The sequence below is a fragment of the Candidatus Jidaibacter acanthamoeba genome, assembly GCF_000815465.1.
Classification (GTDB): domain Bacteria; phylum Pseudomonadota; class Alphaproteobacteria; order Rickettsiales; family Midichloriaceae; genus Jidaibacter; species Jidaibacter acanthamoebae.
On the sequence record NZ_JSWE01000206.1, the window covers coordinates 1 to 57,671 of the forward strand.

Annotated in this window: 54 protein-coding genes, 1 tRNA gene and 1 pseudogene (1 of these 56 running past the window's edge); 24 read left to right on the forward strand and 32 right to left on the reverse strand. The window is 35.4% G+C overall.

All coding sequences use genetic code 11. From position 1 onward, the window contains the following. Positions 1-980, forward strand: a 980-nt coding sequence (locus tag NF27_RS12625) for a hypothetical protein (protein ID WP_039458825.1), incomplete at its 5' end; no start/stop codon positions are given. A gap of 125 nt (positions 981-1,105) precedes the next feature. Here the strand turns inward: NF27_RS12625 and rpoD are convergent. The 14 genes and pseudogenes from rpoD to ppa all read right to left on the reverse strand — a co-directional run bounded on the left by rpoD (position 1,106) and on the right by ppa (position 17,692). Continuing rightward, the gene (gene rpoD, locus NF27_RS09400; RefSeq protein WP_084212932.1) at positions 1,106-3,211 is read right to left on the reverse strand and encodes an RNA polymerase sigma factor RpoD; all 2,106 of its coding nucleotides are present in this window, start codon (positions 3,209-3,211) and stop codon (positions 1,106-1,108) included. Between the two features lie 10 nt (positions 3,212-3,221). Further along, a complete protein-coding gene (gene dnaG, locus NF27_RS11440; RefSeq protein ID WP_053332749.1) occupies positions 3,222-4,994 on the reverse strand; it encodes a DNA primase in 1,773 nt (590 codons plus the stop codon). A 217-nt stretch (positions 4,995-5,211) separates the two neighbouring features. Beyond that, complete coding sequence (gene flgH, locus NF27_RS09410; protein ID WP_039458828.1) at positions 5,212-5,982, reverse strand: flagellar basal body L-ring protein FlgH; 771 nt, start codon at positions 5,980-5,982, stop codon at positions 5,212-5,214. Positions 5,983-5,985: 3 nt separating this feature from the next. After that, positions 5,986-6,651, reverse strand: coding sequence for a flagellar basal body P-ring formation chaperone FlgA (gene flgA, locus NF27_RS09415; RefSeq protein WP_039458831.1), 666 nt, complete (start codon positions 6,649-6,651; stop codon positions 5,986-5,988). 5 nt (positions 6,652-6,656) lie between these two features. Beyond that, complete coding sequence (gene flgG / locus NF27_RS09420; protein WP_039458832.1) at positions 6,657-7,454, reverse strand: flagellar basal-body rod protein FlgG; 798 nt, start codon at positions 7,452-7,454, stop codon at positions 6,657-6,659. 35 nt (positions 7,455-7,489) lie between these two features. Continuing rightward, a complete protein-coding gene (locus NF27_RS11445; RefSeq protein ID WP_053332750.1) occupies positions 7,490-8,209 on the reverse strand; it encodes a flagellar hook-basal body complex protein in 720 nt (239 codons plus the stop codon). A gap of 170 nt (positions 8,210-8,379) precedes the next feature. Continuing rightward, positions 8,380-9,573 (reverse strand): annotated as a pseudogene (gene xseA / locus NF27_RS09430) (exodeoxyribonuclease VII large subunit); the annotation flags it as partial. Continuing rightward, positions 9,560-12,049: a valine--tRNA ligase gene (locus NF27_RS09435; protein WP_068982025.1), complete on the reverse strand. Its 2,490-nt coding sequence runs from the start codon at positions 12,047-12,049 to the stop codon at positions 9,560-9,562. The pseudogene xseA and the gene NF27_RS09435, both read right to left, overlap by 14 nt. An 18-nt stretch (positions 12,050-12,067) precedes the next feature. Next, positions 12,068-12,637, reverse strand: coding sequence for a peptidylprolyl isomerase (locus NF27_RS09440; protein WP_039458835.1), 570 nt, complete (start codon positions 12,635-12,637; stop codon positions 12,068-12,070). A 159-nt stretch (positions 12,638-12,796) separates the two neighbouring features. Next, on the reverse strand, positions 12,797-13,603 hold the full coding sequence (locus tag NF27_RS09445; RefSeq protein WP_039458838.1) for a calponin homology domain-containing protein: 807 nt from the start codon (positions 13,601-13,603) through the stop codon (positions 12,797-12,799). Continuing rightward, positions 13,590-14,819, reverse strand: a complete 1,230-nt coding sequence (gene ispG, locus NF27_RS09450; RefSeq protein ID WP_039458840.1) for a flavodoxin-dependent (E)-4-hydroxy-3-methylbut-2-enyl-diphosphate synthase — start codon at positions 14,817-14,819, stop codon at positions 13,590-13,592. The genes NF27_RS09445 and ispG overlap by 14 nt, the downstream gene beginning before the upstream one ends. A 267-nt stretch (positions 14,820-15,086) precedes the next feature. Further along, positions 15,087-16,388 carry a hemolysin family protein gene (locus NF27_RS09455; RefSeq protein ID WP_039458844.1) on the reverse strand — a complete coding sequence of 434 codons (1,302 nt, stop codon included), beginning with the start codon at positions 16,386-16,388 and terminating at the stop codon, positions 15,087-15,089. Then, the gene (gene trhO / locus NF27_RS09460) at positions 16,381-17,193 is read right to left on the reverse strand and encodes an oxygen-dependent tRNA uridine(34) hydroxylase TrhO (RefSeq protein ID WP_084212934.1); all 813 of its coding nucleotides are present in this window, start codon (positions 17,191-17,193) and stop codon (positions 16,381-16,383) included. The genes NF27_RS09455 and trhO overlap by 8 nt, the downstream gene beginning before the upstream one ends. After that, positions 17,156-17,692, reverse strand: a complete 537-nt coding sequence (gene ppa, locus NF27_RS09465; protein WP_039458847.1) for an inorganic diphosphatase — start codon at positions 17,690-17,692, stop codon at positions 17,156-17,158. Before ppa ends, trhO begins: the two co-directional genes overlap by 38 nt. Positions 17,693-17,969: 277 nt before the next feature. Here ppa and NF27_RS09470 point away from each other — a divergent pair, with 277 nt between their 5' ends. The 3 genes from NF27_RS09470 (at position 17,970) to NF27_RS09480 (ending at position 21,895) form a co-directional block, all read left to right on the forward strand. Beyond that, positions 17,970-19,751, forward strand: a complete 1,782-nt coding sequence (locus NF27_RS09470; RefSeq protein WP_039458849.1) for an ABC transporter ATP-binding protein — start codon at positions 17,970-17,972, stop codon at positions 19,749-19,751. After that, positions 19,744-20,400, forward strand: coding sequence for an HAD family hydrolase (locus tag NF27_RS09475; protein WP_039458853.1), 657 nt, complete (start codon positions 19,744-19,746; stop codon positions 20,398-20,400). Before NF27_RS09470 ends, NF27_RS09475 begins: the two co-directional genes overlap by 8 nt. 94 nt (positions 20,401-20,494) lie before the next feature. Next, entirely contained in the window at positions 20,495-21,895 is a 1,401-nt protein-coding gene (locus NF27_RS09480) for a hypothetical protein (protein WP_039458856.1), read from the forward strand. Positions 21,896-22,140: 245 nt separating this feature from the next. Here the strand turns inward: NF27_RS09480 and NF27_RS09485 are convergent, their stop codons facing one another. The 4 genes from NF27_RS09485 to NF27_RS11450 all read right to left on the reverse strand — a co-directional run bounded on the left by NF27_RS09485 (position 22,141) and on the right by NF27_RS11450 (position 24,619). Next, entirely contained in the window at positions 22,141-22,530 is a 390-nt protein-coding gene (locus tag NF27_RS09485; RefSeq protein WP_039458858.1) for a MazG nucleotide pyrophosphohydrolase domain-containing protein, read from the reverse strand. 141 nt (positions 22,531-22,671) lie between these two features. Beyond that, a complete protein-coding gene (locus NF27_RS09490) occupies positions 22,672-22,965 on the reverse strand; it encodes an HU family DNA-binding protein (protein ID WP_038539513.1) in 294 nt (97 codons plus the stop codon). Positions 22,966-23,260: 295 nt separating this feature from the next. Then, positions 23,261-24,070, reverse strand: a complete 810-nt coding sequence (locus NF27_RS09495; RefSeq protein WP_039458862.1) for a hypothetical protein — start codon at positions 24,068-24,070, stop codon at positions 23,261-23,263. Between the two features lie 54 nt (positions 24,071-24,124). Beyond that, on the reverse strand, positions 24,125-24,619 hold the full coding sequence (locus NF27_RS11450) for an acyloxyacyl hydrolase (protein ID WP_053332753.1): 495 nt from the start codon (positions 24,617-24,619) through the stop codon (positions 24,125-24,127). 174 nt (positions 24,620-24,793) lie between these two features. Between NF27_RS11450 and NF27_RS09505 the strand changes: the two genes are divergently transcribed. Together NF27_RS09505 and cydB are read left to right on the forward strand one after the other, a co-directional pair. After that, positions 24,794-26,191: a cytochrome ubiquinol oxidase subunit I gene (locus tag NF27_RS09505; protein WP_039458865.1), complete on the forward strand. Its 1,398-nt coding sequence runs from the start codon at positions 24,794-24,796 to the stop codon at positions 26,189-26,191. 11 nt (positions 26,192-26,202) lie between these two features. Next, complete coding sequence (cydB, locus tag NF27_RS09510) at positions 26,203-27,222, forward strand: cytochrome d ubiquinol oxidase subunit II (RefSeq protein ID WP_039458867.1); 1,020 nt, start codon at positions 26,203-26,205, stop codon at positions 27,220-27,222. A 266-nt stretch (positions 27,223-27,488) separates the two neighbouring features. Here the strand turns inward: cydB and NF27_RS09515 are convergent, their stop codons facing one another. The 7 genes from NF27_RS09515 to NF27_RS09545 form a co-directional block, all read right to left on the reverse strand. Next, positions 27,489-27,668, reverse strand: coding sequence for an HNH endonuclease (locus tag NF27_RS09515; RefSeq protein WP_204367894.1), 180 nt, complete (start codon positions 27,666-27,668; stop codon positions 27,489-27,491). Positions 27,669-27,946: 278 nt separating this feature from the next. After that, on the reverse strand, positions 27,947-29,725 hold the full coding sequence (locus NF27_RS09520; RefSeq protein WP_084212936.1) for a type IV secretory system conjugative DNA transfer family protein: 1,779 nt from the start codon (positions 29,723-29,725) through the stop codon (positions 27,947-27,949). A 5-nt stretch (positions 29,726-29,730) separates the two neighbouring features. Further along, positions 29,731-30,735: a P-type DNA transfer ATPase VirB11 gene (gene virB11, locus NF27_RS09525; protein ID WP_410518034.1), complete on the reverse strand. Its 1,005-nt coding sequence runs from the start codon at positions 30,733-30,735 to the stop codon at positions 29,731-29,733. Then, on the reverse strand, positions 30,726-32,102 hold the full coding sequence (locus NF27_RS11455) for a TraB/TrbI/VirB10 family type IV secretion system protein (protein ID WP_053332754.1): 1,377 nt from the start codon (positions 32,100-32,102) through the stop codon (positions 30,726-30,728). The genes virB11 and NF27_RS11455 overlap by 10 nt, the downstream gene beginning before the upstream one ends. Positions 32,103-32,116: 14 nt before the next feature. Beyond that, entirely contained in the window at positions 32,117-32,845 is a 729-nt protein-coding gene (locus NF27_RS09535; RefSeq protein ID WP_053332755.1) for a TrbG/VirB9 family P-type conjugative transfer protein, read from the reverse strand. Positions 32,846-32,850: 5 nt separating this feature from the next. Next, a complete protein-coding gene (locus tag NF27_RS09540) occupies positions 32,851-33,561 on the reverse strand; it encodes a VirB8 family type IV secretion system protein (RefSeq protein WP_038539492.1) in 711 nt (236 codons plus the stop codon). 38 nt (positions 33,562-33,599) lie between these two features. Beyond that, the gene (locus NF27_RS09545) at positions 33,600-34,226 is read right to left on the reverse strand and encodes a superoxide dismutase (protein ID WP_039458876.1); all 627 of its coding nucleotides are present in this window, start codon (positions 34,224-34,226) and stop codon (positions 33,600-33,602) included. A gap of 196 nt (positions 34,227-34,422) precedes the next feature. Here NF27_RS09545 and NF27_RS09550 point away from each other — a divergent pair, with 196 nt between their 5' ends. The 5 genes from NF27_RS09550 (at position 34,423) to NF27_RS09570 (ending at position 37,714) form a co-directional block, all read left to right on the forward strand. Next, complete coding sequence (locus NF27_RS09550) at positions 34,423-35,343, forward strand: complex I NDUFA9 subunit family protein (RefSeq protein ID WP_053332756.1); 921 nt, start codon at positions 34,423-34,425, stop codon at positions 35,341-35,343. 67 nt (positions 35,344-35,410) lie between these two features. Further along, positions 35,411-35,770 (forward strand): NADH:ubiquinone oxidoreductase subunit NDUFA12, encoded by a 360-nt coding sequence (locus NF27_RS09555; protein WP_039458878.1) that lies wholly within the window; start codon positions 35,411-35,413, stop codon positions 35,768-35,770. Between the two features lie 11 nt (positions 35,771-35,781). Further along, a complete protein-coding gene (mlaD, locus tag NF27_RS09560; protein WP_053332757.1) occupies positions 35,782-36,294 on the forward strand; it encodes an outer membrane lipid asymmetry maintenance protein MlaD in 513 nt (170 codons plus the stop codon). Further along, positions 36,275-36,751 carry a DUF2155 domain-containing protein gene (locus NF27_RS09565; protein WP_039458881.1) on the forward strand — a complete coding sequence of 159 codons (477 nt, stop codon included), beginning with the start codon at positions 36,275-36,277 and terminating at the stop codon, positions 36,749-36,751. The genes mlaD and NF27_RS09565 overlap by 20 nt, the downstream gene beginning before the upstream one ends. Positions 36,752-36,889: 138 nt before the next feature. Continuing rightward, positions 36,890-37,714: an ankyrin repeat domain-containing protein gene (locus NF27_RS09570; RefSeq protein ID WP_039458883.1), complete on the forward strand. Its 825-nt coding sequence runs from the start codon at positions 36,890-36,892 to the stop codon at positions 37,712-37,714. 23 nt (positions 37,715-37,737) lie between these two features. On the opposite strand, the gene gshA is transcribed toward NF27_RS09570, so the two are convergent. Genes gshA through NF27_RS09585 form a run of 3 tightly spaced genes read right to left on the reverse strand, consistent with a single transcriptional unit; the run spans position 37,738 to position 40,840 of the window. Continuing rightward, positions 37,738-38,925: a glutamate--cysteine ligase gene (gene gshA, locus NF27_RS09575; RefSeq protein WP_053332758.1), complete on the reverse strand. Its 1,188-nt coding sequence runs from the start codon at positions 38,923-38,925 to the stop codon at positions 37,738-37,740. A gap of 28 nt (positions 38,926-38,953) precedes the next feature. Then, positions 38,954-39,682: an RsmE family RNA methyltransferase gene (locus NF27_RS09580; RefSeq protein WP_039458886.1), complete on the reverse strand. Its 729-nt coding sequence runs from the start codon at positions 39,680-39,682 to the stop codon at positions 38,954-38,956. A 21-nt stretch (positions 39,683-39,703) separates the two neighbouring features. Next, positions 39,704-40,840 carry a D-alanyl-D-alanine carboxypeptidase family protein gene (locus tag NF27_RS09585; RefSeq protein WP_053332759.1) on the reverse strand — a complete coding sequence of 379 codons (1,137 nt, stop codon included), beginning with the start codon at positions 40,838-40,840 and terminating at the stop codon, positions 39,704-39,706. Positions 40,841-41,196: 356 nt separating this feature from the next. Between NF27_RS09585 and NF27_RS09590 the strand changes: the two genes are divergently transcribed. The 6 genes from NF27_RS09590 (at position 41,197) to NF27_RS09615 (ending at position 45,756) form a co-directional block, all read left to right on the forward strand. After that, positions 41,197-41,619: a hypothetical protein gene (locus NF27_RS09590; protein WP_039458889.1), complete on the forward strand. Its 423-nt coding sequence runs from the start codon at positions 41,197-41,199 to the stop codon at positions 41,617-41,619. A gap of 194 nt (positions 41,620-41,813) precedes the next feature. After that, on the forward strand, positions 41,814-42,491 hold the full coding sequence (locus NF27_RS09595; protein WP_039458891.1) for a hypothetical protein: 678 nt from the start codon (positions 41,814-41,816) through the stop codon (positions 42,489-42,491). A gap of 32 nt (positions 42,492-42,523) precedes the next feature. Beyond that, on the forward strand, positions 42,524-43,186 hold the full coding sequence (locus tag NF27_RS09600) for an outer membrane protein (protein WP_039458894.1): 663 nt from the start codon (positions 42,524-42,526) through the stop codon (positions 43,184-43,186). A gap of 193 nt (positions 43,187-43,379) precedes the next feature. Continuing rightward, positions 43,380-44,339 (forward strand): PhoH family protein, encoded by a 960-nt coding sequence (locus tag NF27_RS09605; protein WP_039458896.1) that lies wholly within the window; start codon positions 43,380-43,382, stop codon positions 44,337-44,339. Further along, positions 44,326-44,862 (forward strand): rRNA maturation RNase YbeY, encoded by a 537-nt coding sequence (gene ybeY, locus NF27_RS09610; RefSeq protein WP_053332760.1) that lies wholly within the window; start codon positions 44,326-44,328, stop codon positions 44,860-44,862. The genes NF27_RS09605 and ybeY overlap by 14 nt, the downstream gene beginning before the upstream one ends. A 21-nt stretch (positions 44,863-44,883) precedes the next feature. Next, on the forward strand, positions 44,884-45,756 hold the full coding sequence (locus NF27_RS09615) for a hemolysin family protein (protein ID WP_053332761.1): 873 nt from the start codon (positions 44,884-44,886) through the stop codon (positions 45,754-45,756). Between the two features lie 109 nt (positions 45,757-45,865). Here NF27_RS09615 and NF27_RS09620 read toward each other — a convergent pair whose 3' ends face one another. Together NF27_RS09620 and uvrA are read right to left on the reverse strand one after the other, a co-directional pair. Beyond that, positions 45,866-46,099, reverse strand: a complete 234-nt coding sequence (locus NF27_RS09620; RefSeq protein ID WP_039458899.1) for a DUF1653 domain-containing protein — start codon at positions 46,097-46,099, stop codon at positions 45,866-45,868. A 131-nt stretch (positions 46,100-46,230) separates the two neighbouring features. Beyond that, on the reverse strand, positions 46,231-49,143 hold the full coding sequence (gene uvrA / locus NF27_RS09625; protein WP_053332762.1) for an excinuclease ABC subunit UvrA: 2,913 nt from the start codon (positions 49,141-49,143) through the stop codon (positions 46,231-46,233). Positions 49,144-49,460: 317 nt separating this feature from the next. On the opposite strand from uvrA, the gene NF27_RS09630 reads away from it, so the two are divergent. The 7 genes from NF27_RS09630 (at position 49,461) to NF27_RS09660 (ending at position 56,231) form a co-directional block, all read left to right on the forward strand. Then, the gene (locus tag NF27_RS09630; RefSeq protein ID WP_039458902.1) at positions 49,461-49,985 is read left to right on the forward strand and encodes a hypothetical protein; all 525 of its coding nucleotides are present in this window, start codon (positions 49,461-49,463) and stop codon (positions 49,983-49,985) included. Between the two features lie 103 nt (positions 49,986-50,088). Beyond that, positions 50,089-50,568 carry a transcription elongation factor GreA gene (greA, locus tag NF27_RS09635; protein ID WP_039458905.1) on the forward strand — a complete coding sequence of 160 codons (480 nt, stop codon included), beginning with the start codon at positions 50,089-50,091 and terminating at the stop codon, positions 50,566-50,568. Between the two features lie 11 nt (positions 50,569-50,579). After that, positions 50,580-50,656: transfer RNA gene (locus NF27_RS09640), tRNA-Arg, on the forward strand. A gap of 75 nt (positions 50,657-50,731) precedes the next feature. Continuing rightward, complete coding sequence (locus tag NF27_RS09645) at positions 50,732-51,415, forward strand: retropepsin-like aspartic protease family protein (protein WP_152606900.1); 684 nt, start codon at positions 50,732-50,734, stop codon at positions 51,413-51,415. 61 nt (positions 51,416-51,476) lie between these two features. Beyond that, the gene (locus NF27_RS09650; RefSeq protein ID WP_039458909.1) at positions 51,477-54,038 is read left to right on the forward strand and encodes a tetratricopeptide repeat protein; all 2,562 of its coding nucleotides are present in this window, start codon (positions 51,477-51,479) and stop codon (positions 54,036-54,038) included. Next, positions 54,038-54,760, forward strand: a complete 723-nt coding sequence (locus tag NF27_RS09655; RefSeq protein ID WP_039458912.1) for a 3-deoxy-manno-octulosonate cytidylyltransferase — start codon at positions 54,038-54,040, stop codon at positions 54,758-54,760. The genes NF27_RS09650 and NF27_RS09655 overlap by 1 nt, the downstream gene beginning before the upstream one ends. Before the next feature lie 244 nt (positions 54,761-55,004). Further along, a complete protein-coding gene (locus NF27_RS09660; protein ID WP_039458915.1) occupies positions 55,005-56,231 on the forward strand; it encodes a dicarboxylate/amino acid:cation symporter in 1,227 nt (408 codons plus the stop codon). A 17-nt stretch (positions 56,232-56,248) separates the two neighbouring features. Here NF27_RS09660 and NF27_RS09665 read toward each other — a convergent pair whose 3' ends face one another. Both NF27_RS09665 and NF27_RS09670 read right to left on the reverse strand, forming a co-directional pair. After that, a complete protein-coding gene (locus NF27_RS09665; protein ID WP_152606902.1) occupies positions 56,249-56,647 on the reverse strand; it encodes a hypothetical protein in 399 nt (132 codons plus the stop codon). A gap of 91 nt (positions 56,648-56,738) precedes the next feature. Beyond that, positions 56,739-57,671, reverse strand: the 3' portion of a protein-coding gene (locus NF27_RS09670) for a sodium-dependent bicarbonate transport family permease (RefSeq protein WP_039458920.1). The gene runs 66 nt beyond the window's last position; only the last 933 of its 999 coding nucleotides appear in the window; the start codon falls outside the window, past its right edge; its stop codon occupies positions 56,739-56,741.

The window sequence follows — 57,671 nt, forward strand, 5'->3', positions numbered from 1 at the left end:
CTTATACATTTGAAAATATAGTTAAGCCTTTTTCTATATGGTCAGCTGAGAAGTTAGTTGAAGCAGGTATTTCAGCTATAGATGCTGCTGCTTATACGTTTGAAATGATACAAACAAGTTTTAATGATTGGTGGAGTCAACCTTCAAGTATTGATATAGCCAAACTTTATAACGATGCTCATCAGGCATTTAATGATTGGTGGAGTCAACCTTCAAGTATTGATATAGCTAAACTTTATAACAATGCTCATCAGGCATTTAATGATTGGTGGAGTCAACCTTCAAGTATTGATATAATAAAACTTTACAATGATTTATCAGATGTATTAGTATGCGGGTCAGAAAAATTTATATCAATCTCAAAACCGATAATTAAAAGCCCTATTTTTAAAGCTACATTCGTGACCTTAGCTAAATTGAACTTTGATAATTATGCTGTCGGTTCGTTAAAGATGTTTATGCCGGTTGTTGGTGTTATATCTTCCGTAGTGTCTGAAAATATACAAAACATCATTGATGAAAATGATGAAGATAACTTAGAAGATATAAATGTAGATATTAATGATAATTTGCTAAAAACAGCTATAGATAATAATATTAATTTAACAATAAAAGAAGAAAATATTAATAACCCATCTTGGGATGTACCTTCCAATGAGGAAGGCGTTTCAACATATACAAGCTATCTTTCTAATAATGCCCTTTCAAATATAATCAGTTCTGAATACTTTAAAGCGGCATTAATTTTATTTTCAGCTTATACTATGCAACAGAAGGAAGCTTATGAGGCATTTCCAACATCTGCTATAATCTTGAGTGCTATGTTTATGAGAAATGATAATATAAATCAGCAGGAGATGCTAAACAAAGCAGCTGTAGTTAACTTCCCTTATTCTTCTGATGAGCAGTTTGAACCCACTCTGCAACTGGATGTAATTAATAATCTTTATTATATGGATAGCACTCAAGACTTTAATTGAAGTGCTAAACCCATTGTATAGCTTATTTATCAATTTAAATAAATTGCTTTTAATCTGATAAAATATAAAAAGCGCGTCATAAGGTACATTATTATGGCGCGCTATATCTGGAAATTATTATAATTTTACTGAGTATTGCTTGAAAAGCCTTTTAACTTTTTAGCTCTACTTGGATGCCTTAGTTTTCTTAAAGCTTTAGCTTCAATTTGCCTAATCCTTTCCCGAGTTACTCTAAACTGTTTGCCGACCTCCTCAAGAGTGTGGTCAGTATTCATTCCAATACCGAATCTCATTCTAAGCACTCTTTCTTCCCTAGGGGTAAGGCTAGAGAGCACCCGAGTAGTAACTTCTCTTAAATTGGTAAGTATCGCTGCATCAAGCGGTTGGATAGCATTTTTATCTTCGATAAAATCACCAAGCATACTGCCTTCATCATCGCCCACAGGGTTTTCTAAACTCATCGGCTCTTTAGCAATTTTAAGAACTTTTCTTACTTTCTCAACCGGCATTGCAAGTTTCATTGCAATTTCCTCAGGAGTAGGTTCTCTTCCCATATCATGAACAATTTGTCTTGAAGTTCTAAGGATCTTGTTGATTGTTTCTATCATATGCACAGGGATACGAATAGTTCGTGCCTGGTCGGCGATAGATCTCGTAATTGCCTGCCTAATCCACCACGTAGCGTAGGTAGAAAACTTATAACCTCTTCTGTATTCAAACTTATCTACCGCCTTCATAAGACCGATATTTCCTTCCTGAATAAGATCAAGAAACTGTAATCCACGATTAGCATATTTCTTAGCAATTGAGATTACTAGCCTTAAGTTTGCCTCGATCATTTCCTTCTTAGCTTTGCTTGCAACGCGTTCACCCCTTTGCACTTCGGAAACCAGCTGTTTAAAGGTAGAAATATCCAAGCCCACTTCTTTGGCTATTTCGATTACATTACCGCGTAAGTAATTAATCTGCTCTCTTTCTTTTTGAATAAAATCTTTAAATCCTTTATCTTTTAAGCCTTCCAATTTGTCCAGCAGCATCGGCTCAAGCTCATTTCCCGTATATTTAGTTAAGAAAGTGTTACGGTTAATTTTGTTATTTTCAGCTAGCCTTAAAATTTGAGATTCAATACCGATAAGTTTCTTATTTATGCTGTATAACTTGTCTAAAATCCTATCAATTTGAGTTTCATTAAAGCGCATATCCTGCATTAAGGTACTAAGTTCCTGATTTAAAGTTTCATATTTTTTATTAAGTGCCGCGCTGAATGGTTTGTTTTCAAGTGCAGCAGCAAGCTTATCCTGTTGAATGTTTAAAATTTGTCCTGATAGTTGAGCAGCTTTTCCGAAAACATCAATCATTTTCGGTCTAAGTTCTATTTCCATACTTAAAATGGATAAATTCTCTTCACTATCATAATCATCCGGAGCTTCAGTTTTTTTCTCATCGCCTTCTTCTTCGTCTAAATCTTCATCTTCCGATTCTTCAGTTTCTTCTTCAGTTTCATCCTCATCTTCGTCTTCTTCTTCCTTAAAGCCTGCAAAGTCATCTTCAGCAAGCTTAGCTTCAGAAAATTCATCTTTACCAAATTCTTTAGAGTACATTGCATCAAGATCAATTATTTCACGTAATAAAATAGCCTCATTAGATAATGCATCATACCAATCAATAAATGCTCTCAAAGCTACAGGTGTTTGACAAAGATAAGTGATCATTTTATAACGACCGTCTTCAATCTTTTTAGCTATCTCAACTTCACCTTCTCTGGATAACAGCTCAACATGCCCCATCTCTTTGAGATACATTCTAACCGGATCATCACTTCTTAAAGTCTCCTGTTCCTCTTCTTCTTCCGCAGGTTCTTCTTCGGATATAGGAAGGTCGAAAACCAGCTCTTCATCATCAGAAGATTTCTCTGATAGAGTAATTCCCGCATCATCGAAAAAGGAAATAGTATCTTCAATTTTTTCAATATCGGTATCACTGATAACACTGTTAAGCTGATCAAATGTTACGCTTCCGGTCTCTTTGCCTTTTTTTATCAATTTTTCAAAGGAAGAATCCTCATTAGCTGCTTTATTTGCAGGTGATTTAGCAGTTTGGGTCTTCACCTCAACTGAATCCATATTATTAATTGAGGACTTTTCAGCCGAAGAAAGTTTTTTAGACTCCTTGAATATCTTGTTATCCTCTTTTGTTGCCGTCTTTTGGTTCTTAGAAGTAGCCTTGCTCATTTTGTTCTCGTTAATTTAAAATGTTAAGTTCTGTTTTTAGGATTTCCTCAATTTGTTTCAAATAGCTTAACTTGTTATAAGTTTCTTCATCTTGTCTTTCCATCAGTAATTGACTTGTGGTTTTTATTTGTTCTTGAATTATAATCAAATTGTTTAATTTGAAAATTCTTATTATTCCCTCTTTAGCTTCTTCACTACTTGCCTCGCTTTTCGCGAACGTGTCAAACATATTATCATTTAACTTAAAATTAAATTGCTCTTCCAAAGTTTGCCGCAAAGTTTTCCGACAAGGCTCGTTTTCGTAATTGATATAACCTTTTAAATTTAATATATATTCACGGATTTTGTCAAGAAAATTAGACCTTATTTCAATGTCATGCAGTTCATAATATATTTCATCATCAGAAATAATTTCAGGGTGGTTAATAACTGTTGCCAGAATAGTTAAAATATTGTTTTCCTGTTCGCTCAGTATTGATTGTATGTTGTGCTTTGAATTTAAAAATTCTTTATTAATATTGGGTTTTTTCTTATTTGAAAGTATCTCATATACTTTGCTTTTAAAGTATGAACTATAAGATTTTTGCAGGTCTTTATCAATAATTTTTTTAGCTAGTAATTCCAGGTTTTTCCTTAAAGTTGTAACATTTTCTGGGGTTTTTACGGTATGCATTTTTAAAAGTGACGTAAACAACAACTCTGATAAAGGGGTAGGGTGATTTATTATTGATTTAAAAAATTCTCTACCTTTATTAACAATTACTTCATCGGGATCTTTCCCCCCCGTGAGAGAGGCAAAATTTAATGTTTTATCCGCTTTAATAAAAGGGAGAATTTCGGAAGCAAGCCTGGAGGTTGCAGTTCTTCCCGCGTTATCCGCATCAAGACAGAGGGTAGGTATATCAACAATTTTCCATAAAGATTTTATATGCTCTGAAGATATACTTGTTCCAAGTGGAGCCACTGAATTGTAAATTTCATTATTTGCCAGGGCTATGACATCCATATATCCTTCAACTACTATTATTTGCTTGGTTTTAAGTGCTTCTTTTTTGGCAAAGTTTAAGCCGTATAAGGTTTCACTTTTTTTAAATATTAATGTTTCCGGAGAATTTAAATATTTAGGCTCTCCTTTTTCTATTAACCTTCCTCCGAAAGCAACAGTTTTACCGCTCTTATTAAAAATCGGGAAAATAACACGATTTTTTAATGGATTATAAACCCCGTAATCGCCTTTTAATAATACTTTAGAAGCAGCTATCTGAGTTTCATTAAATTTTTGCTTTAATATATCATGCAACTCACTATGGTTGTGGGGAGTAAATCCTAGTCTATATTCTGCAATAATTTCATTTTTCAGGCCTCTTTTTTTAAGGTAATTTAAAGCTTGTTTCCCTTCCGGGCTAAATAGTTTTTGTGTATAGTAATTTGCTGCTGCTTCATGAATTTCTATTAAAATATCTCTAATATCCTGCTGCTTTTTTTGCACTTCGGTATGTTTCGGCAGCTCAATGCCTGCTTCTTGGGCTAATTTTTCCAAAGCTTCGGGGAATTTAAGATATTCGGTTTCCATCAAATACGAAAAAACATCGCCATGTGCACCGCAACCGAAGCAGTGATAAAATCCTTTGTTATCACTCACATTAAATGAGGGGCTTTTTTCCGGATGAAAAGGGCATAAACCGAGATATTCTCCGGTAGTTTTACGCTTGAGCGCAACCTTTTTGGATACTACGGAAGATAGATTTATCCTTGCTTTTACTTGATCAATCGCGTAAGACAATCAGCAGCCCTTATTATTTTATTTCAGGATTATAACAAAAAATTATTTTAATGATACCTTAGAGTATATTTCAACTAAATGTTTTATTAAGGTTATTTTTATTCATACTAAACTTATTAATAAAAAAAGTAATAAGCTTTCATTTGTAAATTTTTTGCGGAGATTTTAGGTGATTGCACAGGCTTTAAAAAGCTTGTTTCCTTAAGGTGTTTATCTCCTAAAACGGTGCAACAATATCTAATATTTGCCTGCCTAATCTTTCCTGCTGATATTCCGATAATTGCCCACGCCCACCGTAAGATACTCTGGCTTCTGCAATCTGATCTAAGGTAACTGCATTTTCAGAGCTGATATCTTCAGGCCTTACTATACCTTCTATAGTTACTTCCCTTACCTCAAAATTAACCCTCACTTCTTGGGATCCCTTAATATATAAATTATTATTCGGAAGTATTTTTATTACTGTTGCGGCAACTGTTGTATTAATGGTTTCCTGCCTATCAACTTTGCCTTCGCCGGTATTGTTGTCGTTTGAGGTAACATTTAATAATTTAGAAGGATTTACCGCATCAGGTAAAATGTTTTTAACTTTGTTTTCAAAGCCGAATAAGCTTGGCATACCTGCACTTGTAGAGCCTGATCTGGTTTTTGTAGTTTTATTATCGAGTTTTGCTTTATCTTGAATAGTAATATTCACTTTTAAGATATCTCCGATTGCTCTTGCGCGCAGATCACGGAAAAAGGCTCTTGAGCCGGGTTTCCATAAAGAATTGGCAGCTTTCCCTTGAGCCGGGGGTTCTATTGATGATTGCTGCTCCGATTGAGCCGTTTTAGCTTTAAGGTATTGTTCCTGTTGAATATAGTCATTATAAGTATTAACCTTATTAAATTCGGGAGGGCGTCCTACATTAGCAAGTCGGTTCGCCATAATATCACAGGCTGTTAAAGAAGATAAAGAAAGAAGTAAGATAATTTGCTTAATATTCATAATTTATATTTGTCCCCCAACCTCAACTACTTGAGCATTTTTTATCCTTCCGATAACTAACTTGCCGCTATCAATATTTTTAAACTTGATAATATCATCTAAGCCGCCGGCCTCTAAGGCTACTCCCAATGTTTCGATTATGAGAGCAGTTTTATTAAATTGCAAGGTAACCTTTTGTCCTTTATTAATTATAGTCGGCGACATAAGCTCGCTTGGCCTTATAGGTTTGTTCGGTTGTAAGGTTTTTTTAGCTGATTTACCTATAATTTCCTTTGTATCTTGGATTATAAGCCCTGAAAGCTTATCTTTCGGATATTTTATTTCTCCGAACATATCCTCATTAAGTAATTCTCCTTTATTAACCTTGCGGGTGAGGGTAGGGATAATTATTGCTTCCGTACTGATGCCTTCGAGTGAATATTCGTGACCGTTAGAAGTAACTAATAATTTAACTTTATTAGAGTTAAGTGCATATTCAGTAGCCAGTAGCTCGATATCTTTCGCGTTCTTTAGGTTACTGCCAGCATTTAGCCTAACTATAATATGGTCAATAAATTTTTCACGTTCCAGTTCTTCCTCAACCATCTCTTTAATTTCAGTGATGGTATGAGCAAAAGCAAAGCAGTAGTGAAAAATAATAATAAAAAATAGGTGAGGGATATATTTCATATTACTTACGATTTAGAATCAATTGCTTCTTTTGCCATCTGCTCTGCCGTCTGCATAACTTTCGAGTTCATTTCATAATTCCTTTGTGCCTTAATTAGGTTCATAATTTCGGTGATTGAATTTACGTTAGAACTTTCAACAAAATGTTGTTTGATACTTCCGAATCCCTCATCAAGAGCAAAGCCTAAGATAGGAGCACCGGAAGCGGTAGTTTCTTTGTATATACTATCCCCAATTGCCTCTAATCCCGAAGGGTTTTGAAATATTGCCAAATCAAGTTGCCCCAAATCCTGAGGGTCAGGCTGGCCGGCTATGGTTGCCTGTACTCTGCCGTCTCGGGTTATTGTTACATTGAGGGCGTCCTGCGGGATAGTGATGCCCGGTGATATTTCATATCCTAAAGGGTTAACAATCACTCCATCAGGACTCCGCATTAACTCACCGGCTCTTGTATAGCCGGTATTGCCGTCAGGTAAGTTGACCAGAAAAAACCCGTTACCGTCAAGTGCAAGGTTGAGCGGAGTATTAGGTGTTGGGATTAATTCTCCTTGTGAGAAAACTTTATATGTTGCTCCCACGGCCGTTCCTAGACCGAATTGTATACCTGTGGGGATTATGCTTCCGTCAGCAGCGGATAAAGACCCCATCCTGGTTTCAGTTTGATATAATAAATCATTGAAAATGACATCCGACCTTTTATATCCTTTTGTTTCCGAGTTAGCTACGTTATGTGAAATATTATCAATCTTGCGCTCGTTTGCCACCATACCGGTCGCAGCTATATTTAATGCTCTTAACGACATAATAAGTTATCCTCCCCCTATTTTAGTCCCCTGTTTTATTCCCCTATTTTTGAATATACCTTGTAAGTACTACGTTGCATATTATATAAATCATTAATTAAGTTTGATGTAACGGTTGCATCTTTTTGCACCTCAGCTAATTTTACCATTTCTTCAATTGCATTAACGTTCGAACCTTCAAGCATACCTTGTACGATTCTTGCATCTTCCTTAGCTTCCGGAGCTGCCTCCGAAGTAAATAACCCTTCTCCATTTTTCCTGACCAGACGCGGGTTTGTAAACTCTACCACTCCGATCACTCCCCTTGCTTCTCCGTTTACCGTTATAGTTCCGTCCTGAAGTATAACAGGTGAAGGGTCACCTTCTTCAAATCCGATTTCCTGGTTGTCGGCAGTGAGTATCGGGCTTCCTTTATCGTTTACCAAGGTATTTTCCGCATTAATAAAAAAGTTACCGTTTCTGGTGTATTGAATACCGTTCTTAGTATTAACTACAAAGAAACCACTTCCTACCAATGCCACGTCTAAAGGCCTATTAGTTGGAACTAATCCGCCGTCTTTAAGGTCAAGGGTAGTTGCAATGTCATTCGGAAAAGCTACCTTTTCTCTCGTATCTTGAGTTAAGTATTTATCAAAGACCATGTGCTCTTTTTTGAATCCGGTGGTATTTGAATTTGCAACATTATCAGCTGTAACATTTATTTTATTAAATGCTGCAACTTGTTTAGATAGCATAAAATAAGTCGAATTATCCATAGTATTTAATTTTTCTTATATACAAAAGAGTAAGCAAATTTTATACCAAATAATTAGTAACATTAAATTTATGTTAAGATGCAAAGTTAATTGTTGTCAAATAAAGATTGTTGCTTGTTCTGCTCCGAGGGATTTTTTATACTATGGCTTTTGCCGGAAATGTTTAAAGCTAATGCCTCTTGGGTGCCGTCATGCAGCTCTATTTTTATTACGCTATTCAGCTTAATTTGGGTAATACTTTTTATTACTTTTCCTTTATTATCCCTGATTAGCGCAAATCCGCGCTTTAAAACTTTCTGATAATGAAAGCTATCAAGCAGCATGCCGTGTATTTGAAGTTTTGAATTAAGCCGTTGTAATAAATTAGTCATCAGATTAGAGAGTTTAAACTCAATATTTTCTAATTTCCCTTCCAGTGAGATTATTTTGGAAAGAAAAAAACCCAAGGCAGTTGAGAGATTATTTAGTTTGAGTTCATTATGTTTAATTAAATTCGGCAGGGTTGAATCAAGTCTTCGTTTTAAGGTTTCTAAAGTATATTTTAACTCGGATAGTACTGGAACTGCAATTTCTGCAGCAGCAGTCGGGGTAGGGGCTCTTTTGTCGGAAGCAAAATCTATAAGTGTGGTATCCGTTTCATGGCCTACTGCTGAAATGATCGGGATTTTAGAATCAGCTGTTGCTCTAATTACTATTTCTTCATTGAAAGCCCATAAATCTTCAATTGAACCGCCCCCTCTTGCAACAATTAAAATATCAGGTTTAGGTATAGAGTATGGAAGGTTATTAAAGCCATTTATAGCACCGGCAATCTGTTCGGCAGCTTCATTTCCTTGTACCAACACTCCCCAAAGCAAGATGTGAACCGGAAAGCGGTCGGATATCCTATGTAAAATATCTCTGATTACAGCTCCGGTAGGGGAGGTAATAACCCCGATAGTTCTCGGCAAATAAGGAATCGGTTTTTTTCGATTAGGTGCAAATAAACCTTCAGCTTCCAATTTTTGCTTTCTTTTTTCAAGCATGGCAAGTAATGCGCCAATTCCCGCTACTTCAACTTTTTCAACGATTAACTGATAATAAGACCTCCCCGGAAAAGAGGAGATGGAACCGGTGCATATTACCTCAACCCCATCTTCAATTTGAAATGGGAGTTGATTCGCTAGCTTCTTCCAACAAACTGCATTAAGTACGGCATTGTTATCTTTTAAACTAAAATATATATGACCTGATGAGGCAACTTTAAGTCCTGAGATTTCACCCCTAATTCTGATATAAGAAAAGGTTTCTTCCAGTGTAACCTTTATTGCATGAGCAACTTCCGAAACACTGTATTCAGGAAGATTAGAGTCAGATCCTTTCATCATCATGTTGTTCTATCTCCGCATAAATTGAATATTTACCGTCAAGTGAAGATAAGCTAGAATTATTTAAGGCACGGTTATATTTAAATTCAGAAGCATTGGCAGCCAACCTTAAGTCATTTAATACGGAGCTATCTAAATCTGCCCCGCTCCATTCAACAAGTTTAAGCGGCACTCGAAGCGATAAGTTCCGCTCGGATTTAAATTTTCTAACCAGCTCTAACACTTGTAATGCGACAGCTCCTTGTGCGTATAATTTTTCTTTAAAATAATGGTTTTCAAGCTTTGGCCAACTACCGCGTTTGTGTAAAGATTTACCGCTGAAAATATGGTGATTAATCTCTTCGGTAATATGAGGTAATAGCGGAGCAAACAATATCAGGATGTGCTTTAAACAATGGTATATTGTATATACTGCGCTCATTTGACCTTTAGGGTTGAGCTTGGTTTCATCATAAGCTCTGGCTTTAACCAATTCTAAGTAATTATCGCAAAAAGCATTCCAGAAGAAATCTTCTATTATCACTCGAGCATCCGAGTATTCAAACTTATCAAATTCAGCGGTTGCACCTTCAATCGTTTTATGGAGCTCAGATAATATCCATAAATCAAGTGACTCAAATATTTTACCGTTATTAATATCTTCTTGCGGGAAAGTCGGCTGATTACCGTCAAGCTTAGCAAAATGAAAACCGGCAAATTTAGAAGCATTCCAAAGCTTATTAACTAATTTTCTGCCGATTTTAAACAATTCCTCCGAGTAAGCGGTATCAACACCGAGCTTAGAAGTAGATGCCCAATAACGCACCACATCAGATCCTTTTTCAATAATTAGTTCCTTAGGGGTAACTACGTTGCCTTTGGATTTACTCATCTTTGTTTTATCGCGAGCTAAGCACCAGCCGCTAATCATTAAATTTTTCCATGGAATAGAGTCTTCATGGAACAGAGATTTCACGATCGTATAAAACCCCCAGGTTCTGATGATTTCATGGGCTTGCGGTCTTAAATCAAACGGATATAATTTCTGATGCCTATCATAATCGATAGCTAAGCTCCGGGTTATTGCCGAAGTGTTAAGCTGTGGGCTGATTGAACTGGTTGCCCAAGTATCCATAACATCATAATCAGGCTCAACTTCTTTCCTCGTATACCCTTTCGGTAAATCGGTAAGCGGATCGACCGGGAGCTGATCAATATCGGCAAGCAATATTTTTCCTTCTTCTCCACTACGTTTGGAATACCAAGCCGGGAATGGAACCCCGAAAAAACGTTGCCTTGAAATACACCAATCCTGGTTTAAGCCGTTAATCCAATTTTCAAGCCTTACTCTCATATAATCCGGGTACCAATTACATGCTCTGCCTTTTTCAATTAAAGCATCCTTATGAGATAAAAGGGTAACATACCATTGATGGGTAGGAATAATTTCAAGCGGAGCACCTGATCTTTCCGCGCACTTAACAAATTGAGTTACTTCTTCCTGCTTTCTAAGTAGCCCGAGGGTCTTTAAATCTTCTATGATTTGCTTTTTAGTTTCTTCAACTTTTAAACCGTCATATTTTCCGGAGTTAACCATTTTTCCGTCAAGGCTAATACACTCCTTGGTTGTAAGATTATGTTTTTTCCACCATTCTATATCTTGAATATCCCCAAAAGTACAGCACATTACTAGTCCGGTACCTTTCTCAGGATTTACACTTTCATCGGCAATTATAGAAACTTCATGATTAAATATAGGTGTAATGGCTTTCTTCCCTGCAAGGTGTGCATACCTTCCATCAAGGGGATTATAAAACACGGCAACACAAGCAGGAATAAGCTCAGGCCTGGTAGTTGCAATAATCACTTCTTCTCCATTTGCAGTAGAGAAAGCTATATCATTCATATAACCTTTACGTTCTTTATCTTCAATTTCCGCTTGGGCAATTGCGGTTCTGTCAACCGGATCCCAAAATGTGGGAGAAAATTTGCGGTAAGCTAAATCTTTATTAAACAGATCGATGAAAGACATTTGGGAAATTTTGCGGGAATGCTTACTGATAGTTTGGTATTCCTGTGTCCAATCAACGCTTAAAGCTATTTCTTTAAATAAGGCTCTAAACTCCTGTTCGGATTCTTCGACTACTTCTTCACAAATTTTAATAAAGTCGGCACGCGGCATCTTTCCTGCACGCACACCTTTAACTTTCTCCACAAGCCTTTCAGTCGGCAGTCCGTTATCATCAAATCCCATCGGGTAGAATACGTTCATTCCCTTCATTCGTTGATAGCGAGCTATGAAATCAGTTTGAGTATAGCTAAATATATGCCCCATATGTAACAAGCCGGAAACTGTAGGAGGAGGGGTATCTATTGAAAATGTGCTTTCTCTTCCTTCTTCATTGTTATAAGCATAAACTTGGGTTTTATCCCAAGTTTCCTGCCATTTTTTTTCTACTTCTTGTGAATTATACTTTTCCGGTAATGAGGACATTTACTTTCCTTCGGTTATTTATTTTTTCTTTTCGATATCTGCTAATATTTTCATGCTAATAATTTTATCAGGGTTGGTGACTTGCCCGTTATCATCTTCGCTGCCTTTTTTAATTTTATCAACAAACTCCATGCCACTTATCACTTTGCCGAAGGCGGTATATTGTTTATCCAGGTGAGAAGCGGTTGCAAGTACGATAAAAAACTGGCTGTTTGCAGAATTAGGATTCATGCTTCTTGCCATAGAAACTATTCCTCTTGCATGGTGAATATCGTTAAATTCCGCTTTTAAATCAGGTTTTGGGCTTCCTCCCATCCCAGTGCCGGTCGGGTCTCCGGTTTGTGCCATAAAATTTTTAATTACTCTGTGAAAGACTACACCGTTGTAAAAGCCTTCTCTGGTCAGCTCCTTAATCCTTTTTACGTGCTCTGGAGCTTTATTTGGAAACAGTTCGATTTCAACCGTGCCGTCTTTTAATTCCATAACTATAATATTCTCCGGGTCAAGTTTTCCTTCTGAAGTTGCTTCCGCTTGTATAGAGGAAAAAGTGAAGGCTATGCCGCAAAATGTTGAGATAAACTTTTTCATAATGAACCCGAAATTATAGTTAATAATTTGCGATATTACTCTTCGAGCACAAAACTTCAACAGTTTTTACATGTAATTAGAAAATAATAGGTTTATATAGTAATAATCTTATTACATATAAACCCTTAGTTTAAATAATCGACAATAGAACTTATTTTCCTAGTTAAGATATTGGTAAATATCCACATCTTCAGCTTTTAAAAAGCTATCAATTTTAACCATGCGTTTAGCTATCTTTTTATTCTTTATATCCCCGAACCAAAGCTTCCATTTTTGCTCACCTACTAATTGTTTGTTAATTTGAGTAGAGTGAAGGGAGAATACTGTGATATTACCGCTGTTGTCTTTGACCAGATAAGTTGCACCGCTTAAGTCGGGGGTAAGGTGTTTGATCGGCTTATCAATTAAGTTGGTATAACTTTTAGTTAAGTTCAGGAAGTTGTTATATCCCGGAATTTTAGAGGTGGAGATATCTTTAGAATAGGCAGCTATTAAAGTTCCTTTTAATTTAAGCAATTTAAGTAAAATCATATGGCGGTTACCAAGTGTTTTTATAACTTGTGAATCACCTCGATTATGTTCAGGGATGAAGTTTTCTATACTTGATAAATCTTTTACTCTAAGCGGCGTAGGCGGGGTAGGAGTGTGTATTATTCCAACTACTGATAAAGCAGCGCCGTTTTCTAAGGATTCAGCTATACTTGATTCCATAATTTCCTGAAAAGTAACAGCTAATTGACGTAGCTCAGAATCTTTACCCTCAATTGCAACATAGCCGCTGCTGTTAAGCTTTTTCCATAGTCTTTCTACTTTCTTTTTTTCTTTGTTCCTTAAAAAAGGATAAGTATCAATTGTTTTACCTACCTTACTTTCAAGGCTAGGTATTTCAGCACTACATAAGCTTATTTGAAAGATTAAACTAAAAAGTATTAAAACCGAGTATATAATTTTATTAAGGTTTTGCATATTTTTTTACCACATATTCAGTTAGTATTGTTTGGAATTCTTCGGCAATTTTTGTTCCCCTTAAGGTATGAGCTTTCTTCCCGTCAATGAAAACCGGGGCAATCGGCTCTTCGCCAGAACCGGGAAGACTTATCCCGATATCGGCATGTTTACTTTCTCCGGGGCCGTTTACAATGCAGCCCATTACCGCGACGTTCATATTTTCAACACCAGGATAAACTTTCTTCCATTCTTTTATTTGATTACGAATAAAGTCCTGAATCTTACCGGCTAATTCCTGGAAAAATGTGCTGGTGGTTCTGCCGCAACCCGGGCAGGCGCTAACCATCGGTAGAAATGATCTAAGTCCCAGTGTCTGTAAAACCTCTTGGCATACTACCACTTCCTGAGTTCGAGACTCACCCACCCCTGGAGTTAAGGAAGCTCTGATTGTATCTCCGATGCCTTGATAAAGCAATATTCCAAGAGCGCTTGCGGTAGCAACTATACCTTTACTGCCCATACCTGCTTCAGTTAAGCCTAAATGTAAACAATAATTAGATCGCTTAGCTAGTTCTAGGTAAACTGCGATTAAGTCCTGGATTCGACTGACCTTAGTTGAAATGATTATTTTATTAGCGGGAAGACCTAACTCTTCAGCACGGCCAGCACTTTTTAATGTGGAAACTACCAATGCCTCGCGCATTATTTCCTCTGCGGATTTCGGTGAATTGGAAGTAGCGTTCTCATTCATTAATTTAGTAGCTAAATCCTGATCTAAGCTTCCCCAGTTAACCCCTATCCTAACCGGCTTATTATATTTTATAGCGCATTCGACCATAACATCAAATTGCTTATCGCGTTTTTCGCCAAACCCTACATTCCCCGGGTTAATCCTATATTTATCAAGCGCAGCTGCGCATTCCGGTACATCAGTTAAAAGCTTATGGCCGTTATAATGGAAACAGCCGACCAAGGGCACATTATAGCCTTGCTTTACTAAATTATTTTTAATTTTCGGGACTGCTTTCGCTGCAGATTCATTATTGACCGTGATACGAACTATCTCTGAGCCTGCTTCAAATAGTTCAATAATTTGTTTAGTGGTGGATTCCGCATTGCTTGTATCGGTGTTGGTCATCGATTGCACGACTAGAGGGGCATTACCGCCTATTGCCACGCCTCCGACCATAACCTGGTGTGTTTTATGACGATTTATAGGGGATAAAGCAACCATAGCACAATTTATATATTTTATTCTGAACTATAGCTATATTTAAAGCTAATATAAAGAGAAAAATAAACTGTTTATATAAATGTATAGCGGAATAAATTAGAAAAAGAATTATTTTATGAGTTTGCTAAAAATTAAATTAGGCAGATGCCGGGTTAAAAATAGTCAATACAATTAAGGGGTAATTGATATATAGAAAAGATTGGTAATTTAACTTCCTTCCGTTTATTAAACAATCCTAAGAGTAAAGAGGGGTGAAGCGACAAGCGATTACTTATTGATATGTATCGGCCTGATTGAAACCCTATCTATCCTAAATTTATCCATTTTAGTAACTTTATAAATATAGCCACCGGCTTCAAATGAATCGCCGATTTCAGGCATGCGGTTTAATTGCTTTAAAATGAAACTGGAAATCGTTCTATAATCTTCTTCCTTATCTCCGGGAAGAGAGGAAAGCTGGAGTAGCTCCATAATTTCTTCTATCGGTACATTTCCGTTTACATTTAACGAGCCGTCTTTCTTCTTGATAATTGATGGAGTTTGGCCTCTGTCTTGAGTTACTAGATCTCCGACAAAAGTTTTCAAGATATCATTTAAGGTAACAATCCCTTCAATTTCTCCGTATTCATCCAAAACCATCGCCACTCTTGACTGATGTTCTTTAAACAATTCAAGTAGCTTTGTCAGTGTGGCGACTTCAGGGATATAGAGAACATCAATAGATCTGGATTTTAAATCAAGCATACTGCCGGTAATTTGGGTATTAAATAAGTCTTTTACTGAAACTAAGCCGATAAAATTTTCAAGGCATCCGTTGATAACGGGGAAATAGTTAAACGGATGTTTAGATAGTTTTTCTAAATTAATCTCTTCTGAATCATTTAAATCCAAGCAAATCATTTTCTTTCTTGGAGTCATAATAGTGCCGACTTTTATATCGCTTAGGTGAATCAGGCGTTTTATCATATCCATCTCGGTTTTATCCACTGTTCCTTCATTCTCAGCCTGAGTTACGAACATTTTTATTTCTTCATGAGTTATCTCAGAAGTTTTATCTTTTATTTTAAGTAATTTTAAAGCAAACTTTGTAGAACCGCTCAGCAAAAATATAAACGGGTAAAACACTTTCATGAACAGCAACATAAGATAAGAGACATAAGTTGCCAGCTTTTCAGGATAAAGCATTGCTATTCTTTTAGGAATAATCTCCCCGAGCACTGTAAGATAAGTTATAACGACAACGACTAACAGGTTGGCTATTACACCTGCATAAGTGCTGATAATAGGATATTGTTTAAGCTTATCTGCCAGATCCCCGCTCAGTTCGCTTCCGCTGTAAAAACCGATTATAATACTAAGTAAAGTAATTCCTATCTGTACGGTAGAAAGAAAAGCTTCCGGCTGATCTTTTAAACGCAGTGCTTTATTAGCTCCTAAACTTCCGTCGTCGGCATATTTTTTCAGTTTGGTTCTACGCGAGGTAATTATTGCAATTTCAGCTAATACAAACAGCGAATTTATACCGATGATAAAAATTATAATAAACCACTCTTTAAAATGACTAAGCATTTCTTAGACTTCCTAATGCAGTTAAATCATGAGAAAGCGCTGATCTGTCATCAAAAATAAAACAACTGCCTATCCAGTTGTTATTTGCATTTTTTGTACTTTCCAAATATTTTAATATCCCGCCCTCTAAATGATACACTTTATCAAATCCGTTTTGTTTCATATATGCGGTGGATTTTTCACATCTTACTCCACCTGTACAAAACATTAATATTGTTTTCTCTTTATCTTCCTCAGTCAAGTTTTCTTTCACCCATTTCGGCAATTCAGTAAAAGCTTTGGTTTTGGGATCGGTTGCATTTTTAAAAGTGCCAAGTGCAACTTCATAATCATTGCGGGTATCAATAATTATTATATCATCCTTCTCTAAAAACTTATCCCATTCCTCAGGGCTTAAATATTCTCCTCTTTTATTTATATCGATCTCCGCTTTAAAGGTGACGATCTCAGGTTTGATTTTTACCTTCATTTTTTTAAACGGTGTGAAGTTACTGATACTTTCTTTAAAGCTTAAGTCAGAAAAACAGTTATAGCTTTTAATAAATGAATAAAAGGCAATTATAGAGTCTTTGCTTCCGGTTAAGGTAGCATTTATACCTTCTTTTGCGATAAGAATGGTTCCTTTAATTTTTACTTCATTGCAAAACTTGAGGAGTTGTAACTTAAGTTCAGTTAGATCCTCTAACTCAACGAATTTGTAAAATGTTGTTACAATAAAATTCTCTGAATTACTCATCGGTTCTATATTATAATAATTTGGTAATAATTTATTCTTCGGTTTCATGGAAGCGCTTGATTGCTTCATTTATTATTTTTTTTGCAATATCTACATCTTCCCAACCGGTTACTTTAACCCACTTACCCTTTTCTAAGCTTTTATAATTCTCAAAAAAATGAGAAATTTTTTGAATGATGATTTCAGGTAAATCTTTATATGAGTTGATATTAGCATAAGCAAGATCAACTTTCGGCGAAGGAACGGCCAATATTTTTTCATCTTTGCCTTTTTCATCTTCGGTAATTAATACACCGATCGGTTTTGCATTAATAACGGATCCCGGAACTACGGGATAGCTGGAAATCACCAATACATCGGCAGGATCACCGTCACCAGAAAGAGTATTAGGAATAAACCCGTAATTACATGGATAAAACATACTGGTCGGCATGAATCTATCTACAAATATAGCACCAACTTCTTTGTCATATTCATATTTAACGGGATCAGAGTTCATCGGAACTTCGATAACAACATGAATATCATCGGGTGGGTGATTACCTACTTTAATTTTTTCTAAATTCATATTTTTTCTATTGTAAGTTTTCCGTATGAAAAGCTTTTTATCATAATAAATAAAAATAGTAAATTACATTAAAAACTATTAAAGATGTATTTATTAAGGTGTACAGTTTTTAAACTTGTTAGTTCCTTTTCTTAAAGAATCAAAAAATTCATTTGTTGCAATATAATTAGCTGAAATACAATTTTTATCTGTAGATTCCGTTTTTATCTCCATGCAAAGTTGACTTTTATTAATTTGTTATGTTATTATGCCGCATTAACCTTTTTAGCTTTAAGGTATGCAACACGCTGTAAAGTCAGTTAAGAATTTTATTTGGCATTTTGTTAAAAAGCAAAAAGGGGGCTTCATTTTTACGCAAATATTTGCGCTTGCTTTGGCTTTAGATGCTACCCTCTGGCCTTATGTCATTAAAGTAATAATCGAAACGATTGAAGGGTTTCAAGGTCCCAGAGAAGAAATATGGCCTGTGATCTCGCATGTTATTATTTTGGGTTTAATATTATGGTTTTCACTCGATATAGCTTTTTGGATAAACGGTATATTTAAAACTAAAGTTTATCCTCGTTTTGAGGCCGCAATAAGAATGTTTATGTATGATTACGTCAATAGCCATTCCTATTCTTTCTTTATAAATAATTTTACCGGAACCATAGCAAATAAAGTAGCTGATATGCCGAGAAGCTGCGGGGCTATCGTGGATATGGCCATCACTACATTTATCCCTACCTTCGTCGCTCTTATAATATCTATTATATTTTTTAGTTTTATTTCCCCGATATTTGCACTAATCCTGGGAGGATGGGTTATTATCCATATAATAAGCTGCTACTTTTTCCTAAGGAAATGTACCAGTTACTCAACGATTCATTCGGAAAGTAGAAGTAGGTTACTCGGCAGAATTGTGGATACCATTACAAATAACCTTAACGTACGCCTTTTCTCACGAAATACATATGAATATCAATATACTTTAGAATTTCAGGAAGATGAGCGCAAAAAGTATGCCGAAACATTATGGCATATCGAGAAAATGCGCTTGATACTTGCGCTGATATGCTTTTTGATTACGGGTGTGCTCATGATTTGGTATGAAGTATACTCTTACAGAAAAGGAATTATTGATATTGCGGAGTTTATATTCATTTTAAATACTACCTTTCAGATCACTTCTATTACATGGATGGCAGGAATAATGCTGCCTGATTTTTTTAGAGAAGTGGGAATAGCAAGGCAAGCGCTTAGCATTATTAACTCGCCGGTGGAAATAAAAGACCTACCGAATGCAGAGGAGCTTAAAGTAGACAGAGGAGAAATTAAATTTAATAATGTTACTTTTAAATATCATCATAATGAAAACTTATTTGAAAATAAATCAGTTACAATTTTGCCCGGGCAAAGAGTAGGATTGGTCGGTGTTTCAGGTTCAGGGAAAACTACTTTTGCTCACTTGATTTTAAGGCATTATGAGTTAGAAGGCGGTGAGATATTAATTGACGGGCAGGATATTAGAAATGTGACCCAGGAAAGCTTGCGCAGGCAAATTGCTATGATTCCACAGGAACCGATGCTTTTCCACCGCTCGTTAAAAGAAAACATCAGGTACGGCGATATAACCGCAAGTGACGAACAAGTATATAGAGCGGCAAAGATTGCCAATTGTCATGAATTTATCATGAGTTTGCCGCAAGGGTATGATACGATTGCAGGAGAAAGGGGATCAAAGCTTTCGGGTGGACAAAGACAAAGAATTTCAATTGCCAGAGCTATGTTAAAAAATGCTCCGATTATTATATTAGATGAAGCTACATCTGCACTTGATTCTATAACGGAGAAACAGATTCAAAGCAGTTTAATGCAAGTTACGCATAATAGGACTACTATTATTATCGCGCATAGGTTTTCAACGCTTACCGACGTAGATAGAATAATAGTATTTAAAAAGGGTGATATAGTTGAAGACGGAAGCCATGAAGAATTATTCAAAAAACGCGGTGAATACTATAAGCTTTGGGAAATGCAAAATGACGGGTTTTTACCTAAGGAGTTGATTGATGAATAACTATAAATTAATAATTTTTGATTGCGACGGAACATTAGTTGATACTGAAACACTTTTAAACAGAGCTTGTGCAGGCGTTTTAAACTATATGGGTTATAAGCAATACACCCCGGAATATTGCTTGGAGAAATTTGTCGGAGTCAGCCTTAAGGATATTTTGGATATATTGCGGGAAGAAGTAGGAGATGAGTTCGATCAGAGTGAGTTTGTAGCTAGGGCAGGGGAAATATCAAAAAAACTAATTGAAACTGAAATTAAACCTATGCCGAATGCAGGCGACCTACTTATAAAATTAAACAATTTTTCCAAATGCGTAGCCTCAAACGGCAATCGCTCTACTGTAGTGCACTCTTTAAAAAGCACGGGACTTTATAATCATTTTACCGAAGAAACAATATTTACCTACGAATTAGTTAAACACCCGAAACCGGCGGCGGATCTATTTTTATATTCAGCGGAAAGAATGGGATTTTCTCCGAAGGAATGCTTAGTAATTGAGGATAGCATTGTCGGAGTGAGAGCTGCAAAAGCAGCTAAAATGGATGTATTAGCTTATAAACACTTAAACGAGAAATTGCTTCCCGGACTAAATGAATTAAAGCCTACGGCCATAATTAATAATCTGACACAAATTTTAGATTATTTATAATTTTTTGCTTTTTTCTTCTTATATATTTCTGCATTAACCGGCTATTAACTATTTTCTAATATTATAAATTTATATAATATCAATAGGGGAATATATGAAAGAGAATAATTTAAGCGCCAGACTTGATGATCTTTTAGGGGGACAAAATCCTAAATTTATAAGTAGCTATAAATATAGGTTAAATAAGCACTTTGATAATATAAGAGAAAAATTAAACTTCAGGGTAGAATATGATGAAGAGACCATAAGTGAAGCTATTGATGGTTATTTAAAACAAGATAATGATTTAGGAGTTTTTTTTATAAACAATTCTTCCTTATTTGAGCTTAAAGATAAAATAATAAATATTATTATAGAAGAAGTTATAGAGGGGTTTAGGAAAGACAATAATATAGAAGATAAAATGACGGAAGATAACAAAAAAACAATAAGAGAAGAGCTTAATAAAGGAATAGAATCATATAAACCTCAAATAATTGTTAATAAAATAAATATAGAAAACCCTAAAGCTACTGTTAGTATATTAGCAGAAAAAATCATGCAAGAAGAAGGGCCGGGTAGTAGATTAGCAGAAAATCTAATGGATAAGATGGATATAATGAATACAACGGAATGGAGAATATCTAGTCAAATTGAACTTCAATGGCTATTTCAGTCATCTCCTGAGCTTTATAAAGTCTATCCCCATCTTAATTTGTTATTTAATAATAAATTAAGTGAAAATTTAATGGAGAGGTTTTTAAAAGTAAAGAAGCATAACCCATTAACTAAGGCGGAAAGCTTAGATGCTGCTTTAAAATATAAACAAAAAAATAAATTTTCATACAAAGATACTTTAGAATTTCTTCACTCTGATATTAGTTTAGAGGGAATATTAAGAGATAATAGAAGTAACAATTCTCCGGCAGCAGAATTACGCAAGCTTTTAAAGAGCTCGGAAGATAAGGATTTATATGATAAGGACTCTCTACTTGGCACAAAAAGCGATTTTTACAAGTTAGTTATGTCCGATAACCCGAATACTGTTGCAAGGTTAGTTGAAAAACTATCTTTTGCTCAAGGCAAAGAGTCTAAGAAAGCAAGTGAACAAATTCTACCCGAAGCAGTATTATACCATGCCCCGACCGAGGTGTTGCTTAAACTGGCTGAGATTCAGGAGAAGATTGATCTGAGACAGCAAGAAGGGGGGAAAAGTACTTTTAGTGATGTGTTAAATAAAATCCTAAACGGCTTTAAGATGATTGCAACTCTAGGTATTTGCGGAATTAAAGATAAGGATATCACTAATGCTATAAAAGATTTAGAGAGAGCCTCCAAAGACTTTGAAACAAAGCATCCGACTTTATGTAAAAATGGAGATGAGAGAAATAAGCAAGTTGAGAAATCGGAAATAACTAAAAAAGTAAGCACCTTTATCGACAAAGTTTCAGCTAAACCTGAAGGCCATCGGAAGAAGGTCACAGCTTCCGGTTCTACAGGGGAAAGAAGTATATAGGGATTCATATTAATTTCGTTATTAACGGACCCGGGATATTAGGCATGCACACCCAAAATGGAGGTCTTGGGAGTGTATACTCTTACCTGGAGATTGTCTGCCTATTTTTTCGATATTTATTCATTAAGTAATAAGAGTTGGTATAAAAATCATGCTTACACTTTAAAAATCAGGTTAATTTTGGGTTGTGGATTAGGAGGGCATCGTTTTAATTCTCTATAATTTCTGCTAAACTAAAGAGTATTCTAGCGTTTACTTTGCTTTTTAGCTTCACGCCACAGTTCAAGCATAAACTCAATCGGTTGCCCTTTTAAATCCTCCAGTCCTCTTTCGTTGGCTATCTTTTTTAATGCACTCATTCTAGCCTCGAATTTCTCATTAACATTTGCTAAAGTATCTTTAACATCATACCCGGAAAAAATGCATAGAGAAATAGCGGTATGTAATAAATCTCCTATTTCTTCCCTTATTCTATGTGGGGGCTCTTTATGTAATATAGCTTCTCTTATCTCTTCACATTCACTGATTGCCTGATCTATGATCATTTCCTGGTTTGGCCAGTCAAAGCCATATTCCCTTGTATCCTGCTCAAGGGTGATAAGTGCATCTAAAGCAGTATCTGACATTTTTGACATATATATTTATCCTATTTTTATTAAATATATACTAAGATATTTTATAAATAGGTGGTTTTACATTAGATAGAATTAACAGCACCGGCTTTTTACGAGTCTTAATAACTCATTCTATGACCGGTGCCTTTAATCTGGAGAATATTATTTCTTTTTTGAATTCTTGTGGTTTACTGCTTCTTTAAGCTGCTTACCCACTGAGAATTTAACTCTTTTACTAGCCGGAATTTTTATCTTCTCTCTTGTTTGCGGGTTAATGCCTTCTTTTGCTTTCACATCAGACACTGCAAATGTACCGAAACCTACAAGCTGTAAGCTATCTCCTTTAACTAATACTTCCTGTACTACTTCAAGTAATGCCTCTAAATGCTTTTTACTATCAACCTTAGTTGCATCGGTTTTTGCAGATAATGCACTTATTAATTCTTCTTTGTTCATATTGTTTCCCTAATTATTAATCGTTATAGTTAATGGTTGTTAACATAATAGATACTGAAATAATTAGATTTTATATGCAATCTTTTTTATTAAATGCTTCTATAGCTTCTTATCATCTTTGACGGAAATGCTACAATTATGTTTAAAATAATAAAAACTGCACTGCAGTATGATTAACCTATGTCGAGTAGCCTAAGTAATTAAGCTATGCAATATAAGCTTAAAACTATCTAAATAAAAAAATGCTTAAAATACATTTTATAGCATTTTAAGCATTCTACTAAATGTTTAGCATTTATCTTTTATATTTGACGCATTTCTTTTCAAAGCTATCTATAAACTGATTAAGCTCAATAGAGTTGAGGGTGAGTTTATTTCTCTTAACATAGCTTTTAAAAAGCTTATCAAAACAATATTGCATATGTCCTGCTTTATTATCTGAGAACAATTGTTTTAAAGAGGGATTAAGTTTAACAGAGATCATTTCATTATCGGAAAACTCTCCGGTCATATAACAACAGGTCGCGCAATCGCTTAAGCTGCTGCTTGTATTATAATCGAATACATTTTTCGAAGAATTTTGAATGAAAGTTAACGGGGTAAGTTGTTTGGTATATTTCACCTTACCGGCTTCAACTTTAGCATCGATGACACCGCCCATACAACGGTCACCACCGTAACCGTTAATAAAGTTTAGGGTATCACCCTTTCTTTCAATTAAATAAACATAAGAATGTTTACCGGATCTTCCATCACTCCACATTTTATGAACTGCATGTAATTCACCTGTTTTACCTAAATATTTATAAAAAATATAAGGAGGGGACATTACCGGGGTATCATTTTTATATTCATAAGAATAACCCATAAATCCTTGTTTTTGGAGGTCGGGAGTAACCGGACTGGTTATATTAATTTCCGAAAAAGGATTGCTGCATTGGGCAAGATTAACCGAAGGTGAGGAAGAATGGGTTATTGAATTAATGCACCATGGTTCAATTGGCCTTCCTTGGAAGGAAAACTCTGAATCCAATTTGTCTTTCGGGTTGGAAGAACATGAAGTTAAAGTTAGAGCTAATATAAAACTTAAAGAGATTTTTTTCATATGTGCTACCTTATAAATGTTAAAAAATATTGTAGGCCGCCCCTTGCTTGAACCTTAGTTCAGCCTATATTGTAATTCAAGCATTATGTTATTAAGCCCTGGGTTTGTTTTAGAAATGCCGGCATTTGATCTATGTGATACGCTTGCTCCTAAAGAAACTGAGCGAGTTATATCGTAGTAAACTTCAAACTGGCTTTTAAACTCTAAAGGATGGCCTAACTTTTTGCCTTTGCCGCGGTGATAAATTCCCGGGCTAAATGAAATGCCGAGATGCAGGGGAGAGAAATCAATTACATAATTTAAACCGGCATAAACATAAGCACTTTCTTTGCTGCTTCCCATCACACCGATATGCGGCTGTAAATTATAATAAAAAGAAGCAAAACGATATTCAAGCTTAGCTTCATTGCCCTCAATAGGTTTTTTCTTAGCTGAAATACCTTGTTTTCCTAATCCGAGAATTATGGAATGAGAGGTTGCTTGAGCAAGATTGATATTTAAAATAAGATAAATGAAAGTTAAAACTGCACTTAAGCTTTTTAAATACATATTAATCGCTTGGTTAGGTTATTGTGAGCCACATTATTATGGTTTGTTTTTTTTGTAAAGAAGTAAAAATTATAAATTTTTTACCTTTAGTATTAAGTTTAGTTAGGTAAAATATTGCTTTACTAAGGATATCATCGTGCTATATCTTTTCTAATGTTTGTATAGGATGGAGTTATGGAATTATTAGATCCGGTTTTGTTATCTCGAATACAGTTCGCTTTTGTGATTTCATTTCATATCATTTTTCCTAGCTTAACTATTGGCTTAGCTAGTTTTTTAGCTGTACTTGAAGGGTTATGGCTTAAAACTAAGCACCCTATATATAAAGAAATATATAAGTTTTGGATAAAAATCTTTGCGGTTTGCTTCGGGCTCGGTGTGGTTTCAGGGGTGGTAATGTCTTATCAGTTCGGCATGAACTGGTCAGGGTTTTCTACGAAAGTAGGTAATGTTTTAGGCCCACTATTAAGTTTTGAAGTTTTAACCGCGTTCTTTTTAGAAGCATCGTTTTTAGGTATTATGCTTTTTGCCTGGGATAGGGTGAGCCCTAAAGTACATTTTATTTCTACCCTTGTGGTTACAATCGGCACCATAATTTCAGCTTTTTGGATTCTTTCGGCTAACAGTTGGATGCATACTCCCGTAGGTTTTACCATGAAGGAAGACGGGGTTTTTTATCCGACTGATTGGATGGAAATAATTTTTAATCCGTCTTTCCCCTATAGATTCTTTCATATGCTTACCGCTGCATACCTTACTACCTCTTTTATTGTTGCCGGAGTTGCAGCCTGGTATTTGCTTAAAGGCAGATATACTTCCCATGCTCGCATAATGCTCACGATGGCAATGCTTATGGCAATCCTTGTTGCTCCTATGCAAATTATGATAGGAGATATGCACGGTCTTAATACCTTGGAACACCAACCGGCTAAAATTGCAGCTATTGAAGGCTTATGGGAAACTGAAAAAGGTGCGGGGTTAAAATTATTCGGATGGCCTGATCAGGAAAAAGAAGAAACGCTTTACAGTATTGAAATCCCTAAACTCGGCAGTATAATCCTTGCACATGACATTGATGCTGAAATTAAAGGTTTGAAACATTGGCCTAAAGAGCAACGTACCGATGGGGTAGCTTTAGTTTTCTGGTGCTTTAGAATAATGGTAGGGGTCGGATTAATCATGAGCCTAACCGGAGTACTTGCAATTATACAGTTTGCACGTAAAAAAATCTTCACTTCCAAACCTTTTCTTAAATGGTGCATAATGGTTTCTCCGCTTGGGATACTTGCAATTTTATGCGGGTGGATTACTACCGAGGTCGGAAGGCAGCCTTATGTTGTATATGGAGTAATGAAAACAATTGAAGCGCATTCCCCGGTAACCGTAGAGCAGGTTTTGATTGCCTTAATTGCATTCTTTGTAGTATATGCGTTTGTTTTCGGGGCTGGGGTTTACTATATTTTCAAATTAATCTCTAAGGGTGTAAAGATTGGAGATTGGATTGAGATGTATGGCAAACACGGGCAAAAGCATCCGATATCAATTGCGGATATTTTTCCGAAAACTTTTTAAAAAGGTAAATTATGTTTGATCTCTCTTCATCAATTGACTTACCGTTACTATGGGGCGGATTAATTGCTCTTTCAGTACTTTTATACGTTTGCTTAGACGGGTTTGATTTAGGAATAGGAATATTATTCCCATTTGCCCCTTCAGACAAATGTCGTGATAAAATGATGAACTCAATCTCTCCTTTTTGGGATGGGAATGAGACTTGGTTGGTATTGGGAGGGGGAGGTTTACTTGCAGCCTTTCCGTTAGCTTATTCAGTTCTTATGCCTGCAATTTATATGCCGCTTACCATAATGTTGATAGCCTTGATTTTTAGAGGGATATCTTTTGAATTTAGGTTCAAAGCGAGTATTAAGACAAGGAGAGTATGGGATTATTGCTTTCATTACGGCTCTTTGGTTGCAACTCTTATGCAAGGCATAATTCTTGGAGTATTCGTGCAAGGTATTAATGTAGTAGACAGAAAATATGCGGGAGGAGCCTGGGGCTGGTTGAACGGTTTTTCTATTACTGTAGGACTAGCGATGGTTTTCGGATATGCACTGCTCGGCAGCACTTGGGTTATTATGAAAACTGAAGAAGAAACTCAAAGTTGGGCAAAGAAATGTTCCCTGTATGTTTTAATATATGTGCTTGGATTTATGGGGATAGTTAGTTTATGGGTACCGTTCTTAAATAATCAGATTTTTGATCGTTGGTTTTCATGGCCGAATATGTTTTACTTTTCTCCATTACCTATTATCTCGGTTTTCGTTTCTTTTTATCTTATAAAAACAATTACCAACGGTAAAGAAGTGGCGCCATTTTTGTTATCTATATCGCTATTTATATTGGCGTACATAGGGTTAGCAGTAAGCTTATGGCCCTGGGTGGTGCCTTATAGCATTTCTGTTTGGGAAGCGGCAGCGGCTTCCGAATCACTTTCACTCATTTCAGTAGGAGCTGCTATTTTGCTTCCGGTGGTATTGATATATACCGCATATAGCTATTATATATTTCGCGGTAAAACTTCTCATGAAAGTTTGTATTAATATTTCCGTCCTCATCTGATAATTTATAAAGCTAAAGAAATTAGCTTATAAATCATCATGCCCGCCATTATATTTAAGTAAATGCTCTACATAATCGCTAGGCAGTTTTGTTTGTATGGTTTATTCTGCTGCTAGTATTTCTTCTATTGTGATTGGGTTCTCATATTCTTCTACTTCTATATGCTTCATATTCATTCCTCTAAGTTTATGTTATTATACACCTTTGCTCTGCTCATGTCTTAGTTTAGATGTACCACCGGTATGGTTTATCGCATCGTGCAGATCTTTTGGGGTACAAGTTCCATAGTTTTACCATCTTCATGGTGATGCCAAGTGTAGCCATCAGGTGTTTCCTTATAACCTGCTGCCTTATTTGCCTCATTAAAGTCATGATCATATTCTCCATTAAGGCCAGTAACCTCAACTATCCTTATAGCATGAGGCATAAAATTTGGACATCCATTTTCCTGGAACCACATGCTTTCAGGATACTTTTCTTTTAAGTTTGGATATCTTGCCTTTATGGTATCGGGTAGTGCATCAAAGTCTACTTTTGTCCTAGCCCACTTTGCATTCCTAAAAAGGTTCTTTCCAACTTTCTAAGTATATATGCTCCAAACACACTGAAGAATTATTAAGAGTATAAAAGCAATTATAATAAATGGTTGTCAGAAAGCTGTGGAACTCAAATAGAATAATAGCAACAACTAAATATCAGCAGCTATCAGCTTTCCTCAGTTGCGGCTTTTTTAGAGCTCATCATCTCCTTAGCTTTACGCGGATCATACGGCTCCTGTTGCGGCAAGCTGATAGGCTTTAACAGTCTTTTCTTAAAAAAGGCATCATCATAATATTTAATCTTTTTAGATTTAATCGGTGGGCAGGATTCAATAAGTAAAATTTGATCATCACGCGGCAAACCGATAACTTCCTGCGGCAAAAGTAAAGCCCTTTGAGTTTTAGAAACGTTTAATGATCTGGAAGCCGGATTAAAGTCTAAGAATTTAGGCCTATTTGCTGAAACTTGGTCAACGGTCTTATTGCCGATTAGCTGAGAAATCAGGTTGGCGGTTTCCACGTTGTTTGCTGCAAAGGTTACTCTATAAGTCGCATTGGATAAAAACGAGTTCATTCCTGCTTCTTCGTATATACCTTTTAGCTGCTCCGTATCCTGAATAATTAAAAATAGCCTGACGTGATAACCCCTAAAATATGCGATACCGCTTGCAAATTGTTCCATCTTTCCGAGAGTAGGGAACTCATCCATCATGAACATTACTCCGTAAGGATCTTCCTTACTTGGTAATCTTCTCGCTAAGAACTCGGTAGCCTGCTGGTAGAATACCTGCATTAAAGGTTGTAAGCGCTGCAGGTTATCCGGTGTTAGCCCGACATAAACCGTGGTTAACGTGCGTTTGAAATCAAGTATGTTAAAGTCACTGGAAGCTGTTGCGGTATCAATAAGAGGGTTTGCCCATAATTCAAGGTTAGAATTCATGGTGGATATTACGCCCGATCTCTCTTTATCAGCTTTCTGCAGGAAAGCTGCTATGTTCATATAAGCTACGGGATGGATTTCCTGACCGATAGTATCGAGTACTACTGCAAGGTTATACACTACGTCATCGCTTCTCATTGTTCTGACTACTTCACCAAATGATTTTATCTTATCCGGCACGGCAATCAGATATAACACTACCCCGACAAATAATGAGCGTGCTTCATTATTCCAGAATTCCTTCTCAGGCATAATCAGGTTAGCAATTTTCTGCACGTCATCCACCATCTGGCCGGGTTTACTGCTCACCCAGTCAATCGGGTTATAACAATGGGTAATACCGTCCGGGTCAGCCGGGTTCCAACAGTAAACCTGTTGCCCCATTTTCTGCCGCCAACCGCTGGTAAGCTCAAAGTTTTCTAACTTAATATCATGACAAAATACTGAATCTTCCCAATAAAGTAAGTTAGGAATTACAAAGCCTACACCTTTACCGGATCCGGTAGGAGCAAATAGCAAACAATGTTGATATCCGGGTGCCACTAAATAACCTTTATTATCTTTTCCGAGCAACATTCCCTTTTTAGCTCTTAATCCGGCTTTGAATATATCATCCTCGCTTGCCCATTTCGCATCGCCATGTAGAGCTTCCTCAGGCTTAAAAGGCCTCTTTTCATAAAGGGTTTCCCGATACTTCCAGATCAGGTAGGCAAATGTGGTAATAGGGATAATAGTAGCAAGCACTAATCTGGGTATAAGATAATTATGAAAAGTTAGAGTGATACCGGATAGATTGTTTATCCACCAGAAATAATAATATATTAAAACATTAAAAGGCTCAGATGAGGTTAGGAAATACGGGGTTATTGAATATATTCCTGATTCAGTAATACTAAATATAATTCCTGAAAGATAAAATGCAAAAATAACCACAACTATACCAAAAGCAACGGCCGCCATTACATTTCTAATAAAATTACCTGCTTTACCAAAATTTTCAGCCATACCTGTTATAATCCTTGGGTTATATTTCCTGAGCCTTTAAAGTAAATTTCCGATATATATCGTTTACCTTTACCAGCTCTTTTTAATTGTACAACAACATCAACAACATTTAAAATATATTCTTTAATTTGCTCGGGCGGCATCCCTAGGCCTGCTTGCATAACCATGAGCTTTAACTGCTCGAGTGCCATTAGCGGAGTATCTGCGTGCAATGTTGATATCGAACCCGGGTGGCCGGTGTTAATCGCCCTTAAAAAGCTGAATGCTTCAGCGCCTCTGAGCTCTCCTACTATAATTCTATCCGGTCTTAAACGTAAACATGCTTCAATTAGATCCTGAGTGGTTACTTTTGCACGACCTTGCCCCCCCTTAGAGGATAATAAATGCAATCTATTCGGATGACTGCTTAAATCTATTTCTCTTGCATCTTCGCAAGTGATTAAACGCTCTTCCTTAGGTATGGTACGGAGCATAGCATTAGTAAATGTCGTTTTACCGGTGGAAGTCCCTCCGCTTATTATAATATTCTTTCTGGAGAGTATTCCGGTTCTAAGAAATTCTTTTATATTTTTATTCTTAAGGTAATTATTTAAAATTTCTCTTGCTTCATCGTGTTCTTCTTCGATAGCAGTACTATCAAAAGCTCCCATTTTCTCATAATCATCCAAGCTCATTTTTATTGTAGAAGGTTTCCTGATCGACATGCCGATAGTTCCTGATTCACATGCAGGAGGTATAATAATCTGAATCCTGTAACCGTTTGGAAGAGTTGCAGAGAGTAGGGGGGTTTCTTCACTTATCTTTTGGTCTGTTGATTGCGCAACCAGCAAACTTAAGCCCCTTAAATGATCAAAATCTAGTTCAGGCATACTTTCATATCTGATATCACCCCTCTTTTCAATCCAGGCCTCAAAAGGACGATTAATGGAAACCTCATTAACATCCTCTTCGGCGAAGATTTTTTTCAAAGGCTCAAGGTAAGTTTCTAAAGCAGTTAAAGTCATTTTAATACCTGTGCGCTATTAGAGGTAAACCCTGAAGGAAAAACTAAGTCTTTCTTAACGTAAATATTAATATAAGCACCTTGGTTCACAGTAATAGTCGGTTTAGTAGAGAAGGTTTTTTCAACTATTTCTTTACCGACTTTTGTAAATTGATCAGAAGCTTCTTGAGCTTGTTGAGCAGCAAAAGTTGATTGTGAAGTGGTCGATGTACCACCGACACCGGTAGTTGTAGTAGTGGTTACCTGATCGTTTTTATTCACATTAGTAAATTTATTGGCAAGCACAGGTATTACATATGAAACAAGTAATGCCGAGCCCAATTTAGTCCAGAATTTGTTATCAAGTTTGCCTTCAACCCCGGCTCTGCCAAGTTGGTCAGTGCCTGGAGATGAGATTGCAAGATCGATACCATCCGGCCTTATCACTCGATCCCAAACTATACTAACTCTGGTTTGTCCATCTTTTATTTCAGAATCATAAGTTCCGACTACCCGGGATCCTTTAGGGAGTAAAATGTTTTTTCCTGATTCGGCATAAACGTCACGCACTATAGCAGCTCTTAACATTCCCGGCAGATCAGTGTTAATTGCCGTCTCTAAAACTGCATTAATAACTTTTCCTTGGGCAATAATTAAATCGGTATTACCTATTTTAGTGGCGGTAACTTGTTCGGAAGATGTTTTGGTAAGTGAAACGCCGTCTAAAGAGCCGTTACCGAAGCCTAGAAAGTCAACTTTATTTTTTTTCTTGGTTTCCGCAGAGTCTTTTTCATCGGCTGCACCTTTTTTATCGGTAGTAGAAAATGCTCCTCCGCCACCCACAACAATCATGCCTGCTTTACGTTTAGCTTCCAGTTTTTTTACCCTTTCAAGATCGTCTGAATTAGATTTTACGATATTAGTAATGATAGGTGCATTGTTTGGCTGATTAAACAATGGTGAGGAAGGTGATAATGGAGTAGGCGGGGGAGGTGGCTCCGGAGGAGTCGGGTCGGTAAGCGGCGGCGGCTCCGGTAATTTAGGCGGAGTTATACTTACGGTTGCTTCCGCAGGTTTAGTTACCGGTGCCGAGGTTTTCAGCAGTTCTTCTTTTTGTGCTGCTATTTCTCTTTCTTTCTTATCTTTAATCTCTTCCGGAGAGTAAGGGCGCCCGAAAAATATATAGTATAATACCACGATGGTAACTACTACAATTCCAATTGCCATAACCTTCTTATGTTGAGGTGTAGAAGCAACTATAGAAAATTGGCTTGCTTGGCTTTCCTGTTCGTTACTATTTTCTGAGGGAGAACTTGAAGGCTCCGCTTCGCTACCGGAAGCCTCAGTATGGTTGGCATCGACCTCAATTACTTTATTATTTTTATCGTCTGGCATCATCATCCCATCATTTATTTTTTATAATTCTCATTATATACTTTCACGATATCCATATTATCAGATAGCTCAAATTCCGGGGCAACCGTGTTAACTACAATATATTTCCCTTTTATTTTAGGAACAAGTTTTACTAAAGTTTTACCGCTCACAGTACTTATTTGCGGAACGTTTCGTGTTGAAGGAAACTCGAAAAACGTATTTATCCCGTCATCAAATATTTTAATCGGTGCAATTCTATCAGCTCCGGAAAGGGTATAATTAAAGTTGAAAGGTTTAACGACAGGTATAGCATCCTGTTCTGAAAAGCTTTTAACTTGAGGTTTAATCTGATCGGTTTCATCATCAGGGTAGAAGAATCGGACTACATATACCAATTCCTCATCAATTGTATATGACAGTAATCTTGATTGAATTTCAAATTGGTATGTTCTCATATTGGTTATGATTGTCATATTAGTAAGAATGTTTTCCTCAAGCGGTCTAATAAAGAGCCTTCTACCGACCGGAATTAACTGCCATGCAAAGCTGTTTCCTACTGAAATAGTTTGTATTTCTTCACCGTCGGCAAATTCGATACTCGTTTGATAGCCATAGTGTACAACTACTCTAAAAACTTCGTTTTCGCTATATACGAAAGTTTTTATTCTGCTATCAATTGCGATAGGTTGATCGGCATGAGCAAATGCGCAAGGTAAGATTAATAATATTAATAAAATAAATCTTTTAGTTAAACTACACATCTTTACTATGCTCCTCTTTGTTGTTCATCTTCAATTCTATACAAGGTTACTTTAAATCCTAACGGATTAATTAACCTTTCGTCATCATTCATTTGTAAATTAGCAAATTTAAATTCTACGAAACAAATTTTATCCATTACCTGGTTCATTATTCCTTTTACTTCCATTCTGATTCTAACTTGTGCAGATGTCGGTGATTGGAAAATAATAGATTTTAAGCTTACTGTTCTATAGTTATTATTACCATATAAATTGTACGGGCTATTAGGGTTTTTAATACTGAATTTAGGTCTATAGTCACTATAATACACATCTTCTGAAGAAAGAACCCTTACTACTGTATTGTAATTATAATCATAGGAATTGAAAATGAATTCTTCTCTTGCTCTTATATATTTCATAACAAAATATCTTTTAACGGCATCATCCGCCGAGTAAGCTTTAACGCTCACAGGTTCTACAACGGTAGGTACACCGGTTTTTCGTTCGATTTCAATTACAAACGGTTCAATTGAGCGGGTACTTTTTATATACCTGATGGCAAGCACTGAAAGTGCTATAGTAATCAATGAAATGACACAAACTAAAAACAAAAGGTTGCGTTGTATAAGCATTTTTTCATAGCGTTCGGAATACCAATTTTTTAATGAGAGCGTAGCTTCTTTTGATTGCTCCTCTTTTTTCAATAACCCTTTTATTTTATCTATAAATTTCATATGATTCCTAATTATATTTCCCCGCCTCAATTAATAATCTATCTTGAATTAAAGTTTTCTTCAACAAATTGCCAGTTAATTAATTTTTCTATAAACGTATTTACATAATCAGCTCTGCGATTCTGATAATCCAAATAGTATGCATGTTCCCAAACATCAATGGTCAGGAGGGCTTTTTGACCTAAAACCATCGGAAGTTCGGCATTACCGGTTTTTATTACTTTTAACTTATCTTTATCTAAAACCAGCCATGCCCAACCGCTTCCGAATTGAGTGATTGCAGCATTCTTAAATTCTTCGACAAATTTTTCCATGCTTCCGAAATCTTCATTTATTTTATCTTGTAAAGTTTTAGAAGGTAAACCGCCACCGTCTTTTTTCATACAATGCCATAAAAAAGCATGATTCCAAACTTGCGCGGCATTATTAAAAATCCCCACCTTATCGGCTTTCTGATAGGATTTCTCTATAATATCTTCTAGTCCCATTTCAGCAAACGGAGAATCTTTTATTAAGTTATTCAAGTTTGTAACATAGGTTTGGTGATGTTTGCCATGATGAAAAGACAAGGTCTCTTCAGAGACATAAGGTTCTAGTGCATTTTTTGCATAAGGCAACTGAGGTAGGGTAAAATTATTTCTTTGCGCAAGTAAATCTTTTAACATTGTCTTCTCCTTAATTAATTTAACTCTTGAATACTAACCAATTTAAAATATAAATACCATAAATAGCAATATTCAAAAGGCAAAAAAGCACCCAAATAAATTTGACTGTTACTATTATCTTTAATAGGGTAGAAAGTAATTTGCAAGGTGTAGATTATATTAAACAAAAACTTATTTATTTTTTTAACATTAAATTATGAAAAAGATTGGTATAAATGATACAATAACTATCTTCGGCGGTAGCGGCTTTATCGGAAGTTATATTGTAAAAGAATTAGCTAAGACGGGGGCTAAGATAAAAATAGTTTCTCGTAACCCAGAAGAGAATAATCAGCTGAAAGTTTGCGGTTCAGTTGGGCAAATTGCTTTTGTTAAAGGGGATATTAAAAGTTTTAAAGATATTGAAAAAAACGTTGAAGGTTCGACATTCGTAGTAAATCTGGTCGGGATATTATTTGAAAGCAGTAAGCAAAAATTTAACAAGTTACATGTAGAGGCTGCAAAAAATATTGCTTTATCCTGTTCTAATAACGGTATAAGAAGATTAATACATTTTTCAGCGCTAGGAGTAAATAGAAATCATACTTCTAAATATGCCTCAACTAAGCTTGAGGGTGAAAAAGCTGTGCTTCAGACATTTCCGAATTCAGTGATTATTCGCCCAAGCGTAGTGTTCGGAAGAGAAGATAACTTTATAAATATGTTTGCAAAACTTGTTGCCGTGTTCCCCGTTATTCCTTTAATCGGCGGCGGCAGAACCAGGCTTCAGCCAGTTTATGTTGTGGACGTTGCTGAAGCTGTGGGGAGATGCTTAGTTAAGGATAATATTTGCGGAAAAGTTTTTGAGTTGGGAGGGTCAAAAGTCTATACTTTGCGAGAGATATATGAATTAGTATTTAAATTGATCGGCAAAAAAAAGCCGTTGGTAAGTATCCCATTCATATTTGCTAAAGTTATGGCTGCGATTTTAAGTTTATTACCTCGGCCATTACTTACTTGTGACCAAGTTGAATTACTTAAAACTGATAATGTTATAGTAAAAACTAAGAACAGTTTTGAAGAATTAGGCTTAACCCCAACCTCAATGGAGGCAGTTTTATCCGAGTATATCAGATAACTAAATTGACTTATTCTCCGGGCAATAATATTATTATATTAATAAAGAGAGGAAATATAATTTTTCTATGAATTTAACAATTTGGATTTATACAAAGCTTTTTGGCAAGTGTGTTGGTGAGGATCAGTTCGGTAATCGATACTATGAATCAAAGCGTTTTCATAGAGATTTTAACAGAAATGACCGTTGGGTCTATTATAAAGGTATACCTGAGCCTTCAAAAATTCCGCCTGTGTGGTATGGTTGGTTGCATTATCAATCGGATGAAGTGCCGCAAAAAGATAAAAAATTATATAAATGGGAAAAAGAAAAAGTACCGAATTTAACCGGTACGGAGTTTGCATATTATCCTAGCGGACATGTTTTAGGTGACGGAAAAAGAAGAAAGGCGACCGGCGATTATGAAGCCTGGAAACCAAATCAATAACGGGAGAGGAAATGTCTAAGAATATTTTTGAAACAGTGGTCGGATTTATAGTGCTTGCGGTTGCAATAGGCTTTATAATAATCGCCTATAAAAGCGGCAGTATAAATTATAAGGATATTAAAGGTTATAAGGTAACTGCTCAGTTTACCAGAATTGACGGTATTAATATCGGAAGTGATGTTAAATTAAGCGGGGTTAAAGTCGGTAATGTTATCTCTCTTAGGTTGGATCCAAAAAGTTATAATGCAGTAATTGAGCTCGTTATAAACGATGATTATAAGCTTCCCGTTGATAGTTCAGCTGAAATTATCGGTAATGGTTTGCTGGGTGATAAGTATATTTCACTTGCTCCCGGAGCGGATGAAGAATTGCTGAAAGAAGGCAGTAGAATTGAATTCACTCAACCTGCTATTAGTTTTGAGAGCTTAATTGCTAGGTTTATTTTCGGTTCTACGGATGGTAATAAGAAACAAAAGGATACTAATAATTCTTCGGATGCTTCGCATGCTGCAAATCCTAGCTAAATTTTTAGCTTTTATTTTTATTTTTTGGAATATGGTATTTGCTGCGGAAAATAATGACAGCACCCTTATAAAAAAAATAGATGAATCAATTTTTAGTGCTCTGGATAAAGAGAGTACGGAAGAAATAGAAAGGCAAGGGGTAAGGGGGGGCTTCTATAATACAGCTCAAATTAATATTGTTGATAAAAAAATGGGGAAGATGGATGTGGTAACGGTTAATCTCCAAAAACCTATTATGTTTAATGATGAAATTGCTATTAGAGTTCTTAGCTGTTGGAAGGAAAATGAAAAAAAACTTTTACCTGACAGTAAAGCATGGATTGAATTTTATACTGTTTCCAAGCAAAATGAGCTGGATAAACAGTTTAGCGGTTGGATATTCTCTAATAATGCAGGGATTTCAAAATATTTTAATGAAAAATATGAGTTTATTCTTAGCGACTGTGTAAATAATTAGGTTTTATTCTATTTAATAGATTCTATATGAAAAATAAAAAAATCTAATAATAAAATTTCCTTCAAGAAATATTTCTTTAATATACTTGTGCTATAATGCTTGCTTAAAAGAATTTTATACTTTTTAGAGTGTATTAAAATGAAGCAAAACACACCAAGAGATGACTATATTGAAATATTGGAAAAAGAAAACTCTACCATAAGAGACTTCATATACTTCTTTTTAATCAATGAAGAAAATAAAAGCTATATTAATGAATGCAATAGCAAAGGGTATACAGCATTACATAAAGCAGTAACACTGGATGATGTAACGTTTATTGATAGCCTATTAAATACCGGGGCTGTGGTAAATGCCGGAGCTCATGATGGTGTAACACCTTTACATTTAGCGGTACTTAACAATAAATTAGACGTAGCAAAAAGACTTATTAAAGGGGGAGCTAATATTTTTTTAGAAACAAATAGTGGGGAGATACCTTTATATTATGCAATTTCCAATCAAAATTTACCTATTGTTAAAATACTCTTGGAATATGAATGCATCGATATTGATATATACAATTATTATTTAAGCAATGCATTAGAAAAAGCTAAACTAGAAGGTGCAGAAGAGATAGCTGAATTTTTAAAAATTAGGGTGGAAGATAAAAATTTAAGGCCGTTAAAAAAGGCTAAAACAGATCATATGCAGCCAATCATTGCTACTGAAGAAGGAACTTGGTTAGGGGAGTGCGTTATGAGCCAAGTTAATGATTTTGAAGATTGGAATGAAGTTATAGTTCAGCAATTCAGCCTACCTAATGATGATTGTGAAGTTATAATTATAAACGACTCAGATACAGAAGAGAGACTCATCAAAGGCTCTATTAAACGCAAGCGCGGAGAAGAACAAACTTTTGCAGAAAAATTAGAAAAGGAGAGAAATTTACCTCAGGATGAAAAAAGAGGTAGGGGTACTTAGTTTCAACAAGTAATATGTATTATTCATTCATAAACACTTGCAAGCAAAGCAAGCTCGGCGACTAATGCTTCTGAGTTATATATAAAATCGCTATTACAAGTAAAGCTGGCATTTGGAGAATTCAAATTAGTTAAGTGATCGCGCGATGAATTTATTCTTCTGATAAAGCTCACAATATTACCATTGACTGCATATGCGATATTTTCATAAGGAGATGAGTTTATGTTATGGATAGTGGGTACGCCTTCTTGAATAATAATTTCACGATTAAGTACTCCTTCTTTTATAACATCCATGGAGTGGCGCTTTTTTTTATTAATATTTAATATATCATCACCGCTACTTGCAATCATGATGCCCATTCCGAATGTTCCGTTATCAGCTTTGATGAAAACATACGGGGGTGAGGTTATCTGATATTCTTCATATTTTAATTTAATTTGTTCAATTATATTATCAACCACTGATCCAGCTTCTTCTAACCCTACTTTATTTCGGAAATCAATATTTTCGGCTTTTGCAATGTAGGTGGAAAGCAGCCACGGATCCAAAGAAAACTCCCGACAAAATTCCTCGGCGATTTTATTATAAGCAGTGAAGTGAGTAAATTTTCTCCGCTTATGCCATCCTTTATTTAGTTCAGGTATAATAGGTTGAGATATATTTTCTATGATTTCTGGAACTCCACCGGTAAGATCGGTATTTAAAATAATTAAATCCGGTTTCCAGTCTTGCTTAATATATATTGTATTATGATGACGAGTAATAGGATTAAGTGTAATTATTGAGGATGCGTTATATTCTTGAATCTCCGTAATATGCGGTGACCCGAATTCTACCACTATATTGTCGGAAGCTACTATGTTTTTTAATGCCAGCAAATTTTCAAAATAATTTTGGTTGCGGGTAAAATTTTCAGGTATGATAAGTATCTTACCCGGCTTGTTATTTTTAAACATTTCCGCAAATTCTGCCTTAGCATTTTGTAACCCGTGTATATCTAGGTTATTAAAACCTGCCGGGAAGAGGTTGGTATCTACGGGCGCAACCTTAAAACCTGAGTTTCTAACATCTACAGAGCCGTATAACGGCCTTTTATTTTCTTTATAATTTGAAAATATCCACTCTTTCATTTGAGCAGACTTATCAGCTACTGCTTTGTTTAGATGTTCTGATATTTTTAAATGTTTATTATCTTCTGTCCTCTGCACTTCTTAAACCTTTAGCTTATCAAATTATTTATTTCCAGTTATCCATTAATGTATTATAGCAACTTATTGCGGCAATGCCAGCGGTCTCCGCACGCATTATTCGTCTTCCGAAATTAACTGCAACTGCATAGTCCAAGCTTCTTATAAGGTCTGCTTCTTCAGAGCTAAATCCGCCTTCAGAGCCGATTAGTATACAATTTTCGGTTTGTTTTAACTTGCTTTTTAATGTTTGAACCCCTAAGGGGTCAGCTTTCTCATAGCAGAACATTAGATTGCCGTCAAAAGGTTTGCATTTCACAAAGTCGGCAAGATTTTGCATAGGATGAATTTTAGGTATACATAATCTTTCTGATTGTTCCGCGGCTTCAATAGCGCTTTTAATAAGTTTTTCCAAGTTTATTTTGTTTATCACCGTGCGTCTTGAAGTAATAGGCCAAATCTCCGTTACTCCTAATTCCGTTGCTTTTTGTACGACAAAGCTTGGTGTAACGTTTTTAACCGGACAAAATGCAAAGTGTAAAGGAGCTTGGTTTAATTGAGAGGCTAGTTGCTTTACTAAATTGATTATAACGTGTTTCTTGCTGATCCCGATTATAGTCGCTTCCCACTCTCCGTCTTTTCCGTTAAAGATTCTCAATAGCTCATGAGTTTTGCATCTTAAAACATTGCTTAGGTAATGCGATTGTTCTTCATTTAAGTTGATATTTTCCCCTTCCGTAAATAGATGTTCAATAAACAACCTGGTTCTGAGAGACATATACTCCTATAATTTTCTAAGTTAAATTCTGGCTTTTTTAGGCGTAGTATTCTTGGAATTTTGCCCAATGCTTGGGACACTTAATGGGTTAATATCTTTAATTTCATTTTGGACTACAAGCTGCTTGGGTTTTTTAGTGTTTAGTAAGGGAGTAACTTTCTTAATATCTAAGCTTGCGGTTTTTATCGGCTCATTATTATCAACTATGCTGAAGATACTTTTGTGTGATGCTGCGGCATTGTTAGCAGCAACGAGGATCGGTGATTTTTTAATGCATTTAGGATTATAAATCCCTTTCTTTTCAGAGAGATGACAAAAACCCAAATCCAGGATTTTTATCATATGATCATCCCTTATCTTTGCGTTTTCCCCGCCGAAAACTACCCCTACCAAGTGACCATGAGGTTTTTTAGCCGTAGTGATTAGATTAAATCCTGAAGTTCTTATATAACCGGTTTTTAATCCTTCGGCGCCGGCATATCTTTTAGTTACATGATTATGACCGTTCAGCACTTTGCCTTTGTAGGTAAAGGTGGTTTTTGAAAAGAGCGGATAATACTTAGGAAACTTTTTTTTGAGAGCCAGTGCAAGCTTTGCCATATCGGTCGCGGTGGTATACTGATTTTTATCATGACAGCCGTGTGCGTTTGCAAAATTGGTTCTGATCATGCCCAAAGTCTTAGCTTTTTTAGTCATCATTTTAGCAAAACTCCATTCACTTCCGGCTATCGCCTCAGCAAGTACTGATGCGGAATCATTAGCTGAGATAACTATGGTGCTATATATACAATCCCTAACCGTAATTCTTTCTCCAGCTCTTAACCCTAATTTACGGGGAATTTCTCGGCTAGCCCGTTCGGAAACGACAATTTGTTGATTCATAGTAAGTTTTCCGCTTTCTAAAGCTTCGAATGCTAAATAAACCGTCATTAATTTAGTTAGTGAAGCCGGATAGCGTAAATCATGCGCATTTTTTGAGTATATAACTTTCCCGGTCGCTGAATCCAAAACTAATGCCGCATATCTGGTGGAGCGTGTAATATCGTTCGCATAGGCAGTAAAGGTGAGGGAGTTAAAGATAATAACGAAAGCAACTAATAAACTTTTAAAACAGGCATAAGGAAACAAACCTGCCGAGTGAGATTTTTCGATTCCCATTTTCCCTTATTCTACCTCAAAACTTAATGGTTTTTAAATAATGTATATTTATAAGATATTAAAATATTTTTTACAAAAGTAAAGTATGTTGTATCTAAGCTTTTACGGTTAGTTAGTATGTATTATAAGAGTTGAATTTTTAATAGTTTTTGAAGTAATAAAGTTTATGATAAAATATTTTAAAAACCAACTTATTAAGCCGTTTTATAACTTTATATTAAAACTTCTTATTCTTTGTATATTTTTTATATTACAATATAATATTTAAATTAAAAATAAAATATTGACATTTAAGTTTAATTAACAGTAAGGTATGGGTAGTTTCAGTTGTTAACAGTAATTTAAGAGGTGAAGAAATGAGTACAATAGCTCCAAGCCCTCCAGTGCAAAGCCCAACTGTTTCGCCGATGCAGAGTCCAACTATTTCACCGCTATCAAATCAGCCGGAAGTAACAGATACAATAAAAGTTAAAAAAATTAGCTTAATTGAAGAATTATTCAAGTTAACAGGAAAGGGTTTCACTGTTGATGAAGCATTAAATTCACCTGATATCCCCATAAATTTTTTTAAAGAGAAGTTAAAAGCGGCTGAGAAGTTTGAAGAAGAGGCGGCTGCGCATAAGCAGCTAAGGGAAGAATATGAATTATTTAAAGAAAAGCATTTTATGGAAAAAGGTTGGTATAAAAGAATAGAAAAAGATTATGTGAAGTGTAAAAATGAGTTTGATGATTTAGTAGATAGATTTTACGCATGTAAGTATGATTCGGACTGTGAATAATCTGTTATTAAATTAATATCCTATGTTATGCGTATTCCTTGAAATTTTACTTTATGCGTGAAATTATCCTATAATTCACTTTTATTGATGTTATATTTAGTATAAAAATAAAATATTGACAGTTAAGTTTTATTCAAGATATGGTGGTAGTCAGTTTGGAAGGTTAATACAATTAATTAATAAAAGAGGTATATATGAGTAGACGTGAAATAAGAGAATTTAGAGAATTTGCTAAAGAGGTATTAGCCAAACAACAAGCAGCACAATCTTCACAATCAACAACGGCACAAAAAAATGTCAATTTAGATAATATGTGTAAAGTAGTTGCTGAAACATTTGCTCAATTAAATAACAACCTTATTAATAAAAACTTGATTTCAGAACCTATTAGTAAAGCTAATTTAGATCAGGCGATAAATGAAATAAATGGATTAAAAATTAATTCGGACATATTATTAAAATTTAACAATGAGTTGGTTGAGAATGGTTTTAATGCAGCTAATTCAAAAAACATAGTTGAAACAGTTAATACATTTAAGGCTTATCAAGTAAATTCCACTTTATTTAGTGAATTGAATGACAACGCTTTAAAAATAGGCTTAAATGCTCCTATAGACCAATATAATATAGATGACTCAATAAATACTTTAGTGCTTGAAAGTGCTAAGGCTGATGGATTTGATATAGCAACAATATCTTCCGGTTTAAGAGGTAAAAATGATACCTTTGACCATATAGGATCCGTAGTTAAACAAACTTTAGATCATATAATAGATTATTGTACACCTAAACACGGAACAAATAATACCCTTTGTATTGATATCTGTGAATCAGGCTTTAATTTTAATAATGCCTGGGATGATTGTGCATAGAATAAAAAAGTAAATTTTATAAGGTAACAATAATGAAAAAAATAGTATATGGAGCAGTAATTGCATCTTTCTTGCCGCTATTGGCAAGCGCGGAAGCTTATCCTTATGTTCGGCTGGATTTAGGTGGAGCATTGCCGACTAAATTAAAAGGTGATGCTTATCAAAGCAAAAAGCCAAATAATTCTTTAGCCTTCGGGGTAGGTGCTGGTTATAAGTTTGATGAGAACTTTAGAGTAGACCTTAATTACTTAAGAGCTAATAACTTTAAATTTTCCCATGATATAACAGATGATAATGGAACTTCTTCAATTAATCAAAAAATGCATAGTAATATTGCAATGTTAAATGCATATTTTGATATTGGTAATTACAGCGGGTTTACTCCTTATTTGACCGCAGGTATCGGGATGGCGCATAATGTTGCTAAAGATTATATAGATGTAGAGAAAGATACAGGTTTTAAAATAGTACAAAAAGGTCATAAGAAAAACAATTTTGTCTGGAATATTGGAGCCGGGGCTAGTTTTCAAATAGTGGAAAACACTCATATAGATATCGGCTACAAATTTTATCACCTTGGTAAATTCACTACTTCATCTACTGCTTCTGCAGCTAGTATTAATAGTGAAGTCACTCCAATTTCAACCCGCCTGCGTGCTCATGCTGTGACTGTGGGTTTAAGGTATACTTTCTAAGTTAAATAAAGGCTTAAAAGCTTTTAAAACTAAAAGGTGCGCGTAAGGAAAAATATTTACTTCTTATGCGTGCTTTTTTTATTTATGGCGGTGTCCGGAATGCTTTCAAATGATTAGTTTCTATATATAAAGCCTTGATAAAATTTTAAATTGCTTATAATGTAATCTTTATGAAATGTAGTAAAATTTATTGATGGAAACATCGGTTAGTTTAGTTTTTGATAATAACAGCCTATTGCCTATACTCTTTGGTGAGCAAAATAGTAATATAAAGTTCATAGAGCAAAGCTTAAGCGTACATATTTCTTCCCGAGGGAATTATCTTGCAATTACCGGTGATCAGGAAAGCTCAAGGCGTGCCTCATATACGATTGATTGGCTTTATGAGCGCATAAAAAATGGTATAAAAGAAGTAACTCAAGCTGATATAGAAGCAGCCATCCGATTCACCGTCGGAACGGCCGATCTTGAACAACTCAAGATTAAACAAAGAGTAGAGAGTAAATACGCACTTAAAACCCGAAAAAAAGAAGTCATACCTTATAATAAAATTCAGCATGCATATTTAGAATTGCTACATACCAAGGATATAGTGTTTGGTATCGGTGCGGCAGGCACAGGAAAAACTTATTTAGCGGTAGCTGCCGCAGTTTCAATGTTTTTAAAAAAACAGGTTGAAAAAGTAATCTTGACTCGTCCGGCGGTAGAAGCAGGAGAGAAGTTAGGGTTCTTGCCGGGGGATATTAAAGATAAAGTAGATCCTTATCTAAGACCGTTATATGACGCGCTGTTTGAAATGCTGCCAAGTGAAAACGTGGAAAGATATTTTGCCACCCAAGAGTTTCAAATTGCACCACTTGCCTTTATGCGCGGCAGAACTTTAAGTAATTCCTTTGTAATTTTAGATGAGGCGCAAAATGCAACTTCTCTTCAAATGAAAATGTTTTTGACTCGTTTGGGCTATGGCTCTAAAATGGTAATAACAGGAGATATAACACAGATTGATTTGCCGAAAACCATTGAATCCGGCCTCATCGACGCTATCAACCGCTTAAAAAACATACCGGAAATCGGTATAGTAAAATTTGGTAGTAGTGATGTAGTAAGACATCCTTTAACTTCAAAAATTATTGATGCATATGAGCAAAGCTGAAGAAGAACCCAATAGTATAAATTTCTCTAACATTGAAGTTGAATTGATTAACGATTCATCTTTATGGAATACACTTGATTGTGAACCCGAAGATTTCATCAAGCAAGTTATAACTCATACACTTATAGAACTTAAGCTCACTGAAGCGAGCAAGAAAATTGAGGTTTCTGTATTGCTTGCCGATGATGAAAAACTGCAGGAATTAAATCGGCAATACAGAGATAAAGATAAGCCGACCAATGTGCTTTCTTTCCCGAATTATGACTTAAAACCAGGCAACTACCTTAAAATTTTAAAGAAGGTAAAGGAAATATATTTGGGAGATATAGCATTAAGCTACACAACTATATATCATGAATCAATAGAGCAGGATAAACTTTTTATGCACCATTTAGCGCATATGCTCGTGCATAGCATACTGCACTTAATAGGTTATGATCATGAGGATGAAAGTGAAGCCGAAGAAATGGAAGAGCTGGAAATAAAAATTTTAACAAAACTAAATATATCAAACCCTTATTAACATTAACAAATCAGAATCTATATGAATGAAATGAAAATTAAAGACGAACACCCGGGTAAAAATAATCACCGGCTTACTTTTAAATATTTTATGTTTCTACTGGCTAAAATTATCAAACCTAAAATGATTACTCTTGAAGAGTCGGTAAATGAATTAATAAAAGAACATGATCTTCAAGATACGATAAATTCTGAAGAAAAAGTAATGCTGCAAAACTTTGTCGATTTTAAAGACTTGAAAGCTTATGAAGTGATGATCCCGAGAACTTTTATTATCGGCATCACTGAAAATGCTACTTTTGAAGAATTAAAGCAGAAGTTCATTGAAGAAGAGCACACCAGAATTCCGGTTTTTAGAGAAAACCTGGATGAAATCATCGGTTTTGTCCATATGAAAGATTTTATCCTCTTCGTCGGTAAGGAAGACGAATTTAAAATGGAGAAAGTTTTAAGAGAATTGATTTATGTACCGCGTTCTATGAAATTGGTCGACTTATTAACCAAAATGCGCCAAGCACGAATACATATTGCAATTGTGCTTGATGAATACGGCGGCACGGAAGGGCTGGTCACTATTGAGGATTTGGTAGAAGAGATCGTGGGGGATATAAGAGATGAGCACGATGATAGTGAAGAGCCGGAATTGGTAAAAGTTGAAGGCGGTACTATCACTGTAGATGGCAAGGCTCGCATTGAAGAAATTGAAGAGAAATTCAAAGTAGATTTAGCTAAAGATGAAGATGATTTCGAAACTTTCGGTGGATTTATTCTGGCTTATTTAGGTAAAATACCCGCAATCGGCGAAAAATTCGATCATCCTTCCGGCTTACGGATAGAAATCATTGATGCTGATAAGCGCAAAATTAAGAAAGCTAAGGTCAGAATTAAGGATTAGTTTATATTATAACCTTCCAATAATTATTTGGCTTAACTTATTTTATATAATTTTTGTGGCCTCGGTAGCTATAATAATAAGCAGTAATAAAAAAGCAGTGAACTCCAGGTCAATGCTTATCAAAATTGCCGGTATTAATATTTTTTATAAACTTAAATCTAGGTTGCTCTTTATCCCTATAAACAATTTTTTCTTCAAACATAGAAAGAGGACGAACCCACAGGTTATAATCTCCGTATAAAGCTTGATAGATCACGTGCTTTTCAAGAGTTTCACTATGAATGCATACACCGAGCACTTGATAATAATTACCTTTAAAATGCTGATATAATCCTAATTGCATAAAATAAAAACCATAAGTTTACAGACATATTTTTTAATAAATATAAATTATAAAAGCAATAAGAAACTTATTGCTTTTAAAATTAAATAATTAACGGCTTTTTAGTATTCGATTATAAATAATAGTAAACTTTAAATATTAGTATTGGCATTTAAAGGGCTTCTACCGTTTACTAAATATGGTTTTAAATATCTGCCGGTAACGCTTTGTTCGCACTTAACCACTTCCTCAGGAGTTCCGACCGCAACAACATTACCACCCTTATCACCACCATAGGGGCCAATATCAATGATATAATCCGCAGTTTTAATTACATCCAAGTTATGCTCAATAACAAGCACTGTATTTCCGGAATCAACCAGCTTATGTAAAACATCCAAAAGCTTCCTGATATCGTGAGTATGTAATCCCGTAGTCGGTTCATCTAAGATATAAAGTGTTCTTCCCGTAGACTTACGCGAAAGCTCCTTAGCAAGTTTAACCCTTTGTGCTTCACCGCCTGATAGAGTCGTTGCCGATTGACCTACGCTCATATAACCTAATCCTACTTCTTTAAGCGCAGCAAGTTTTTCATAAATGAGCGGAACATTTTCAAAAAATATAGCCGCATCTTCAACATTCATGTTTAGTATATCAGCAATGGACTTTCCTTTATATGTAATCTCTAATGTCTCTTTATTATATCTTGCGCCGTTACATTCCTCGCATTTAACATATACATCAGGTAAGAAGTGCATTTCAATCTTGATAACCCCGTCACCTTCACAGGATTCGCACCGGCCGCCTTTCACGTTGAAAGAGAACCTGCCCGGCTTATATCCTCTGATTTTGGCTTCCGGAAGTGAAGCGAACCAATCTCTGATTGGGGTAAAAGCCCCTGTATAAGTTGCCGGGTTCGATCTTGGCGTTCTACCGATTGGTGATTGATCGATTTCAATAATTTTATCTATATATTCAAGCCCTGTTATTTTATCATGCTCTCCCGGAGTTGCTTTAGCCCCATGAAGTTTTTTGACGGCAGCTTTATATAAAGTATGGATAGTAAAGCTTGATTTTCCGCTTCCGGATACGCCGGTAACAGTAATAAAAGTACCGAGCGGAAAGCTAGCCGATATATTGTTAAGATTATTAGTTCTGGCTCCGGTTATCTCAATAAATTTATTAGGATGCCCGGGTCTTCTATTTTGCGGAACCGGGATAAACTCTCTGCCTGAAAGATATTTTCCTGTAATACTTTCTTCAGCATGAGATACTTCAAGCGGAGTTCCGGCTGCAATTATTTTACCGCCGTGGATACCCGCACCTAAACCTACGTCGACTATATAATCAGCACACATCATGGTATCTTCATCATGCTCGACTACGATAACCGTATTGCCGAGATCGCGTAAGTTGCGAAGAGTGTTGAGTAACCTTTCATTATCGCATTGGTGTAACCCGATAGAAGGCTCATCCAATACATAAAGTACGCCACTTAACCCGGAGCCGATTTGAGAAGCAAGCCTAATTCTTTGGCTTTCACCACCTGATAAGGTTCCCGATTCCCGATTTAGGGTAATATATTCCAAGCCTACATCATATAAAAATCCTAATCTTCTTCTTACTTCTTTTAAAGCGCGTTCTGCAATTTGCTTATGTGTAGAGCTTAATAAATTTTCAAGATTTTCAAACCATTTTATGGCATCGCTGATAGTGAGTTTACATACTTCACCGATATTTTTGCCCCCGATTTTAACACATAACGATTCTTGTTTTAGCCTATAACCATTACAGGTACGACAAGCTTTGCTACTTTGGTATTTTCTGAGATCTTCCCTAATAAACTCACTCTCGGTTCTTAAAACTTTCTCTTCAAGATAAGGTATAATTCCTTCAAAAGGTTGAGTTATTTTAGAAGTTCTAAAGCCGTCATCATAAATAAAATCTATTTCTTCCTCCTTAGAACCATAGATGAGAACTTCCTGAATTTCGGGAGGTAGATCCTTGAAAGGCTTAAACATCGAAAACCCATAATGTTTGGCGATCGATTCCAAGGTCTGTTGATAGAATTTTGTTTCGCTTGTGCCGAATTTATAATTAACTTTATGCCAAGGGGCGATAGCACCTTCTTTTAAGCTAAGTTCAGGATGAGGGACAACTAAACTTGCATCAAAAAATACCTCCGATCCTAACCCGTCACATTTCGGGCACGCGCCATAAGGACTATTAAAAGAGAAAATACGGGGTTCAATTTCCGTTAAAGTAAAACCTGAAATAGGGCAGGCAAACTTTTCAGAAAACACTATAACTTCACCCGGTTTACGGTTACTTTCTTTGCCTTCCGGAATAGAAACAACTTCAACAAATAAAATTCCTTCACTTAGTTTTAGCCCTGTTTCAATGCTATCTGCCAGCCTATTGCCTAAATTTTCATCAATAACTAACCTATCAACTACTACTTCAACGTCATGTTTTTTATTTTTATCTAAAATCGGCAATTCATCAAATTCATAGAGTATCCCGTCAACTCTAAATCTATCATACCCTTGTTTTTTAAAGGTTAGAAAATCTTTTCTATGTTCACCTTTTTGTCCTTTAATTATCGGGGCTAAGATATATATTTTAGAATCTTGAGGTAGTTCTTTGATAATCTCGACCATTTGCGAAGATGTTTGTTTTTCAATCGGCTTGCCGGTTGCAGGAGAATAAGGTATCCCGATTCTGGCATATAACAGACGTAGATAATCATAAATTTCAGTTGCTGTAGAAACGGTGGAGCGCGGGTTTTTCGAAGTGGTCTTTTGATCAATAGCTATCGCCGGAGAGAGGCCGGTTATCGATTCGATATCAGGCTTATTTTGCAGTTCAAGAAACTGCCTTGCGTATGCGGATAAGCTTTCTACGTATCTTCTTTGGCCTTCTGCATAAATGGTATCAAATGCGAGAGAAGATTTCCCCGAGCCACTGACTCCGGTGATTACAACCAACTGATTTCTTGGGATATCAACACTAACATTCTTTAAGTTATGCTCTTTAGCGCCTTTTACTGAAATAAACCCTTCCATTGCAACTAACCCTCAAAGTAATTTTTTAAGACTGTGATTATATACACTACTTCATCATATTCAACTGTTTAGAAAATGTTTATAATTTAAAAGAGTTAATCTTTATTTAAAACATTTTATCAACACAATATTAATGATTGTTTGCTCAATTTGTAAATAGAAAATGAAGTAAGGTAACGGTAAAATTTTTTACTCAAACTTTTTAATATTGGTATTATGAAATAATTTATAAAGCATTATGAAAAAACTTAGTGAAACTTTAATAATACTTCTATATATAACTTTCACATTAATTAAACTGTTAAGCAAATAGATATATGAAAGATTCAACTTTTAGCTTTCCGGAGCATTTTTTTACACAATATGTTTATAGTGAAGCATATCATTTATCAATAGATACGAAAAACTTTCAGCTATATATCGGCAGAAGAGAAGACATCACTAATCTCATCTTAAAAAAAGACCAGGAAGAAAGAGAAGAAAGTCAAAGAATTATTGAGCGAAATCAACAAATCATTGAAGAAAATCAAAGAGCTCTCAATGAAAAAAAAGAAAATTATAAGAGGTTATTAGATAGGTTTAATGTCGGGCAAAATGCAGCAGGCTTTAATTCCACGGCACATTATGTATTTAATGCTTCTCAAGCTGTAGAATGGGATCCTAGTATTAAATTTTTACAACTAATGGATGAGAATGAAAAACCTAGTTTTGTCTCAAGAATAAAAAGAGCAAGGGAAGAAAAGGAGAACATAGAACCAAAAGATAATAGAGCTGAACGTGTTGAGAAAAGGGATGAGAGAGGTAGTAACCATGATAGTAAAAGACTTTGTGTTACTAGATAACATGAAATTACTCATACTTTATGCAATATAAGTTTACTAATCTTGCATTTTAGCATTTATAAATATAAAATGATTGCTTTGAATTAAGTATAAAGAGTTAGTTATGTCGGATAAGTTTCCAATTACCCCTGAAGGATATGAAAAATTAAACCAAGAATTAACTAAGCTAAAGTCTGTTGAGCGGCCTGCTGTAATTATTGCGATTGCTGAAGCGAGAGCACATGGCGATTTATCTGAGAATGCGGAATACAGTGCGGCAAGAGAGAAGCAGGGGTTTATTGAAGCAAAGCTTGCTGATTTGGAAAGTAAGTTGTCGAGAGCGGAAATTATTGATGTTAAATCTTTAAGTGGTGATAAAGTAGTTTTCGGTGCAACGGTTACGCTGGTTGATGAAGATACTGAAGAAGAAGTGGTTTACAGAATTGTAAGTGATATTGAAGCTGATATTTCAAAAGGAGCTATTTCATTTTCTTCGCCGGTAGCTAAAGCATTATTGGGTAGAAATAAGGGCGAAACAGTAGAGGTTTATACTCCTAAAGGCTTGAAATATTATGAAATACTAGATGTTCAATTTATTTCTTAAAAAGTTTATAAGCATTCGTAGCTCAGCTGGATAGAGCGTTGCCCTCCGGAGGCAAAGGTCGTGGGTTCAAATCCCTCCGAATGCGCCATCTTTTTAATAGTTAGTTGTTAACCTTTTATTAATCCTTAAAGAGTATCCTTTTAAAGAAGTAGCTTCTTTTATAGTGAGTATATCCGGAAAGAAAGCTTTGTTGAGAAGACGAGCGAGTAATCTCGGCAATCACTTCGGAAAAGTAGATAGGGTAAGATGTATGCAGTACGAAAAAATAGAAATAGTAAGAAGTATTTTAGTTTTAATGCTAATAATTGCTTCTTTTATTGCGGCAAAAAGATATAAGAATATTCCCTTTTTAAAGTATTCCCTTTATTGGGTTGCTATATTTGTATTTTTCGGACTTATTTATACTTTTAAAAATGCAGCATTTGAAGTTAAAGAAAAAATGGCTGCTGAGCTTATACCAGGGTATGCAGTCAGTAGTGGGGGGCAAATGGTAGTTAAAAAAGCTGATAACGGGCATTTTTACCTATATCTTAATTTAAACGGAAAAACAGTTAGGTTTATGGTTGATACAGGTGCAACCAACGTTTCAATTTCTAAAAACTTAGCTCAAGAAATCGGAATTAATACAGAGAACTTGAAATTTATATATACTGCTTATACGGCAAATGGGGTGATAAGAACAGCTAATGCGATAGTTAGGGAAATTGAATTAGGTGATTTTAAATTAAATAATTTTACAGTAAGTGTTAGTGATTATGATGAAACTATCCCTCTGCTCGGTATGTCATTCTTAAATAAATTTAAATCATATGAATTTCGGGGTGATAGCCTTTATCTTAAATACTAATTTATTTTATTTAAATTATTTAGTAACATATTTACAGTATAATTGTTTAACAGCGTAGCTTGTGTTTAAATTGAGCAAAATAATTGCTATATTACTTTTACTAACTTTTGCTTTGGAACTAAAAGCTCAAAGTCAGGAACCTTCCGACACATTAGCACAAGAGGTGAAAGATAATGATTCCCACTATATCTCAGTTAAGCAACAGCCGTTTAAAGCAACAATAGAAATTCCCTTTAAAAAGGACTCGGCAGTAGCAGCCTACATAAGAGGGAATAAGCTTTGGATAATATTTGATGAATATAAAAAATTTAATTATGATGAATTTGGATTAAAGAATAATAATTCTACGTTTAATAAAGATAATTATTGGGTCAAATCTTTAAGCCAACAAGAGTTAGATCATAATAATACTTTTTTAGTATTGGATCTGTTTACAATATTCACAAAAACTCCACAAATAAAACTTACCAAAAATGATGAAAATTGGATCTTTGAAATAAGTGAAAATATATCACAGTCGACTCCCGATATAAAGGTGGAAAGTAAACCCTATGAGCTTCCTTTTTCCAGGGTTGAAATAGAGGTGGGAGAAAGCATTAATGCTATAGATTTTATTGACCCGTTTGTCGGGGATAACTTATTAATAGTACCTATGAAAAGCTTTAAGCAAGTATCTAAGGAAAGGAGATTTGTTGATTTTAATATATTTAAATCAATTCAAGGAGTTGCTATACGGAAAATTTCCGATGAAGTATCTTATAGTGCAAACGGTGATGTGTTATATATTAGCTCTGATGATATTACGACGCTCTCGGCAAAAGTTATTCCGCCGAAATCAAAGGTTATTAAGCCTCTGCTTATTGATAAATTATCAGAATTAACCAGCCATGAGAAAGGTATTATAAATTTACATCCCTATGTAGTTAAAGATGCAAATTTTAATTATGAAAATTATAAATTGATGCATGGGTTCGATGGGTTAAATAAAGACGAAAATGCAGCGGCTTATACTAAGCTCGCTTTACTTTATTTAGCAAATGACCTTTATAAAGAAGCTAACCTCATGCTCAAAATTATTAAGCAAAGTAATTATGAGTATTCGTGTAACTATAAAGTTCAGTTATTAGAAGTAATCATAAATTTCATGAATAAAAGATATGACGATGCCTTTATAGTAGTTAAATCTATAGATACTGCCGACATACCTATTAATTTCAGAGATGAAATCAGATTTTGGCAGTCACTTATTGCTTATGCATCAGGTAACACTAAAGACTATATATTAAGTAACCGGGTGGGTAGCTTATTCGAAAATACATCGCTTAATTTTTTATCAGGGTATACTCCCAATATAATTACGGAATTAGCTATAGTTACAATTGATAATAAAGTGGCAAACAAGCAATTTAAGGTAGCTGAGCAAATTGTAAATTCAGCTCTCGATACTAAAGGTATAAGCGAGCATTTAAAGAATAGATTAAATTATATTACCGCAAAATACTATCTCTCACAAAATCAGGAAAAAGTAGCTAATCCGTATTTAGATGAATGTATTGCAAATGTATTTGATACATTGAATCGAACTTTGTGCAGATTTGAGAAAGTAAAATATCAACTTGACCATTCAAAGATAAATCCTGAAGAAGCAATTGATGTGCTTGATAAGTTGACTTATATTTGGCGCGGAGATCAGCTTGAAATAGATATATTGGATTACTTAGGGAATCTTTATAATAAAAATGATAAGTATATAGAAGCATTAAAAACGTGGAATAAAATTGTTAAATATTACCCGAACTCGAATAATACTATGGTAGTCCAACGCAATATGAGTGAAACATTTATCAAATTCTTCCTCAATAGCGGAGATGAAAAAATGGCTCCGTTGGAAGTTTTAGCAATCTTCTATGAATTTAAGGATTTAATTCCGCTTGGAGATACCGGAGATAAGATAATATCTAAGTTTATTGATAACTTAATAAGGCTTGATTTACTGGATAGGGCGGCGGCAATTTTGAATTACCAGGTTTTAAACAGGTTAACGGGTTTAGAAAGGGAAGAGGCAATTAATAAGCTGGCTAAGATAGACATAAATAATCTGAAACCTGAATTAGCTTTAGAAGTTTTAGCATTGGGTGATAAAGATTTTCCTATGGTAAATGCATTGGTTGAAAGAAAATATATTAAGGCTGAAGCTTTATATTTAACCCGCAATTATAATCAGGCTCTAGATGACCTTAAGGATGACTATTCACAAAGAGCCGATGATATAAAAGCTAATATATATTGGGATTTGCAATATTGGAGCGAATTCAACAACTATTCGGAACCTTATTTATATTCAATAATAAATAAAAAAGATCAGCTTTCTGAAGAAGAAGTAAAAAGAGTTTTAAAGCAGGCTGTCTCCTATATCGTAACGGAGAGAAAGGACTTGCTTGCAGAGTTATATAAAAACTTTAAAGATCGCATGCCACTCAATACCGCATATGCAAATGTGCTGAAAATTCTTTCCGAGGCATTGCTTACCAAACCGGGTAATGGTATTATAGGTGCGCAAGATATTGCTAACTATAAAGCAATAGTTGATAACTTAGTACAACCTTCGGGGACATTAAAATAATGAGTAAAAACTCTATAATTATTATTCCGGCACGTTTAGCTTCCACAAGATTACCGAACAAACCGTTGCTTGATATCGCCGGCAAGCCTATGATAATAAGAGTTGTCGAACAAGCGCAAAAATCCGGAGTAGGGGAAGTAGTAGTAGCCTGCGGTGACCAGCAGATTTTTGATCTGGTTGAAGCACATAGTTTTAGTGCAGTAATGACGGATCCGAACCTTGCAAGCGGGAGTGACAGAGTTTATGCTGCTTACAAGCAATTAAATCTAAAACATGAATTTATAATTAACTTACAAGGAGATCTGCCGACGGTTTCGCCTGAGTTAATAATTAAAATAAATGACGATTTAATTAGCTCAAAAGCTGATATAGCAACTGCTGCTGCTAAAATTACCGATGCAGAAGAAAAGCATAACCCTAATGTAGCTAAAGCAGTTATCGGGTTTAATATGAGAGCTTTATATTTTACCAGAAGTGCCTGCCCTTGGGGAGAGGGGGATTTATATCATCATATCGGCATTTACGGGTATAAGAAGGAAGTTCTTGAACGGTATGTTAACTTTCCGCCTTCGCCTTTAGAGAAGAGGGAAAGACTTGAGCAATTGAGAGCATTGGAGAACGGACTTTCGATAAGTGTAAGTGTTGTTGATTCAATTCCGATTGGAGTGGATACTAAAGAAGACCTGGAAGCGGCAAGAAAGGTATATATAAACAGAAATTAAACTTGAATTATATTGATTATAACTTTTAAGTTTGGTAAAATGCATAAAAGCCAAGGCTGGTTGAAAAAATCAATTCTTAATTTTATGATACGATTCTTAAAAATTATAAATTCTTTTGCTTCTATATATGGAAGCAATCCATGTATTAAGGCTCTCTGTTGCTAGCTATAGCTGGCATATTTCTTCTTTTCAAATTTATAAAAATTAAATTTTTCGTATTAATTAATAAGCATGAGGGTAAACCATGTGTGTACAGCATTTTTTAAAATCAAAAAGAAAGCCTAACGGGGCTCTTATTTATTTTATTGCAATTATTCTAGGTATTATAAGCGGTTTTTCATATTTCCCTTTTCTGCAAAGCATGGGGCTATTTATTTCAGATGTTTTCATTAGAATTTTTAAATGTATTAGCCTGCCTATTATTGCGCTTTCCATCATTGTTACTTTATCCCAATATAATACAGGTGATAAAATGAAAGGAATATGGCAAAGAACGCTTTTTTATACAATAAGCACAACAATTATTGCTGCAAGTGTTGCATGTGCCTTATATCTGCTTATCTCGCCCTCAAGCATTAACACAGCAAATTTTGATCCCGGTTATTTACCAACTGCACTTCCAAAGAGCAGTTATGCAAGTTACTTGATCAACCTAATCCCCTCCAATATTTTTTCTCCGTTTTTAGAACATCAGGTAATGGCAGTACTTTTGGTCAGTATGATCAGCGGTATTGCCATTCGGTACATACCTGATCAAGAATCATGTAATACGATTACTAATTTCTTCAAGGGAGCGCATGGTATATTTCTTGTTATAACGGGTTGGATAGTAAAAATTATCCCGATTGCTCTGTTCGGGTTTATAACCACAACTGTCGTGCAGCTCAGGAACGGGGTTAATATTAGCGGCCTTGGCGGGTATTTATCCGTGATTGTGCTTGCAAACATAGTTCAAGGTTTAGTGATTTTGCCTGCATTTTTATATATTAACAAAATAAAGCCGTTTCAGACCTTGCAAGGAATGTTGCCGGCTCTGTCAGTAGCATTTTTTTCAAAGTCATCTGCCGGAGCACTACCGGTGACTATGGCAACCATTGAGCGCAATTTAGGGGTGTCACCTAAGATAAGTAGAGTTGTGCTGCCGCTCTGTACCTCAATTAATATGAACGGATGTGCTGCTTTTATTTTTACAACCGTAATTTACCTGATGCAGAATAATGGTATAGAGATTAGCTTTGTTACAATGGTGATATGGGTTTTTATTGCTACCGTTGCTGCAATTGGTAATGCAGGTGTGCCGATGGGATGTTTTTTTCTCAGTGCAAGTTTGCTGACTGGTATGGATATTCCAATTGTACTGCTTGGGCTAATTCTACCGTTTTATAGCATTATAGATATGATAGAAACTGCTTTAAATGTTTGGTCTGATTCTTGTATTACTAAAGTAATTGATGATAAAACCAAACTTTAATTCAGCGTAATTTTTCTTTACTGAGTAGGGACTAAATTTGTATATATTACTTTAGTTGAAGAATCAGTATCATTACTTTTTTCTTCTTTATTTTTAGTAAGTGAATTGCAGCCTTTAGTTTCAAACAAAGAATTAAGGTAATCAAGTCTGTCTTGTAAAATTAATTTATTTTTAAGTGAATCTATTTGAACAACGGGAATACATACGGGAGAGGACATAAACACCTGCGGAAATCTATAGCGTTTGTTTGCATAGTTTACCAAATGCTCAGCTTCTTTAATGGAGTAAAGAAGGCCGCTGCAATCCTTGTATTCATCAGTTATTTCAACTACCTTCATCTCTTCCATATGAGAAGATTTGCAACTGCATCCTGCAAGAAGCAGTAAAACAATAGCGACAACTTTTAGTTTATGCATTAAAACTAATTATAAAACAATACTATAATAAGATTATTACAACTCTTGTTTTAAAAGTCTATTGCTTATTAAGTTATTTATAAATATCCAACTAGCCCAAAAACCTACTTGCAACTGCATAATAGAGCGGTATCCCGATAATGATATTAAAAGGGAAGGTGATGGCAAGTGAGATCGGTATGTAAAGCGCAGCTTTAGCTTGCGGCAATGCATGGCGCATTACGGCGGGAACCGCAATATATGAAGCACTGGCACAAAGCGTCATGAACAGCATACCGGTACCTAAATCAAGGTTTAGCAGCATACTAATACTTAGCCCGATCGCTGCTCCAATGAGCGGCATATAAATTCCGAATAAAAATAAAGGAATGGTAAATTTACGCAAGTACCCTAATTCTTTTGCCACCGTTAAACCCATATCCAGAAGAAATAAAGATAGCATACCTTGAAAAGGAGCGACTATAAACCCTTCCATTTTCTCCATTCCGCCTGCACCTCCTTGCCAACCTATAACAAAAGAGCCCAAAAGAAGCACGATAGCGCCATTAGTAAAAATTTTATGCATCGGATGAGAGGAAGCTGAATTTGTAGTCGTATTCGTATTCGTAAAGCTGGATGGGGCATATCTGTGAGCTATATGTAACCCGGATAATATTGCGGGTGCTTCCATTAACGCCATGATAGCAACAATATAGCCGGCATATTCAATTTGATTTGATTTTAAGAATGCAGAAGCAGTGATAAAGGTAACTACGCTAATCGAGCCGTAGTGTGCAGCAATCGCAGCAGAGGTAGGAATATCTATTTTTGTGGTAATCTGCAATAATATGTGGCCGATATAAGGTTGGATAAAGCCGAGTATTAAGCTCAAAGATATCAAAATCCACATATTATTATCCACTGAATCCGCTTCGGCAATAGTCACGCCGCCTTTAAAGCCTATAGAAAGCATAAGGTATATAGTTAAATAATTACCGATGCTTTCAGGTATTGAAAGATCGGATCTTATTACCCCGGCTACAAT

Excerpts from the sequence above, each read along its gene's own strand:
- NF27_RS09475 (WP_039458853.1), top strand. The coding sequence starts at position 19,744 with ATGAATAACTATAAATTAATAATTTTTGATTGCGACGGAACATTAGTT.
- ybeY (WP_053332760.1), top strand. The coding sequence starts at position 44,326 with ATGAGCAAAGCTGAAGAAGAACCCAATAGTATAAATTTCTCTAACATT.
- NF27_RS09615 (WP_053332761.1), top strand. The coding sequence starts at position 44,884 with ATGAATGAAATGAAAATTAAAGACGAACACCCGGGTAAAAATAATCAC.
- NF27_RS09570 (WP_039458883.1), top strand. The coding sequence starts at position 36,890 with ATGAAGCAAAACACACCAAGAGATGACTATATTGAAATATTGGAAAAA.
- ispG (WP_039458840.1), bottom strand. The coding sequence starts at position 14,819 with ATGGTTGCTTTATCCCCTATAAATCGTCATAAAACACACCAGGTTATG.
- NF27_RS09470 (WP_039458849.1), top strand. The coding sequence starts at position 17,970 with ATGCAACACGCTGTAAAGTCAGTTAAGAATTTTATTTGGCATTTTGTT.
- rpoD (WP_084212932.1), bottom strand. The coding sequence starts at position 3,211 with ATGAGCAAGGCTACTTCTAAGAACCAAAAGACGGCAACAAAAGAGGAT.
- NF27_RS09520 (WP_084212936.1), bottom strand. The coding sequence starts at position 29,725 with ATGGCTGAAAATTTTGGTAAAGCAGGTAATTTTATTAGAAATGTAATG.
- NF27_RS09435 (WP_068982025.1), bottom strand. The coding sequence starts at position 12,049 with ATGTCCTCATTACCGGAAAAGTATAATTCACAAGAAGTAGAAAAAAAA.
- NF27_RS09515 (WP_204367894.1), bottom strand. The coding sequence starts at position 27,668 with ATGCCTCATGCTATAAGGATAGTTGAGGTTACTGGCCTTAATGGAGAA.
- NF27_RS09585 (WP_053332759.1), bottom strand. The coding sequence starts at position 40,840 with ATGGGAATCGAAAAATCTCACTCGGCAGGTTTGTTTCCTTATGCCTGT.
- NF27_RS09490 (WP_038539513.1), bottom strand. The coding sequence starts at position 22,965 with ATGAACAAAGAAGAATTAATAAGTGCATTATCTGCAAAAACCGATGCA.
- NF27_RS09595 (WP_039458891.1), top strand. The coding sequence starts at position 41,814 with ATGAGTAGACGTGAAATAAGAGAATTTAGAGAATTTGCTAAAGAGGTA.
- NF27_RS09655 (WP_039458912.1), top strand. The coding sequence starts at position 54,038 with ATGAGTAAAAACTCTATAATTATTATTCCGGCACGTTTAGCTTCCACA.
- NF27_RS09580 (WP_039458886.1), bottom strand. The coding sequence starts at position 39,682 with ATGTCTCTCAGAACCAGGTTGTTTATTGAACATCTATTTACGGAAGGG.
- NF27_RS09660 (WP_039458915.1), top strand. The coding sequence starts at position 55,005 with ATGTGTGTACAGCATTTTTTAAAATCAAAAAGAAAGCCTAACGGGGCT.
- cydB (WP_039458867.1), top strand. The coding sequence starts at position 26,203 with ATGTTTGATCTCTCTTCATCAATTGACTTACCGTTACTATGGGGCGGA.
- NF27_RS09605 (WP_039458896.1), top strand. The coding sequence starts at position 43,380 with ATGGAAACATCGGTTAGTTTAGTTTTTGATAATAACAGCCTATTGCCT.
- flgG (WP_039458832.1), bottom strand. The coding sequence starts at position 7,454 with ATGTCGTTAAGAGCATTAAATATAGCTGCGACCGGTATGGTGGCAAAC.
- NF27_RS09505 (WP_039458865.1), top strand. The coding sequence starts at position 24,794 with ATGGAATTATTAGATCCGGTTTTGTTATCTCGAATACAGTTCGCTTTT.
- NF27_RS09495 (WP_039458862.1), bottom strand. The coding sequence starts at position 24,070 with ATGAAAAAAATCTCTTTAAGTTTTATATTAGCTCTAACTTTAACTTCA.
- NF27_RS11445 (WP_053332750.1), bottom strand. The coding sequence starts at position 8,209 with ATGGATAATTCGACTTATTTTATGCTATCTAAACAAGTTGCAGCATTT.
- NF27_RS09665 (WP_152606902.1), bottom strand. The coding sequence starts at position 56,647 with ATGCATAAACTAAAAGTTGTCGCTATTGTTTTACTGCTTCTTGCAGGA.
- trhO (WP_084212934.1), bottom strand. The coding sequence starts at position 17,193 with ATGAAGCAATCAAGCGCTTCCATGAAACCGAAGAATAAATTATTACCA.
- NF27_RS09545 (WP_039458876.1), bottom strand. The coding sequence starts at position 34,226 with ATGTTAAAAGATTTACTTGCGCAAAGAAATAATTTTACCCTACCTCAG.
- NF27_RS09440 (WP_039458835.1), bottom strand. The coding sequence starts at position 12,637 with ATGAAAAAGTTTATCTCAACATTTTGCGGCATAGCCTTCACTTTTTCC.
- NF27_RS11450 (WP_053332753.1), bottom strand. The coding sequence starts at position 24,619 with ATGTATTTAAAAAGCTTAAGTGCAGTTTTAACTTTCATTTATCTTATT.
- ppa (WP_039458847.1), bottom strand. The coding sequence starts at position 17,692 with ATGAATTTAGAAAAAATTAAAGTAGGTAATCACCCACCCGATGATATT.
- NF27_RS09600 (WP_039458894.1), top strand. The coding sequence starts at position 42,524 with ATGAAAAAAATAGTATATGGAGCAGTAATTGCATCTTTCTTGCCGCTA.
- NF27_RS09480 (WP_039458856.1), top strand. The coding sequence starts at position 20,495 with ATGAAAGAGAATAATTTAAGCGCCAGACTTGATGATCTTTTAGGGGGA.
- NF27_RS09550 (WP_053332756.1), top strand. The coding sequence starts at position 34,423 with ATGAAAAAGATTGGTATAAATGATACAATAACTATCTTCGGCGGTAGC.
- NF27_RS09535 (WP_053332755.1), bottom strand. The coding sequence starts at position 32,845 with ATGTGTAGTTTAACTAAAAGATTTATTTTATTAATATTATTAATCTTA.
- NF27_RS09565 (WP_039458881.1), top strand. The coding sequence starts at position 36,275 with ATGCTGCAAATCCTAGCTAAATTTTTAGCTTTTATTTTTATTTTTTGG.
- NF27_RS09485 (WP_039458858.1), bottom strand. The coding sequence starts at position 22,530 with ATGTCAAAAATGTCAGATACTGCTTTAGATGCACTTATCACCCTTGAG.
- uvrA (WP_053332762.1), bottom strand. The coding sequence starts at position 49,143 with ATGGAAGGGTTTATTTCAGTAAAAGGCGCTAAAGAGCATAACTTAAAG.
- NF27_RS09555 (WP_039458878.1), top strand. The coding sequence starts at position 35,411 with ATGAATTTAACAATTTGGATTTATACAAAGCTTTTTGGCAAGTGTGTT.
- flgH (WP_039458828.1), bottom strand. The coding sequence starts at position 5,982 with ATGAATATTAAGCAAATTATCTTACTTCTTTCTTTATCTTCTTTAACA.
- NF27_RS09455 (WP_039458844.1), bottom strand. The coding sequence starts at position 16,388 with ATGCTTAGTCATTTTAAAGAGTGGTTTATTATAATTTTTATCATCGGT.
- flgA (WP_039458831.1), bottom strand. The coding sequence starts at position 6,651 with ATGAAATATATCCCTCACCTATTTTTTATTATTATTTTTCACTACTGC.
- NF27_RS09620 (WP_039458899.1), bottom strand. The coding sequence starts at position 46,099 with ATGCAATTAGGATTATATCAGCATTTTAAAGGTAATTATTATCAAGTG.
- NF27_RS11455 (WP_053332754.1), bottom strand. The coding sequence starts at position 32,102 with ATGCCAGACGATAAAAATAATAAAGTAATTGAGGTCGATGCCAACCAT.
- NF27_RS09540 (WP_038539492.1), bottom strand. The coding sequence starts at position 33,561 with ATGAAATTTATAGATAAAATAAAAGGGTTATTGAAAAAAGAGGAGCAA.
- NF27_RS09630 (WP_039458902.1), top strand. The coding sequence starts at position 49,461 with ATGAAAGATTCAACTTTTAGCTTTCCGGAGCATTTTTTTACACAATAT.
- NF27_RS09445 (WP_039458838.1), bottom strand. The coding sequence starts at position 13,603 with ATGCAAAACCTTAATAAAATTATATACTCGGTTTTAATACTTTTTAGT.
- greA (WP_039458905.1), top strand. The coding sequence starts at position 50,089 with ATGTCGGATAAGTTTCCAATTACCCCTGAAGGATATGAAAAATTAAAC.
- mlaD (WP_053332757.1), top strand. The coding sequence starts at position 35,782 with ATGTCTAAGAATATTTTTGAAACAGTGGTCGGATTTATAGTGCTTGCG.
- NF27_RS09590 (WP_039458889.1), top strand. The coding sequence starts at position 41,197 with ATGAGTACAATAGCTCCAAGCCCTCCAGTGCAAAGCCCAACTGTTTCG.